51 protein-coding genes and 1 pseudogene (2 of these 52 only partly in view) are annotated in these 56,501 nt (G+C 73.5%); 30 read left to right on the top strand and 22 right to left on the bottom strand.

The features are described from left to right. From ACIP84_RS32435 to zapE, 4 genes are all read right to left on the bottom strand, one after another. Window positions 1-705: the 5' portion of a PPK2 family polyphosphate kinase gene (locus ACIP84_RS32435; RefSeq protein ID WP_401802771.1), read on the bottom strand. The gene continues 204 nt to the left of window position 1, outside the view; 705 of the gene's 909 nt are visible here — the first part of the coding sequence; it begins with the start codon at window positions 703-705; the stop codon falls past the left edge of the window. Window positions 706-803: 98 nt separating this feature from the next. Next, on the bottom strand, window positions 804-2,183 hold the full coding sequence (locus ACIP84_RS32430; protein WP_401802768.1) for an alkaline phosphatase PhoX: 1,380 nt from the start codon (window positions 2,181-2,183) through the stop codon (window positions 804-806). 134 nt (window positions 2,184-2,317) lie between these two features. Next, window positions 2,318-2,743: an OsmC family protein gene (locus ACIP84_RS32425; RefSeq protein WP_073906653.1), complete on the bottom strand. Its 426-nt coding sequence runs from the start codon at window positions 2,741-2,743 to the stop codon at window positions 2,318-2,320. Between the two features lie 34 nt (window positions 2,744-2,777). Next, window positions 2,778-3,863, bottom strand: coding sequence for a cell division protein ZapE (gene zapE, locus ACIP84_RS32420; protein ID WP_355959903.1), 1,086 nt, complete (start codon window positions 3,861-3,863; stop codon window positions 2,778-2,780). Between the two features lie 36 nt (window positions 3,864-3,899). On the opposite strand from zapE, the gene ACIP84_RS32415 reads away from it, so the two are divergent. The 6 genes from ACIP84_RS32415 to ACIP84_RS32390 all read left to right on the top strand — a co-directional run bounded on the left by ACIP84_RS32415 (window position 3,900) and on the right by ACIP84_RS32390 (window position 9,160). Beyond that, entirely contained in the window at window positions 3,900-4,682 is a 783-nt protein-coding gene (locus tag ACIP84_RS32415) for a pyrimidine reductase family protein (protein WP_401802765.1), read from the top strand. A gap of 106 nt (window positions 4,683-4,788) precedes the next feature. Beyond that, window positions 4,789-5,271 carry an indole-3-glycerol phosphate synthase gene (locus tag ACIP84_RS32410; RefSeq protein ID WP_266970234.1) on the top strand — a complete coding sequence of 161 codons (483 nt, stop codon included), beginning with the start codon at window positions 4,789-4,791 and terminating at the stop codon, window positions 5,269-5,271. Between the two features lie 163 nt (window positions 5,272-5,434). Then, the gene (gene murC / locus ACIP84_RS32405) at window positions 5,435-6,826 is read left to right on the top strand and encodes a UDP-N-acetylmuramate--L-alanine ligase (protein ID WP_401802764.1); all 1,392 of its coding nucleotides are present in this window, start codon (window positions 5,435-5,437) and stop codon (window positions 6,824-6,826) included. 16 nt (window positions 6,827-6,842) lie between these two features. Next, complete coding sequence (gene msrB / locus ACIP84_RS32400) at window positions 6,843-7,250, top strand: peptide-methionine (R)-S-oxide reductase MsrB (RefSeq protein ID WP_319322016.1); 408 nt, start codon at window positions 6,843-6,845, stop codon at window positions 7,248-7,250. 72 nt (window positions 7,251-7,322) lie between these two features. Then, window positions 7,323-8,816, top strand: coding sequence for a hypothetical protein (locus tag ACIP84_RS32395; RefSeq protein ID WP_401802762.1), 1,494 nt, complete (start codon window positions 7,323-7,325; stop codon window positions 8,814-8,816). Window positions 8,817-8,830: 14 nt separating this feature from the next. Beyond that, window positions 8,831-9,160 carry a hypothetical protein gene (locus ACIP84_RS32390; RefSeq protein WP_073906667.1) on the top strand — a complete coding sequence of 110 codons (330 nt, stop codon included), beginning with the start codon at window positions 8,831-8,833 and terminating at the stop codon, window positions 9,158-9,160. 30 nt (window positions 9,161-9,190) lie between these two features. Here ACIP84_RS32390 and ACIP84_RS32385 read toward each other — a convergent pair whose 3' ends face one another. The 8 genes from ACIP84_RS32385 to ACIP84_RS32350 all read right to left on the bottom strand — a co-directional run bounded on the left by ACIP84_RS32385 (window position 9,191) and on the right by ACIP84_RS32350 (window position 20,305). Then, window positions 9,191-10,534, bottom strand: coding sequence for a protein kinase domain-containing protein (locus ACIP84_RS32385; protein WP_355959916.1), 1,344 nt, complete (start codon window positions 10,532-10,534; stop codon window positions 9,191-9,193). Next, window positions 10,531-11,532 (bottom strand): PP2C family serine/threonine-protein phosphatase, encoded by a 1,002-nt coding sequence (locus ACIP84_RS32380; RefSeq protein WP_401802760.1) that lies wholly within the window; start codon window positions 11,530-11,532, stop codon window positions 10,531-10,533. Before ACIP84_RS32380 ends, ACIP84_RS32385 begins: the two co-directional genes overlap by 4 nt. Continuing rightward, window positions 11,529-12,194, bottom strand: coding sequence for a tellurium resistance protein (locus ACIP84_RS32375; RefSeq protein WP_401803006.1), 666 nt, complete (start codon window positions 12,192-12,194; stop codon window positions 11,529-11,531). The genes ACIP84_RS32380 and ACIP84_RS32375 overlap by 4 nt, the downstream gene beginning before the upstream one ends. Window positions 12,195-12,364: 170 nt before the next feature. Next, window positions 12,365-12,523 carry a hypothetical protein gene (locus ACIP84_RS32370; RefSeq protein ID WP_355959922.1) on the bottom strand — a complete coding sequence of 53 codons (159 nt, stop codon included), beginning with the start codon at window positions 12,521-12,523 and terminating at the stop codon, window positions 12,365-12,367. After that, the gene (locus ACIP84_RS32365) at window positions 12,520-14,154 is read right to left on the bottom strand and encodes a hypothetical protein (protein ID WP_401802757.1); all 1,635 of its coding nucleotides are present in this window, start codon (window positions 14,152-14,154) and stop codon (window positions 12,520-12,522) included. Before ACIP84_RS32365 ends, ACIP84_RS32370 begins: the two co-directional genes overlap by 4 nt. A gap of 34 nt (window positions 14,155-14,188) precedes the next feature. Further along, a complete protein-coding gene (locus ACIP84_RS32360; protein WP_401802754.1) occupies window positions 14,189-16,744 on the bottom strand; it encodes a GTPase-associated protein 1-related protein in 2,556 nt (851 codons plus the stop codon). Further along, complete coding sequence (locus ACIP84_RS32355) at window positions 16,741-17,994, bottom strand: hypothetical protein (RefSeq protein ID WP_401802751.1); 1,254 nt, start codon at window positions 17,992-17,994, stop codon at window positions 16,741-16,743. The genes ACIP84_RS32360 and ACIP84_RS32355 overlap by 4 nt, the downstream gene beginning before the upstream one ends. A gap of 1 nt (window position 17,995) precedes the next feature. Continuing rightward, window positions 17,996-20,305 carry a hypothetical protein gene (locus ACIP84_RS32350; RefSeq protein WP_401802748.1) on the bottom strand — a complete coding sequence of 770 codons (2,310 nt, stop codon included), beginning with the start codon at window positions 20,303-20,305 and terminating at the stop codon, window positions 17,996-17,998. 278 nt (window positions 20,306-20,583) lie between these two features. Here ACIP84_RS32350 and ACIP84_RS32345 point away from each other — a divergent pair. The 4 genes and pseudogenes from ACIP84_RS32345 to ACIP84_RS32330 all read left to right on the top strand — a co-directional run. Further along, window positions 20,584-22,299 (top strand): annotated as a pseudogene (locus ACIP84_RS32345) (YwqJ-related putative deaminase); the annotation flags it as partial. Between the two features lie 63 nt (window positions 22,300-22,362). Next, a complete protein-coding gene (locus ACIP84_RS32340) occupies window positions 22,363-22,836 on the top strand; it encodes an SUKH-3 domain-containing protein (RefSeq protein WP_401802746.1) in 474 nt (157 codons plus the stop codon). Further along, the gene (locus tag ACIP84_RS32335; protein ID WP_355959936.1) at window positions 22,829-23,224 is read left to right on the top strand and encodes a YwqJ-related putative deaminase; all 396 of its coding nucleotides are present in this window, start codon (window positions 22,829-22,831) and stop codon (window positions 23,222-23,224) included. Before ACIP84_RS32340 ends, ACIP84_RS32335 begins: the two co-directional genes overlap by 8 nt. Further along, a complete protein-coding gene (locus ACIP84_RS32330; RefSeq protein WP_401802743.1) occupies window positions 23,221-24,132 on the top strand; it encodes an SUKH-3 domain-containing protein in 912 nt (303 codons plus the stop codon). The genes ACIP84_RS32335 and ACIP84_RS32330 overlap by 4 nt, the downstream gene beginning before the upstream one ends. 60 nt (window positions 24,133-24,192) lie before the next feature. Here ACIP84_RS32330 and ACIP84_RS32325 read toward each other — a convergent pair whose 3' ends face one another. Further along, entirely contained in the window at window positions 24,193-24,978 is a 786-nt protein-coding gene (locus tag ACIP84_RS32325; protein ID WP_401802741.1) for an SDR family NAD(P)-dependent oxidoreductase, read from the bottom strand. Between the two features lie 193 nt (window positions 24,979-25,171). Here ACIP84_RS32325 and ACIP84_RS32320 point away from each other — a divergent pair, with 193 nt between their 5' ends. Next, on the top strand, window positions 25,172-25,690 hold the full coding sequence (locus tag ACIP84_RS32320) for a DUF3592 domain-containing protein (RefSeq protein WP_401802739.1): 519 nt from the start codon (window positions 25,172-25,174) through the stop codon (window positions 25,688-25,690). A gap of 46 nt (window positions 25,691-25,736) precedes the next feature. On the opposite strand, the gene fusA is transcribed toward ACIP84_RS32320, so the two are convergent. After that, complete coding sequence (gene fusA / locus ACIP84_RS32315) at window positions 25,737-27,761, bottom strand: elongation factor G (protein WP_401802736.1); 2,025 nt, start codon at window positions 27,759-27,761, stop codon at window positions 25,737-25,739. Window positions 27,762-28,220: 459 nt separating this feature from the next. Between fusA and ACIP84_RS32310 the strand changes: the two genes are divergently transcribed. Both ACIP84_RS32310 and ACIP84_RS32305 read left to right on the top strand, forming a co-directional pair. Continuing rightward, a complete protein-coding gene (locus ACIP84_RS32310) occupies window positions 28,221-28,829 on the top strand; it encodes a DUF6232 family protein (RefSeq protein ID WP_401802735.1) in 609 nt (202 codons plus the stop codon). After that, window positions 28,826-29,167: a hypothetical protein gene (locus tag ACIP84_RS32305; RefSeq protein ID WP_401802732.1), complete on the top strand. Its 342-nt coding sequence runs from the start codon at window positions 28,826-28,828 to the stop codon at window positions 29,165-29,167. Before ACIP84_RS32310 ends, ACIP84_RS32305 begins: the two co-directional genes overlap by 4 nt. Window positions 29,168-29,192: 25 nt before the next feature. Here the strand turns inward: ACIP84_RS32305 and ACIP84_RS32300 are convergent, their stop codons facing one another. Further along, complete coding sequence (locus ACIP84_RS32300; protein ID WP_355959952.1) at window positions 29,193-29,615, bottom strand: VOC family protein; 423 nt, start codon at window positions 29,613-29,615, stop codon at window positions 29,193-29,195. Window positions 29,616-29,867: 252 nt separating this feature from the next. Between ACIP84_RS32300 and ACIP84_RS32295 the strand changes: the two genes are divergently transcribed. Next, window positions 29,868-30,518 (top strand): nucleoside/nucleotide kinase family protein, encoded by a 651-nt coding sequence (locus ACIP84_RS32295; RefSeq protein ID WP_401802729.1) that lies wholly within the window; start codon window positions 29,868-29,870, stop codon window positions 30,516-30,518. 26 nt (window positions 30,519-30,544) lie between these two features. Here ACIP84_RS32295 and ACIP84_RS32290 read toward each other — a convergent pair whose 3' ends face one another. Next, window positions 30,545-31,276: a glutamine amidotransferase-related protein gene (locus tag ACIP84_RS32290; RefSeq protein WP_355959958.1), complete on the bottom strand. Its 732-nt coding sequence runs from the start codon at window positions 31,274-31,276 to the stop codon at window positions 30,545-30,547. A gap of 96 nt (window positions 31,277-31,372) precedes the next feature. On the opposite strand from ACIP84_RS32290, the gene ACIP84_RS32285 reads away from it, so the two are divergent. From ACIP84_RS32285 to ACIP84_RS32270, 4 genes are all read left to right on the top strand, one after another. Continuing rightward, on the top strand, window positions 31,373-31,906 hold the full coding sequence (locus tag ACIP84_RS32285) for a tetratricopeptide repeat protein (RefSeq protein ID WP_401802727.1): 534 nt from the start codon (window positions 31,373-31,375) through the stop codon (window positions 31,904-31,906). A 17-nt stretch (window positions 31,907-31,923) separates the two neighbouring features. Continuing rightward, window positions 31,924-32,805, top strand: coding sequence for a LysR family transcriptional regulator (locus tag ACIP84_RS32280; RefSeq protein ID WP_401802724.1), 882 nt, complete (start codon window positions 31,924-31,926; stop codon window positions 32,803-32,805). Window positions 32,806-32,854: 49 nt separating this feature from the next. Then, complete coding sequence (locus ACIP84_RS32275) at window positions 32,855-33,814, top strand: hypothetical protein (RefSeq protein ID WP_401802721.1); 960 nt, start codon at window positions 32,855-32,857, stop codon at window positions 33,812-33,814. 74 nt (window positions 33,815-33,888) lie between these two features. Next, on the top strand, window positions 33,889-35,052 hold the full coding sequence (locus ACIP84_RS32270; RefSeq protein WP_401802718.1) for an aminopeptidase P family protein: 1,164 nt from the start codon (window positions 33,889-33,891) through the stop codon (window positions 35,050-35,052). A gap of 14 nt (window positions 35,053-35,066) precedes the next feature. Here ACIP84_RS32270 and treZ read toward each other — a convergent pair whose 3' ends face one another. Together treZ and ACIP84_RS32260 are read right to left on the bottom strand one after the other, a co-directional pair. Beyond that, the gene (treZ, locus tag ACIP84_RS32265; protein ID WP_401802716.1) at window positions 35,067-36,818 is read right to left on the bottom strand and encodes a malto-oligosyltrehalose trehalohydrolase; all 1,752 of its coding nucleotides are present in this window, start codon (window positions 36,816-36,818) and stop codon (window positions 35,067-35,069) included. 61 nt (window positions 36,819-36,879) lie between these two features. Beyond that, entirely contained in the window at window positions 36,880-37,797 is a 918-nt protein-coding gene (locus ACIP84_RS32260; protein WP_401803003.1) for a GNAT family N-acetyltransferase, read from the bottom strand. 285 nt (window positions 37,798-38,082) lie between these two features. Here ACIP84_RS32260 and ACIP84_RS32255 point away from each other — a divergent pair, with 285 nt between their 5' ends. The 3 genes from ACIP84_RS32255 to ACIP84_RS32245 all read left to right on the top strand — a co-directional run bounded on the left by ACIP84_RS32255 (window position 38,083) and on the right by ACIP84_RS32245 (window position 40,477). Further along, a complete protein-coding gene (locus ACIP84_RS32255; protein WP_073906713.1) occupies window positions 38,083-38,631 on the top strand; it encodes a DUF1707 and FHA domain-containing protein in 549 nt (182 codons plus the stop codon). A 136-nt stretch (window positions 38,632-38,767) separates the two neighbouring features. Continuing rightward, entirely contained in the window at window positions 38,768-39,901 is a 1,134-nt protein-coding gene (locus tag ACIP84_RS32250) for a cytochrome P450 (RefSeq protein ID WP_401802713.1), read from the top strand. A gap of 102 nt (window positions 39,902-40,003) precedes the next feature. Beyond that, window positions 40,004-40,477, top strand: coding sequence for a hypothetical protein (locus ACIP84_RS32245; protein ID WP_401802711.1), 474 nt, complete (start codon window positions 40,004-40,006; stop codon window positions 40,475-40,477). Window positions 40,478-40,545: 68 nt separating this feature from the next. Here the strand turns inward: ACIP84_RS32245 and treY are convergent, their stop codons facing one another. Further along, on the bottom strand, window positions 40,546-42,927 hold the full coding sequence (gene treY, locus ACIP84_RS32240) for a malto-oligosyltrehalose synthase (RefSeq protein ID WP_401802708.1): 2,382 nt from the start codon (window positions 42,925-42,927) through the stop codon (window positions 40,546-40,548). A gap of 90 nt (window positions 42,928-43,017) precedes the next feature. Here treY and ACIP84_RS32235 point away from each other — a divergent pair, with 90 nt between their 5' ends. Then, window positions 43,018-44,250: an MFS transporter gene (locus tag ACIP84_RS32235; protein ID WP_401803000.1), complete on the top strand. Its 1,233-nt coding sequence runs from the start codon at window positions 43,018-43,020 to the stop codon at window positions 44,248-44,250. Here the strand turns inward: ACIP84_RS32235 and glgX are convergent. Next, entirely contained in the window at window positions 44,219-46,339 is a 2,121-nt protein-coding gene (gene glgX / locus ACIP84_RS32230; protein WP_401802705.1) for a glycogen debranching protein GlgX, read from the bottom strand. The genes ACIP84_RS32235 and glgX overlap by 32 nt on opposite strands. 137 nt (window positions 46,340-46,476) lie before the next feature. Here glgX and ACIP84_RS32225 point away from each other — a divergent pair, with 137 nt between their 5' ends. From ACIP84_RS32225 to ACIP84_RS32210, 4 genes are all read left to right on the top strand, one after another. Then, on the top strand, window positions 46,477-47,334 hold the full coding sequence (locus ACIP84_RS32225; protein ID WP_401802703.1) for a Tat pathway signal sequence domain protein: 858 nt from the start codon (window positions 46,477-46,479) through the stop codon (window positions 47,332-47,334). 73 nt (window positions 47,335-47,407) lie between these two features. After that, window positions 47,408-48,778 carry a copper amine oxidase gene (locus tag ACIP84_RS32220; RefSeq protein ID WP_401802700.1) on the top strand — a complete coding sequence of 457 codons (1,371 nt, stop codon included), beginning with the start codon at window positions 47,408-47,410 and terminating at the stop codon, window positions 48,776-48,778. A 110-nt stretch (window positions 48,779-48,888) separates the two neighbouring features. Continuing rightward, window positions 48,889-50,172 (top strand): SAV2148 family HEPN domain-containing protein, encoded by a 1,284-nt coding sequence (locus ACIP84_RS32215; RefSeq protein ID WP_355959993.1) that lies wholly within the window; start codon window positions 48,889-48,891, stop codon window positions 50,170-50,172. Window positions 50,173-50,259: 87 nt separating this feature from the next. Continuing rightward, on the top strand, window positions 50,260-50,985 hold the full coding sequence (locus ACIP84_RS32210) for a 3'-5' exonuclease (protein ID WP_355959996.1): 726 nt from the start codon (window positions 50,260-50,262) through the stop codon (window positions 50,983-50,985). 16 nt (window positions 50,986-51,001) lie between these two features. Here ACIP84_RS32210 and ACIP84_RS32205 read toward each other — a convergent pair whose 3' ends face one another. Continuing rightward, on the bottom strand, window positions 51,002-51,826 hold the full coding sequence (locus ACIP84_RS32205) for an alpha/beta fold hydrolase (protein WP_401802697.1): 825 nt from the start codon (window positions 51,824-51,826) through the stop codon (window positions 51,002-51,004). 47 nt (window positions 51,827-51,873) lie between these two features. Continuing rightward, the gene (locus ACIP84_RS32200) at window positions 51,874-52,731 is read right to left on the bottom strand and encodes a phosphotransferase (RefSeq protein ID WP_401802695.1); all 858 of its coding nucleotides are present in this window, start codon (window positions 52,729-52,731) and stop codon (window positions 51,874-51,876) included. 164 nt (window positions 52,732-52,895) lie between these two features. On the opposite strand from ACIP84_RS32200, the gene ACIP84_RS32195 reads away from it, so the two are divergent. The 4 genes from ACIP84_RS32195 to ACIP84_RS32180 all read left to right on the top strand — a co-directional run. Further along, window positions 52,896-53,840 carry a carbohydrate ABC transporter permease gene (locus ACIP84_RS32195; RefSeq protein WP_401802694.1) on the top strand — a complete coding sequence of 315 codons (945 nt, stop codon included), beginning with the start codon at window positions 52,896-52,898 and terminating at the stop codon, window positions 53,838-53,840. After that, on the top strand, window positions 53,837-54,679 hold the full coding sequence (locus tag ACIP84_RS32190; RefSeq protein WP_401802692.1) for a carbohydrate ABC transporter permease: 843 nt from the start codon (window positions 53,837-53,839) through the stop codon (window positions 54,677-54,679). Before ACIP84_RS32195 ends, ACIP84_RS32190 begins: the two co-directional genes overlap by 4 nt. Further along, on the top strand, window positions 54,676-55,971 hold the full coding sequence (locus ACIP84_RS32185) for an ABC transporter substrate-binding protein (RefSeq protein ID WP_401802689.1): 1,296 nt from the start codon (window positions 54,676-54,678) through the stop codon (window positions 55,969-55,971). Before ACIP84_RS32190 ends, ACIP84_RS32185 begins: the two co-directional genes overlap by 4 nt. Window positions 55,972-56,123: 152 nt before the next feature. Continuing rightward, window positions 56,124-56,501 carry the 5' portion of a DUF1697 domain-containing protein gene (locus ACIP84_RS32180; protein WP_401802687.1) on the top strand. The gene runs 180 nt beyond the window's last position, so 378 of the gene's 558 nt are visible here — the first part of the coding sequence; the start codon lies at window positions 56,124-56,126; its stop codon lies beyond the right edge, outside the window.

Here is a 56,501-nt window from a genome sequence, read left to right as displayed (position 1 = left end):
CGGCCACATGCCGCGTTCCTCGATGTCGCCCACGTTGAACTTCCAGTGCTTCTCCGGGTTGTCCAGACGCTCCAGCAGGCGGCTGCGCTGTTCCTCGTACGAGATGTGCAGGAAGACCTTGACGACCGTCACTCCGTCGTCGGCGAGGGACTTCTCGAAGTGGTTGATCTGGCCGTACCGGCGGTCGAGCTGCGCGCGCGGGACCAGTTCCCGTACGCGGGCGATGAGTACGTCCTCGTAGTGCGAGCGGTCGAAGATGCCGATCTCGCCCGGACGGGGGAGCGCCCTCGTGATCCGCCAGAGGAACGGGTGGTTCCGCTCCTCCGGCGTCGGCGCCTTGAAGGCGTGGATGCGGCAGCCGGACGGGTTGAAGAGGCCGATGACGTGCTTGACCGTTCCGCCCTTGCCGCTGGTGTCCATCCCCTGCAGGACCAGGAGCACCCGCCGGCGGTCCCCGGCGGTGCTCGCCGCGTACAGGCGTTCCTGCAGGTCCGCGAGGCGGGGTGCGAGGGCGGCGGTGGCGGCGAGACCGGTCGCCTTGCCGGCGGGACCGCCCGGGGTCGCGGAGGCGTCGTAGGTCGTGAGGTCGACGCGCTCGCCCTCGGGGACGCGGAGCAGCTCCCGCAGGGGAGTGGGCCGGGACGTGCCCTCGTTCTTCTTCCTGCCGTCTTTCCCGCCGTCCTTCTTCCCGTCCTTCTTCGCCACCTCGTGCCCCTTCCGCCGCGCCGCGCGTGCGTCCTCCCCCGATCCTGCGACGGAACCCGGCCGCCCGCGAGTGCGCGCGACCGGGCGCCGCCCTCAGCTCAGCACCACGGGCCGGTCACGGCGAACGTCGTCCCCGGCGTGTAGCAGTTGACGTACATGGTTCCCCGGTCGGGCGAGAAGGTGACGCCCGCGAACTCGCCCCACTCCGGCGTGCCGTCCGCTGCCGATGTCAGAGCCTGCGCCCCCCGGGCGAGCGCGTACACCTCGCCCCGCTCGCTCACCCCGAAGACGTGCTGCGCCCCCTCGCCGTCCTCGCAGACCATCAGGCCCCCGCTCGGGGCCAGGCAGATGTTGTCCGGGGACTCGCCGGGGAGCTGGATGTCGGTGTCCGGGCCGAAGACGACGACGAGGGTGAGCCGGCGCCGGTGCGGCTCGTACTTCCAGACCTGGCCGAAGTGCGTCGCGCCGGAACCGTCCGTCACGCGCGCGAAGGAGGACACGAAGTACACCGCCCGGCCGCCCCAGTAGCAGCCCTCCAGCTTCTGGGCGTGGGTGATGCCCCGGGGGCCGAAGTCCTGCAGTCTGATGGGGGTCTGCGCCGCCTGCGGGTCCGGTACGGGGACCCATTCGATTCCCTCGAAGCGGGTGCCTGCCTCCTGGAACACCGAGAGGTCGGCGACGCCCGGCACCCGCATCGCCTCCAGGGCGCCGCCCGCCCGCAGCGAGCCCGTGCCGCCGAGCGGCCGGTGGGGGAGGAAGCGGTAGAAGAGACCGAAGGGGTGCTCGAAGGCGTCCTCCGTCTCGTAGACGATGCCGCTCGCCGGGTCGATCGCGATCGCCTCGTGCTGGAAGCGGCCCATGGCGGTGAGCGGGACGGCTCCGGTGCGGTGCGGGTCGGCTCCGTCGACCTCGAAGATGAAGCCGTGGTCCTTGGTGTAGCCGTTCGTCCCGGCCCTGTCCTCGGTCTCCTCGCAGGTCAGCCAGGTACGCCAGGGGGTGGGCCCGCCCGCGCAGTTGACGGCCGTACCGGCGATGGCGACCCGCTCGCCGAGGACGTTGTTCCGGCCGTCGAGTTCAAGGGCCGTACAGCCGCCCTTGCCGGCCGGGTCGTACGTCAGGCCGGGGACGGTCGGGACGCCGATCTTTCCGGTGACCCGGTTCTCGTGGTTGCGGACGAGGTGCACCCGGCCGCGACGGCCGGCGAAGGCGCCCATGCCGTCGGGGTTGCTGGGGACGAGGCCCTCGCCGGAGCGAAGCGGATCGCCCTGCCGGGAGAGGACCTTGTAGCGGAAGCCGGCCGGGAGGTCGAGCAGGCCCTCGGGGTCGGGGACCAGGGGGCCGTAGCCGGCTCGTCCCGAGTGGCCGCCGGGTGCGGCGCTCGCGCTGCCGGCGAAGAGTTCGGAGAGGGCGCCGGTGAAGGCGATGCCGGCGGCGGTGGCGCCGGTGCGGGAGAGGATCTGACGTCGTGTTGCGGACATGAGGCAACCCACTTTCCTGTTGGCGGACAGGCGTGTGATGTGACGTGTGGCCCGCATGTGTGTATCACGCCGTGTGGTGACACGTGAACATGCGGGCCACAAGTTCCTCATGTGGCGCTCGGGGTGAGGTGGCGTCAGGCCAGCTCGGCCGTGAGGGTGATCGTCGTGCCCGTGAGCGCCTGGCTGACCGGGCAGTTCTTCTTCGCGTCCTCGGCCAGCGCCTGGAACTGGTCGGCGTCCAGGCCGGGGACCTCGCCGCGCACGGTCAGGTGGATGCCGGTGATGCCCTCGCCCGGCTGGAAGGTGACGTCGGCCTTGGTCTCCAGGCGGGTCGGCGGGTTGCCCGCCTTGGCCAGGCCGTTGGAGAAGGCCATGGAGAAGCAGGAGGAGTGCGCGGCCGCGATGAGCTCCTCGGGGCTCGTCTTCCCGTTGGGCTCCTCGGAGCGGGCCGGCCAGGAGACGTCGTACGAGCCGAGACCGGAGGAGTCGAGGGTGACGACGCCGGAACCCTTGAGGAGGTCGCCCTGCCAGACGGTGTGGGCGTGACGCACGGTGGCCATGGTGGATCCCTTTCGATCGGGTACGGCCCCCAACCTACTGCGCGACCAGCCCCTTGGCGTCGCGGGCGAGCGCGGTGAGCCGGGAGATCGCCCGGAAGTACTTCTTGCGGTACCCGCCGTTCAGCATCTCGTCGCTGAAAAGCCGGTCGAACGGCAGTCCGGAGGCGAGCACGGGTATCTCGCGGTCGTACAGCCGGTCGGCCAGGACGACGAGCCGGAGGGCCGTCGACTGGTCGGGAACGGGCTGGACGTCGGTGAGGCAGACCGCGGTGAGGTCGTCGGTGAGCGCGCCGTACCGGCTCGGGTGGACCCTGGCCAGGTGCTCGAGCAGGTGCGGGAAGTCGTCGAGGGAGGCGCCCGGCGTCGCGTACGCGGTCTCCGTGACGACCTGGTCGGAGTACGGGGACGGGGCCTCGGGCAGCCCGCGGTGGCGGTAGTCCTCGCCGTCGATCCGCAGCGGCCGGAAGTGGGCCGAGAGACCCTGGATCTCGCGCAGGAAGTCGGCGGCGGCGAAGCGGCCCTCGCCGAGCTTGCCGGGGAGCGTGTTGGAGGTGGCGGCGAGCGCCACGCCCGATTCGACCAGCTTGCCGAGCAGGCTGGAGACGAGGACGGTGTCGCCCGGGTCGTCGAGCTCGAACTCGTCGATGCAGAGGAGACGGTGCCCGCTGAGGGTCTTCACGGTCTGCTGGAAGCCCAGCGCGCCGACCAGGTTGGTCAGCTCGACGAAGGTGCCGAACGCCTTCAGCGCGGGCTCGGCGGGGGTCGCGTGCCACAGGGAGGCGAGCAGGTGGGTCTTGCCGACTCCGTACCCGCCGTCCAGGTAGACGCCGCGCGGTCCGGTGGGGGCGGCCGGCTTCCGGGCGAACCAGCGGCGCTTCCCGGCGCCGGAGGCGTGCGCTCCGCCCAGGCCCTCGGCGAAGGTGCTCAGCGCCTTGACGGCGTCCGTCTGGCTGGGCTGGTTCGGGTCGGGGAGGTACGTGTCGAACCGCACGGAGTCGAAGCGCGGCGGCGGCACCATCTCCGCGACGAGTCGGTCGGCGGGGACGTGGGGCTCTCGGGAGCAGAGCGAGAGCGGGGCCGCTGAGGTGGATGCGGCTTCGGAGAGGGCACGGGTCGACACAGTTCCCCACTGTAAGCGCCATGTCAGACTCGAAGGATGCGACGCCTGTTCCCTGTGACGGACATGACAGCCCACGAGCCCGAGGCCGGAGACCGGGAGTGGTCGCTCGACGAGCTCGCCGACGCCTACGCGTACCCGGAGCTCCCCGAGGGGGAGGGGGCCTGGCTGCGGGCCAACATGGTCTCGTCGCTCGACGGGGCGGGGCAGCACGACGGGCGCTCCCAGCCGCTCTCCTCGGAGACCGACATGCGGATCTTCGGCACCCTGCGGGCCCTCGCGGACGTGGTCGTCGTCGGTGCGGAAACGGTACGCCTGGAGGGTTACCGCCCGGCACGCGCGCGTGAGGCCTTCGCGGCCCGCCGCGCCGCCGCGGGACAGGGCCCGGCCCCGGTGATCGCCGTGGTCAGTGCCTCGCTGAACCTGGACTTCTCGCTTCCGCTCTTCACCGAGCCGCTGGTGCCGACCCTGGTCCTCACGGGCGCCGCCGCGCCCGCCGAGCGGGTGCGGGCCGCGCGGGAGGCGGGTGCCGAGGTGCTGGTGGCGGGCGACGGCGCCGGGGTGGAACCGGTCCGCGCGAAGACGGTGCTCGCGGAGCGCGGGCTCCGGCGGCAGCTGACCGAGGGCGGGCCCCGGCTGCTCGGCCAGTTCGTGGCCGCGGAGGTCCTCGACGAGCTGTGTCTGGCGGTCTCGCCGACGATGACCGCGGGTGACGCCCAGCGGATCGCCGGGGGGCCTCCGGTGGCCGTCCCGACACGCTTCGCCGTGGCTTCGCTGCTGGAGCAGGACGGCTTCCTCTTCACCCGCTACCGTCGGATCTGACAATCGGCGGAATTTGTCGTTCCGCTTACCGTCCGCTGGGCACACTTACTGTCGCAGACCCCGTGCGGGCACGGGGAAGGATGGTTTCCGCAGAAGGGCTCCTGAGGTGTTCACAAGCGTTCTGATGATCGAGAAGCCCCTGACGTCCGTCGACGTGGAATTCGTCACCACGCTGCACGGCGACGAGGGCGTGTCCTTCATCGTTCTGATGCAGCCGCGTGGTGACCAGGCCGATGTACTGCTGCGTGCCATCGACGACGTGGCCATGGGCGAACTGAAGGAAGCCGCCCGCGAGGGCGACGAACCGGAGGGCAAGGAGGCCAGGCGCCCCGCCGAGGTGGCCCTGGAGCACTCGCTCCGGGCACTGAGAGACGCCGGCTGCGAAGCGGTCGGCCAGGTCGTGGAGGACCACCCGCTCACCAAGATGAAGGCGGTGGTCGACGAGTCGGAGGCGGACGAGGTGATCGTGCTGACCGCCCCGCACTACGTGGAGGAGTTCTTCCACCGTGACTGGGCCTCCCGGGCCCGCCACAAGGTGGGGGTCCCCGTCCTCAAGCTCTTCGCCCACAGCGAGGAAGCAGCCGAGTAGCCGTACGGCCGGTCCCGGTCCGCGCCCCGTGCAGGGGGCGCGGACCGGGCCGGGCACGACCGGCACGCCACGGACCGGGCCCCGCCGCTCCCGCCGGGCCCACCCGGCCGGAGCCACTAGGCTGGGGTCTTCCACGCACGACGCACCCCGGGGAGAGATCCGCATGGCACCCGCCATCCCTGCCGCCATGGAACGGCCGCACTTCATCGGCATCGGCGGTGCCGGAATGTCGGGCATCGCGAAGATCCTCGCCCAGCGCGGCGCCAAGGTCGCCGGCAGTGACGCCAAGGACTCCGCGACCGCCCAGTCGCTGCGCGCCCTCGGCGCCACCGTGCACATCGGGCACGCCGCCGAGCACCTCGCCGACGACGCCTCCGCCGTCGTCGTCTCCAGCGCCATCCGCGCCGACAACCCCGAGCTGGCCCGCGCCGCCGAGCTCGGCATCCCCGTCGTCCACCGCTCCGACGCGCTCGCCTCCCTGATGGACGGCCTGCGCGCGATCGCCGTCGCCGGTACGCACGGCAAGACGACGACCACCTCGATGCTGGCCGTCGCGCTCACCGAGCTCGGCCTCGACCCCTCGTACGCCATCGGCGGCGACCTCGCGGGTCCCGGCACCAACGCGCTGCACGGCGACGGCGAGGTCTTCGTCGCCGAGGCCGACGAGAGCGACCGCAGCTTCCAGAAGTACGACCCCGAGGTCGCGATCGTCCTCAACGTCGAGCTGGACCACCACGCGAACTACGCCTCCATGGACGAGATCTACGAGTCCTTCGAGGCCTTCACGGCCAAGATCCGCCCCGGCGGCACCCTGGTCGTCGGCGAGCACCCGGGCGCCCGCGAACTGGCCCGCCGCGTCGCGGACCGCGACGGTCTGAACATCGTCACGGTCGGTGAGACCGAGGACTCCGACGCCCGCATCCTGAAGATCGTCCCGAACGGGATGACGAGCGAGGTGACGGCCGCCCTCGACGGCGTCGAGCACACCTTCACCGTCTCCGTCCCCGGCCGCCACTACGCGCACAACGCCGCCGCGGCCCTCGCCGCCGGCGCCCGCGTCGGCATCGACCCGGCCGAGCTCGCCCAGGCCCTCACCGCGTACACCGGCGTCGGCCGCCGCCTCCAGCTCAAGGGCGAGGCGAACGGCGTCCAGGTCATCGACTCCTACGCGCACCACCCCACCGAGATGACCGCCGACCTGGAGGCCATGCGCGGCGCCGCCGGCGCCTCCCGGCTCCTGGTCGTCTTCCAGCCGCACCTCTTCTCCCGCACCCAGGAGCTGGGCAGGGAGATGGGCGACGCGCTGGCCCTCGCCGACGCGTCCGTCGTCCTCGACATCTACCCCGCCCGCGAGGACCCGATCCCCGGCATCACCAGCGAGCTGATCATCGCCGCCGCGCGGCGGGCCGGCGCCGACGTGACGCCCGTCCACGACAAGACGGCGGTGCCGCAGGTCGTGGCGGGAATGGCCGGACCCGGTGATCTCGTTCTCACCATGGGCGCGGGCGACGTCACGGACCTCGGCCCGCTGATCCTGGACCACCTGTCGAAGTAGCAGAGGGAGCGAGCTCATGGCGTACGACGTCGAGAAGCCGGACGAGCAGTGGCGTGCGGAGCTGACCCCGGCGGAGTACCAGGTGCTGCGCCAGGCGGGCACCGAGCCCGCGTTCCGCGGCGAGTACACGGACACCACCACCAAGGGCGTGTACTCCTGCCGGGCCTGTGGCGCGGAGCTGTTCACGTCGAACGAGAAGTTCGAGTCGCACTGCGGCTGGCCGTCCTTCTTCGACCCGAAGGACAGCTCCGCCGTCGAGCTGATCGAGGACCGCTCCCACGGCATGGTCCGCACCGAGGTCCGCTGCTCCCGCTGCGGCTCGCACCTGGGCCATGTCTTCGAGGGCGAGGGCTACCCCACCCCGACCGACCAGCGGTACTGCATCAACTCGATCTCGCTGCGCCTGGAGCCCGGCGAGAGCTGAGCCGTCCTTCCCATCCGGGGGACACGGTGGGCGGACTTCCCTAGGGTGTGCGGTGACACAGGGGGAGACCGCATGGCACGCAGACCGTTACCGACGCTTCCGACCTACCGCAAGGACGCGGTGACCCGGCAGCTGTGCGCGCACGTCCACCTCGACGAGCACTTCGCCCGCGAGGTGGACACCGAGCTCACCGCGGACCGGATGACGGCACTGGGACTTCCCCTCGGGATCCACCTGATCGCCCTCGCCCGCCACGCGCGGGCGGCGGTGCGCCGCCACGAGCGGCGTGACCGCGTCCTCTCCCGCCTCTTCCTCGCCCTCTGGGCGGGCCTCGCCGTCCTGGTGTGGGGCCTGGTGAGCGGCAACGCAGCCGGCCTGTGGGCGGGCGGCGGGATCGTGCTCGGGTCCCTCGTCGGCGCCTGGTGGGCCGTCCACGCCGCCCTGTCCGGGGACTGGAGCGCGGCTCAGGACGTGTACTGGGGCACCGAACGCCCCGAGACCCTCGCCGAGCCCGTCGAGCGGACGGCCGAGGACCGGCTCCGGGCACTCGCCAAGGCCAACGTGGTGCCGTACACCGCCACCGCCGCCCGCACCCACCCCTTCGTCGGCAGCGGCACGAAGATCAAGGACGTCGTGTGGCAGCCCATCGACGTCGCGCGGCCCGCCGAGGACCCGGCGAACCCCGGACGCAAGCTGACCATCGTCCCCTTCGACGCCGTCGACCTGCACACCTACGTCGCCAAGGAGATGGCGAAGATCGCGGGCCTCGAAGGGCTCCGCGCCCGGAACCGGCTCTACGTGAGCGGCGACCACGTGCCGCTCCTCGCCCACGAGCTCCTCGAGGAACCGCAGGGCCGGCCACGCGCCCAGATCGACACCGACCTCGTACGGACCGGACTGCTCCACCCCGGGGCCGGGATGCGGACCTTCCTCAGCCTGGAGCGGGTCAGCGACGGCGGACGGGTGATCGTGACCATGCAGCTGCGGGCCCGGCTCCACCATCCCAGCCTCTCCTGGGAGGTGCTGGTCTTCGTCATCCCGCCCGTGGACGACGCCTACAACCGCGTCGCGGCCCTGCCGTTCCGCGGTTTCGAACGGACCTGGAAACTGCTCACCGCCACCCGCCGCGCCTGCTGGTCCGCGCTGCGGGGAGCGTGGGGGCGCAACTCCGGGCGGCGCGCCCGGGCCCGGGCCAGGGCCCGCGAACTCCGCAACTGGCGCAGGGAGATCTCCGAGCGGCAGCTCGTCTTCGACCACGGGGCGACCGGGAGCATCCGGGAGAGGGTCTCCTCCTGGGACCAGATGCTGCACAACGACCGCGCCGACTCCCGGGACTACCTGCACCGCCTCCAGAGCGGCGTCCTCACCGCGACCGAACGGTTCCTCAAGGACCACCGGGTGGACACCAGTTCGTACGATCAGGCGGTGCAGGTGATCAGCACCCAGACGTACAACATCTCGGGCGACATCCACGGCAGCAACGTCGGCAACCACGGCGTCGTCAACCAGCACGGACCGGGCGGACAGCAGGGCGCGCCGGCCCCGCACGGCCAGGCCGGTCCCTGAGCGAGAGGAAACCCATGAACACGTACAACTTCCACGGCCAGGTGTCCGGGAGCAACATCGGGGACAACGGCCGGGTGGAGATCCACCAGTACGGCACGGACCCGGCGAGTGCCGTGGCGATGGCGGCCCGCCTCGTCCAGTGGCTCCGCGAACAGGAGACGGCCGCGAGCGCCGTCGCGCAGGCCGAGGCGGTGCACGGCGAACTCGTGACCGCCGAGCGCGAGGGGCGCCCCGCCGACCAGGGCCGCATCCGGTCGGCGCTCACCGCCATCGAGCCGTACGTGACCGTCGGGAGCGGCGGTCTCGCCCTGGTCCAGGGGATCGCCGGCATCGTCGGCATGTGATCCCCTGGCAGGACCCCCGAAGGGCGGGTACTAGCGGGCGCGTACCTCCGCCTTGGCGCCGCCGTCCAGTTCGAGGGCGAGCCCGGACCGCAGCGGCACCGTCTGGCCGGGGACGACCTGCTGGGTGGTGCCGTCGGACCGGGTGCCCGTCCAGGCCGTGGAGGACCGGTTGGCGAGGCCGTAGCGCCCCGGCTTCTGCGGATGCTCCACGAGCTCGGCCACCAGACTCTCCTCCGAGTAGTCGTGCCGCGAGGGCTCCGGGCTCAGGTGGTGCCGGTGGATCCGCGCGGACCTGCCGAGCATGATGTGCCGCTCCGCCCGCGGCGGCGGGGTGGTCACCACGAGCCGGGGCGGCAGGACGAGGGTGCTGCGGCAGCCGTCCTTCCAGCAGGTGCCGGGCGTCGCCGAGCCCGGCTCCGTCATGTTCTCCCGGCCGCAGCTCGCGCACTCCACCACGGCGTCACGGACGGCCCGCAGCGCGTCCCGCCACTGCGACTCGCGCACCCGGGCCGACGGCTCCCGCAGACCGACCGTGAAGTTCTGCACGAACAGCGCCTGCACGGACGGCGGGACCAGCGGCCACAGGGCGAGCACGGTGGAGTGCTCGACGGGGTCCGGCCGGTTGTCCGTGTACTGCGGGTCGAAGACGAACAGCGGCTCGCGGCCGTACAGCTTGCGCTCCGCGTTCTCGTCGAGGCAGTGGATGGCCAGCTCGCGGGCGCCCTTGAGCGGGTGGTGGTTCATCAGGAACATGAACAGCAGGACCGAAAGCGAGTGCAGGTCGCTCTGGGTCCCCGGCTGGGCGCCGGGGTCCCCGCGGACCAGCTCGGGGGCCATGAACCCCATGGTCCCGGAGATCCCGCTCTGGTCCCCTTCCACCACCGCGTTGTCGTTGTCGCAGACCAGGATCTCGCCGGTGGCCGGGTCGAAGAAGATGTTGCCCCAGGAGATGTCCCGGTACGCGATGCCCTTGGAGTGCAGCGCCTGGTACGCCTCGACCGTGTACAGGCAGGCGGTGAGCAGGGCCCGGAAGGACGTGCTCACCGTTCGCCGGAACAGCTCGGGCAGACCGCGGAAGCGGTCCGGCCGCACGTCCATCAGATAGCCGAACCGGTCGGCCCCCGCGCTCACGAAGGCCGTGGGCCAGAGGAACCTGTCGTCGTCGAAGTCACGGGTCACCAGGTCCTCCACGACCCGGCGCTGCTGCGGGGTCGCGCTGTCCGGGTAGTACCACTTGAGGGCCTTGACGCTGCCGTCGGGCAGGCCGACCCGGTACACCTCGCCCTGGCCGCCTGAGCCGAGCAGGCGGTCGACGACGATGGTCTGCCCGCCGTCCGTGGTCAGCGAGTCTCCGCTGTCGAGCATGCCGCTCATGGTCGTTCTCTCTCCTCGCAGTAGGGGATCCGCGGATCCACAGGGCCGCTTCCCGGGCCCTCCGCGGCGTCGTCCCGGCTCTCGTCGGCGCCCTCGTCCCGTGCCACCGCGGGCTCGCCGGCGCCCCCGTCCTCCGCGTCCGCGGGCTCGCCGGCGCCCTCGTCGGTGGCGGGGCGGCCGCCGGCACGGCGGGCCAGCACCAGGGTGGTGTCGTCGCCCGAGTGCCGGGACGCCTCGGCCAGCCACCGGGGGATGTCCTCGGCGACGCCGGGCACGCCCCGCTCGGACAGCCGCCGGTGCAGTCCGGCGGCGAACTCGGTGAAGCCCTCGTCCGACACGAAGCTCTTCGACAGGCCGTCCGTGGACAGCGCCACCAGCCGCGGAGCCCGTGCCGGATCGGGCAGCGGCTCCCAGTGCACGCGCACCGACCGCCACGCGTTGCGCATGCACAGCGAAGCGGTCTCGTCGCCGAGTTCGGCCCGGACGGGGGCGAGCGGCAGCCGGACCTCGCCGTCGCCGTCCACCACGGTCAGCTCGCCGTCGCCCAACTGCCAGGCGACGAAGAGGTCCGGGGTGAGGACGGCGCCGATCAGCGTCGACCCGTACAGCCGCAGGATCGGCCCCGGGGACTTCGGGTCCTCGTCCGGGGTGGGATCACGCTCCCAGTGGCGGAGGACCTCGCCCTGCCAGTCCCTGACCAGCCGCTCCGGCAGGCCGATGCGGGCGTAGTCGCGCAGCCGTCCGCGCCAGCCCGCCCGGTCGCGGTCGGCCACGGACGTCACGAACTCGCGTGCGCGGTTGGCGAACAGATCCGTCGCGTAGTGCGCTCCGACGTGGCTCCGGGGGTACGAGGCCGAGCCGTGCCCGTCCGCGACGGTGAGGATCAGCGGATCCCGGGCCGAGCCGGTGCCCTGGACCAGGCACCGGTCCTGGTTCCGTGCCTTGTTGACGCCCTGGATGCTCGTGTGGAAGGTCTCCCAGGCCGGTGGGGCGCTCACCACACGTCGTCTTCGTCGTCGTCGGAGAGGACGGGGGGCGCGTACGGCGCGGCCTTGACGGTGGGGTCGTGCGAGCCGGCCACCGGCTGCGAGGCCGCCTTGACGGCCGCCGTCGAGGCCCAGCGGATGGCGGCGGCCAGCTGCTTGGGGCTGTTCGCGTCGAGCGGGCGCAGCTCCGGATTGGCCAGGAACTCCTGGAGCACGCTGCGGTCGGCGTCGGAGCCGATCGCGATGGCGACCCGGACGGCCTTGCGGCCCCACGGGGTGGCGTCGATCGCCTTGAGCCCGGCACGCCAGTCGTCCGTCGGCACGCCGTCCGAGACCAGGGCGATCACCGGCTTGAGGGCCCGCTCGGGCATCGGCGGGGTACGCAGCTCCCCGGCCACCAGGTGAAGGGCCTCGCCCAGGTTGGTGGTGCCGTCGGGCTGCACGTCCTGCCAGGTGAAGTCGTCCACCGGGACGGGGTCCTTGTGGTGCCAGCGGGCGGTGGTGGAGAAGGTGATCGTGCGCAGCAGCAGCTGGGCGGCCGGGTTGTCGTGCGCCACCGAGCGCATCTCCGGGATCGCCTCCCGGATCGCGTAGTTCAGCTGCCCGATCTTCTCGCCGAGCATCGAGTACGAGCAGTCGAGCAGCCAGATGAAGTGCACCGGGCGGTTCGCCATGGGGCCGCCGGGGATCTCGGTCACGAGAATCCTCCTGAGGGTGGGTGGGTGGGAATCGGATGAAGGAAAGGGGGAGGAGAGGAAGCCGGCCATCGCGCCCGCCTCCGCCTCCCGGAAGTTCTAGGAGAGCGGGGGAGCGGCCGGAGGCCGGGTCGCGCGCCGACGGGCGGTCACCACTCCTCCCACAGCGACCGCACCTCCTCGACGAGGCCGGGCAGCGCGTACACGAAGCCGTACGCGGCCGCTCCGAACACCACGACGCAGGCCGTCACGAACAGCGCCATGACCGCCTTGCGGGACCGCGCCACGCGCGGGGTCACCACCGTCATCCCTGTCGAACCCCCTGCTTCCTGGTGTCGGTGCGGCGCCCCTGCCGGGGGACCGGCCCCCGTGACTCGACCAGTGCGCCGACCCGCAGTCCCGAGCGGGCGAGCAGCCAGAGGACCGGCTCCGCCGCCCGCCGCCGCTCGCTGTCCAGGGCGCCGGCGCCGGTGGCCGCCGAGGCGCTGACCGCCCAGAACCCCGTCGCCTTGAAATCGTGGGTGAAGCCGCGGACGAGCCCGCCGAGACCGATGGCGCCGAGCCATTCGTCGACCCGGGCCCCCGGAGCGGGCAGCGCCTCGATGCGGTCGAGCACGTCCCGTTTGGTGACCACCACGGCCACGGGGAGGTCGCCGCGGCCGCCGGTGAGCGCGGCGAGTTCGCCGGTGAGCCCCTGGTAGGTGTCGACGGGTCCCTGGGCGGCGGGCCGGGCCCCGTCGGCGAGGGTGTCGTCGGCGCCGTGCAGGGTGCGCCGTACCGTGCGGTCGGCCAGCACGTCGACGACGAAGAGGACGCCGTCGGCGTGCGCGAGGTACTGCTGTTCGCGCACCCGGTCGGCCTGCTGCAGGGACTCGCCCATGGGGTCGTAGAGGTAGAGCAGGCGCCGTCGCCGTCCCCTGCCCACCAGGATCATCCAGGCCCGCTGGTCGCCCTGCGTCTTGTTGGCCCAGTCGTTCAGGTCGAGCTGCCGGTCCAGCGCCTCGCCGTCCTGCTGGTCGGCGTCCGAGGCGAACTCCATGGTGAGGTTCCCGCGCTCCGACCAGGAACGCAGCCCCGCCACGACGGCCGCGACGAGCATCGTCTTGCCCGAGGAGGAACCGCCGATCAGGGGCACGTGGACCACTCGCGTGGTGCCTACCGACGGCGGCAACGGCCGTGCGCAGGACGGACATTCGGCGGCTGCCCGGCCGCGGCCGGAGAAGAGCGAGGAGGGGAGCCGGGCGCCGCACCGGCAGGCGTGCCGGAACACCCCGTACCGCCCGGGCCGCAGCGAGGTGTGGACCGCGCGGCACTGCGGGCAGGGGTGGGCCGCCAGGGGGAAGGGACGGTGGCAGCCGGGGTGCGGGCAGACGCTTCGCACGCCGCGAAGCAGCAGGCGGCCGCGCTCGCCGCCCCGTACGACGGCGACGGTCAGCGTCCAGGACGCCCAGACGAGGGCGACGAGGGCGCAGAACACGGCGAGCACGAGCGTGTGCAGCGCGGCGGCCAGCAGCGCGGCGGCGGTCGCGCCGACCGCTGTGCCCGGCGCCACGAGCCGCATGGTCAGGCGGGTGAAGGCGTTCGCGCCCCGCCGGTTCGTGGCCGGCCGCCGCCCCAGGAGGAGCCGTCCGGCGACGGTGGCCATCCAGTGGGCCCGCCACAGCGTCCACAGCGCCCGGTAGGAGCGGCCGACGGCGCTGCCCGTGTCGATCCAGGACTGCGCCGGCCAGTACGACGGGTGGGCGGGTTCCGTGCCGATCGTGAGGACCCGGCTGTCCGCCCGTCCCGGCCGGAAGGGACCGAGTGCCCGCCCCGCGCTCCGGCAGGCGGTGGCCAGGAACACCCAGAACGCGTAGGCGACGCAGACCAGCAGGGCGGTAGCGGCCCAGAACGCCACGAGCACGTCGACGGCGGTCGCGGTGAGATCGTCACCCGTCATGGCGCCTGCTCCCTCGTCAGCGGTTCTCCCGTCGTCATCGGTCCCGCTTCCCCTCGGGCGGTGCGACGTCGCCCCGCCAGGGGGACGTAGGCGTCGCCGGCTTGCGCCCGCGCCGCCGGAAGAGGCGGCCGAGACCGCCCGACGGCCGGTTCCACTCCTGGAAGTCGGCCGCGCGGTTCGCCGGCAGACGCCCGAGCGCCTGCTCGACCGAGAAGACCTCCCCGTCGGTGAAGTCCTGGACGACGGGGCGCAGCACCTCGTCGAGGAGCGCCCGGCGCGTCAGGTCCCACCGGGGGCTCGCCCCGGCGTGGGAGGTCCAGTCGACGAAGCAGTGCGCCACCCGGCCGGGGGCCGCGCGCAGCACGTTGCGGAAGACCGGCGTACGGGCCGCCGAGGCGTAGGCGTCGATGAGGTCGCCGTCGTCGCTGCGGGCCAGCTCCCCGAGTTCACCGCCCGGCCGGTCCGGGCCCACGAGGCACCGGGCCAGCGCGGCCGTGGCACGGTTCCGGACGTTCGGCCGCGTGGAGCCGGCGAGCGCCCGGACCCGGGCCGTCCAGCCCTGCCGGGCGGGGTCGGCCTCGCTCTTCCGTTCCTCCATGTCGTGGACGAGCGACAGCAACCTCAGGTCGTCCAGGACCGAACGCCCGACGGCGTCGGGCGCGGCGGCGAGGAGCTGCCGGGCGAGGAGCGGGGCCTCCTTGTCGTCGGCGGGCGCGTCGACCGCGGCGCTCACCAGGTGGTCCCAGGTGCCGGCGTCGATGTGCGGCCGGGCTCCCGTCTCGTTCAGGAGCTGGGACGCCTCGGCCGCCGTCGGTTCGCGGTCGTCCCAGACCAGCGCGAAGGCCGTGCGCAGCACGAGGGGGTTCCCGAGGTGGGGCACCCCGGCGACCCGGAGCAGCTGGTGCAGCTCGCCGTTGCGGTCACGGACCCATGCCTGCTCCCGCTCCCGGTCTCGCACCGCGGTCCCGCCGCCGGCCCGTGCGCCGGCCTGTTCGGCGCTCGCCGCGCTTCCCGGCCGCAGCGCCGCGGCCGCCGCACACATCCGGAGGTGGGGCAGTGTCCCGGGCGGCCCTTCGACCGGAAGCCGGGCGTCCCGCAGGGCGCGGGCGACGCCCGGCGGGTCGTCGGAGGCACGGTCCTCCAGGAGGACGGAGACCTCGTCGCGCAGGACGTCGGACTCGGCGAGCGCGTCCCGCAGCGCCTCCGCGGTGGCCGCGCCGGGCCGGCTCAGCAGGCCGTCGCGGAACCGTCCGGCGAGACCGCCCGTCAGGTCGTCGTACGCCACCCCGAGAAGCCGGGCCACCCGCAGCAGTTCGACGACCCGGATCAGCGGGGTGAGCGGGTCCCGGAGCGTCCGGCGAAGGTCCTCGCCGGACTCGGCGGCCAGGTCGCTCCGGTACGGCTCGGGCAGCGCCTCGGGCGGCAGCGGCGGAAGAGGCGCCCCGCCCCGTACGGCCCGGCTGACGAGCCGCGCGGTGAGCGGAGCGGTCAGCGCGGCGGGGACGCTGCCGTGCAGTGCCGCCAGGAGGTCGGCCAGGGTTTCCGAGGGGAGTTCGGACGCGCCGGGGCCGTTGTCGCAGACGGCCTTGAGGAAGCCGGTGAGCGTCGGCTCGTCGAAGGCGCCGAGGTGGGCGCGGACCCAGGCGACCGCGTCGGCCCGGGTGTCCTCGGGGACCGGGATGCCCCGCGCCAGCGCGAGCGCGGCCAGCGGACCCGACGCGAACGGCTCCGCACCGGCCGTCTGGGCCGCCTGCCGGATGAGCTCGTACGCGTCGGCGGCCCAGACGGCCGCCGCGAGGCGTGCCCAGGCGTCGGCCACCGGCGGCGGGGCCACCGAGGGATCGGAGCAGTCGTGCACGCTGTACCGGTGCGGCTGCCCGGTCACCGACCTGACGTCCTCCGGGCGGACGCCGATGACCTGCTGGCGGGCCTGCTGCGGACGCCGGGTGTACGTGGTGAACGTCAGGCCGCGGGCGAATTCGTGGGGCAGCGCGGCGTTCGCCAGCATCACCCAGTGCGCGACCCGCCGGGTGTCCTCCTCGGCCAGGACGATCTGCGGGGCGTGCGGGGACTCGGCGAGGCGCCGCAGATCGGCCAGGACGGCCGCGAGCCGGGGCTGCCGTTCGGCGGCGAAGGCGGCGAGTTCCGCCTGGAGTCCGGCCGAGTGCACCGGGGTGAAGGCGTCGAGCGGCGGTGGTGCGCCGTCCTCGGGGGAGCGGTCCGCCCACTGCGGGGCGCCCCACGCGGCGATCGGCGGCAGGTCGCCGGGCAGCCGGTCGCCGGCCGTCAGGTGGACGGCGTGGGCGTGGAAGTTGCCCCACCGTCCGCTGTAGTCGGCGCCCGTGTACACGGTGCGGCTGAGCAGGCCGCTGCCGTCGGAGAGCCGCGTGTAGCTGAACATCTCGGGGAACAGGGCCAGGTCCGAGGGTGTGGGGCGCGACGGGGCGTCCCGGGGCGGCTCGTACCCGACGAGCTGCTCGGCCTCGCGGAGCACGGACGACGGGACGCCGGGCGTGACCGCGGTGAACCGGAAGCCGGAGCCGTCCGGTCCGGGCGGCGCCGACGTGTAGTGCATCTGGGGCAGGCTCATGCCGTGGACTCCCCCTTGGAGCCGCTGTCGCGCGGCGGCTTGGCGACCGGGATCAGGCCGCGCCGTCCGAGGAGCCACAGGATCGGGTCCTCGACACGTATGGGCTGGGGACCGGACTTGGGCGCGTCGGCGGGGGCGTCGGCGGGCGGTGGGGAGCCGAGCGCGGACAGACCGAAGAGCGACACCGTGGAGAAGTCCCGCTCCAGCTGGCGCCAGAGCGCCCCCGAGTCCCAGCCCTCCATCAGCGACCTGGTCTCCTCGTGGACGGCGAGCCGGTCGGCCTCGTCGAACCGGCCGCCGGAGTGCGGGGCGTTGCGCAGCAGCGGGGAGTGCGGGTCGACCAGCGGGCGCAGCGTGTCCGTCTTGGTGACGGCGACGGCGAGCGGTGTGTCCACCCGGCCGCGCGAGCCGCTCCGGCGGTGCGAGCGCAGCTGGGTGGCGACGTCGGCGGCGATCTGCAGGGCCGGGGTCTCGCGGGAGGGCAGCGGCGGCCCGCCGCCCTCGGGCAGGGCGTCCCGCACCGCCCCCAGCTGCAGCGGGTCGACGAGCAGGACGATGCCGTCGGCCGCGCTCAGGTACTGGGTGTAACGGGTCATGGACTCGGCCGACTTGAGGTCCTCGCCGGCGGCGTCGAAGAAGACGAGCGCCGTGTGCCGGCTGCCCTGGCGGCCCTGCCTCGGCAGGCTCAGCCGGTAGAGCAGCGGGTCGTTGAACCCGGTCGCGGCGGGCCGGGTCGCGCCGGGCAGCCGCAGCCTTTCGTACAGGTCCTCCGCCATCTCGCGGTCCCGGTTCTGGCTCTCGTCGCCCATCGCGGCGAGCGCCGCCCCGTACGCCTGCCCGACCCGGTGCCTCAACTCGTTGACGAGGACCGACACATAGGTGCTCTTGCCGGACGCCTTCGCCCCGATCAGCGCGATGATCCGGCTGTCCTGGGCGCAGTAGTCGCTCGGCAGGTCGCTGTGGCAGGCCGCGCACACCCGCACGGGCGTGGCCACCCCGCAGCGCGGGCACTCGGCGCGCCCGCCGCCTCCGCCGCGCAGCCTGCCGAAGCCGCCGGGCGCGGCGAACACCGGCCCCCTCATGTACGCGGCGGGGGGCGCCGCGGCGCCCGTGAAGCTCGCCCACAGGTCGTCCCGTTCGGGGTCGCAGGGGGTGCCCCCGCGCAGTCCGGTACGGGACATGAGACAGCGGTACGGGAGGCGCGAGGCCTGGGAACGGTCGAAGCAGTACGGGCAGATCACCGTCGTCATGTCAGCGCACCACCAGGGTCGAGAGGGCGGGTTCTTCGAGGCGTACGGAGCCGGCGTGCCGGCCGGCCAGGAACGCCCGCAGGGCGTAGGGCGGCCGGAGGAGCCCGGCGGGCAGCTCGCGGACCGTGCGCGGCGAGGCGGCCAGCTCCGCCCCGGTCAGCCGGACGAGGACGTCACCGTCCTCGGGGTGCCGGGGGCGCGCGGTGGCGGCGTCGCCCGCGCGGCCGACGAGCACGAGGTCGGGGAGGTCGGGGCGGGAAGCCGTGTCGGGCGTCCCCGCTCCGGCGGGGGAGGAGCCGGGAGTGCCGGCCCCCGTCACCGTCACCTCGACCGCCTCGGGCGTCGCCCTGCGCGCGAGCCCCCGGCGCCGGGTCACCAGCCGGAAGGAGACGACGACGTCGCCGGGGAGGTCGAGCACGGCGGGGGCACGCCGGACGACGACGGTCGGGTCCGCGGCCTCTGCGGCGTGCGCGGTATGTGCGGCGGCTGCGGCGTCCGGGCGGGGTGGCCCGGCGGGCCGCTCGTGGCGGGAGGCGGCGCGCACACCGATCCGGACGGCGGCCGGACCGATCGGCAGCCGCAGCCCCTCCCTGAGGTAGCGGGAGCGGCTGACCCGGGAGCGGTCCCGGGCCCCCTCCTGCTCCCACTCGACCTCGACGGAACCGGCGTCGGCGGGCCAGTCGAAGACGAGCCGCACGTGTCCGTCGTGCTCGCGCAGTCCCCGGAGGCCGGTCACCGGCGCCGGGATGTCGACACGGACGGACGGGCCGACGAGGGCCCGTTCCCCGCGTACGGCCACCGCGACGATCGGCCCGGTGAAGGCGGCGGGCGGCGCCACCGGGTGCGCGGTGCCGTACCCGGCCCAGGGGAGCGGGTCCGGCAGGGCGTCGGTGGGCAGACCGGTGCCCTCGGGCGGCGCCCCCGCCGGGTCGGTCCAGGCGACGAGGCGCACCTCGGCGTCGGCCGCACCGCTGCCGGCGAACCGGACGCCTCCCTCGGGGTCCGGTTCGGCGGTGAGCGCGGTGAGCGCCTCCGGCCACGCGTGGACGACGCCGGCGGCCCCCGCCCCCTCGGACTCGACCTCCCGGCCCTCGGGAGAGGAGTGGTGGCAGACCACACGGACGAGGTAGGAGCCGGGCCGGAGCCCGGTGAAGGTGTGCGTGTCCCCGTGTGCGCCCGCGTCGTGGCGCGCGAGCACCCTCCCGCCGGGCTCCGGGCCGTCGGCGGCGTGCAGGACGACCGTCACACGGGCGGTGCCGGGCGGTCGGGTCCAGCGGGCGGTGAGCCGGGCGGGCGCGTCGGTGACGGTGAGGTCCTCGGCGTCCGGGGCGACCAGAAGCGGCGCCGAGACCAGCGGAGGCCCGTCGGGGACGCCGTCGAGCAGCGGGAACACCGCGTACCGCACCAGGGTTCCGCGCCGGGCGCCGTGGTCGACGGCGGCTCCCCTGCCCCCGGGCGCGGCGGCGATCACGGGGACCACGGCCGGCCGGTCCGTTCCCCGGGTGAGGCGGACCGCGCGCCAGCTCCGTCCGTCCGGCGCCGGCCACGCGAGGAGGACCCGGTCGCCGGAGAGCCGGGCCCTGAGCGGGGCGTCCTCGGTGCGCCGGGGGCGCCCCAGCATGATCAGGCCACGCGTCGCCGTGTCGTCGTCGGCGGCCACCCCGAGGGCGTCCAGGTAGTGGGTGCGGGCAGCCTCCGTGTCCCGGGTGGCGCGAGCGGCGGCGAGCGAGCGGTCGCAGCGGGCGAGGCGGTGGGCGAGCCGGGAGGCGAGCCGCGAGAGCGTCGGGTCGGTGCGGACGACGGCGGCGCCCAGAGTGTCGAGGGCCCGCGCGGTGGCCCGTAACCGGCGCCGGTGCAGGAGCCCGCCGAGGGATTCGGCCGCCTTGCGCTGCCGTGCGTCGAGGACGGGCAGGGCGGGGACGGCCTGTTCGAGGAGGGCCGCCTCGGCGGGTTCGAGTCCGGAGGCCTTCCGCCGTGCTCCCGACTCCTGGAGGAGTCCGATCAGTTGGTGGAGCAGTACGCGCCGAAGGGCGGACGCGTCGCGGGTCTGGATGTCGGCGAGGAGCCTCAGGAGGGGGCCCCGGGACGGGTTCGCGTCGGCGAGGCCACGCAGCCGGGCCGCGCCGAGGTGGTGGCGCCGGTTCCCGGCGCAGAGGAAGAGGCCGTCCAGGAAGGACAGCGTCTCGCCGTCACCGACCAGAGCTTCTCCGAAGTGAAGCATCCCGGCCGCGCGCTGATGGCCCATCAGCTCGGCGTACTCCGGCGCGATCGGGGCGAGGGGTAAGGAACCCAGTGCGCTGGGCAGCCCCAAGCGTTCTCCGAACCCCCGTCGCATCCCCGTCCCTCAAGATCGTCCGGCTACCCGCCGGGGGTACATCTCAGCAGAAGTCGTGGCGCTGTGCAGGGAGTTTCCGGCTATTACCGCGCGTACCGGAGCGGCTGCGCAGCGTGGCGGCCGGGGCTCGTCGCGTGCTTGTCGAGGCGCGGGCCGTCGTGCCTGCCGGGGGCGGGGAACCTCGGACTCATCGTCAGACTTCTGCTGTGGTAGGAATGTTCCGTATTGCAAACAGTCGCTGACGGGGGGGAATCGTGGCTGTCACGGTGCCGGGCTGGGCGGACACGCTGCTCGATCTGATCGGAGTGGCCTGGCCGAACGTGGACGAGGACGCGTATCGCGAGATGGCGGACGCGTTGCGGGAGTTCGCGGAGGACCTGGAGGACGACGGCCAGCTCGCGAACAACCACTTCGAGCGGCTGCTGTCCTCGGGGCAGGGCGAGTCGATGGACGCGCTCAACGAGCACTGGTCGAAGGTCAAGACCAAGCACATCAAGGACATCGCCGGTGCGGCGCGCACGATCGCGGGCGGTCTCGACACGGCGGCCGGAGCGATCGAGGGCATGAAGCTCGCGGCCCTCGTCCAGCTCGGATACCTCGCCGCCGAGGCGGGCATCGCGATCTCCCTCATCCCGGTGACCGGTGGTCTGTCCGCCCTGATCGGCGCGGGCGCGATGCGCGCCACGCAGGAGGCCGTCAAGCGGCTGATCAAGGAGTGCGTGGAGGAGGCCGTCGGGTACGTCGTCGCCGCGATGACCGAGCCGGCCGTTGCGGCCCTGGAGGGCATGGCGGCCGACCTCGTCGTCCAGCTCGGCGCGGTGGCGATCGGACTCCAGGACGGCGTGGACCTCGACCAGGCGAAGGACGCGGGCAAGGACGGCTTCAGGGAGGGCGTGCAGTCCGGCAAGGAGGCCATGAACCTGGCCTCCGCGGGCGGCGGGGGCGGGAAGGGGCCGGGCAGCGGGTTGAAGAACCTGCACATCGAACACTCCGAGCACACCCACGCCTCCACCCAGCTGAACGGGGTGAGCGCCGGCATCCACGGGAAGACGGCCGGCAAGCTCACCAAGGCGAAGACCGCGCACGGCCGGGCCCGGGGCCGTGACTCGATCGCCGACGCGATCGATCCGGTCGCCGACAAGGCCCTGGACGCCCTCACCAAGGCCGCCAAGAACATGGGCGACCACGTCGGACAGACCCTGCCCAAGGTCGTCAAGCAGATCTCCGCCGACCACAAGAACACCGACGACGACCTCCGTGACCGTTTCGCCCGCCAGCGCAAGGGCGACGACGACGCCGGCAAGGGCGGCGGCGGTGGCGGCGGCGGAGGCGGCGGTGGAGGCGGCGGGAACGGCGGCTCCGGCGAGAACCCCGGCGGCAGGCGCATCACCCCTGCCCCGCCCTGGCACGGCAGCTCCGCCGGGAACATGAGGCACCACCGGACGGATCCGCTCGACGTCAGCCACCTGACACCGGAGCAGCAGCGGGCGGCGCTCGTCCAGGAGGCCCGTGACCTCGCGAACCAGGCCCGCAAGGCCGACCCCGCGAACAAGGAGGACCCGAAGCACAAGATCGACCTGGCCAAGACCCACTTCCCGCCCGGCACGAACCTCCTGGACGGATCGTGCGCCGGCAGCCTCCTGCACGACGGAGTCGTCACGAGCCACTCCAGCGCGACCAAGGGAGCCGGGCAGAAGACCCCGGACCTGCACCCCGCCATGCAGTCGATCTACGATCAGGTCGAGCAGCAGATCAAATCCGAGGGCGGTTTCCCCGGCGCGGGCCACGGAAAGTGCGCCGAGGCGAATCTCGTGTCGGACCGGCTCCGTCAGCTGGACCCCGACGGCACCGGGATCACCTCGGCCGACAACGTCCGCGACGCCATGCGGGGGTCGCAGGTCTACAGCGTGCAGATCGGCGAGCAGATCAAACCGCACCCCCTCGGCCACGGCGCGTACAAACCGCCGTGCCGGTCCTGCGCGATAGCCATGGACATGGCCGGAGTCACGGCACACGCCGGATAAGGAGCACGCATGCCACAGATGAACACCCCGGACGACGTCGACGCCTGGTTCCGGGAGCACGGATGGTTCCCGGGACGTGACGTGTCGGAGACCGTACCGGCGATGGTCGCCCAGGTCACCGGGCAGTACCGGGACGCCGGGTATCCGGTGGAGCCCTTCGAGGCCGCGACGGCCTTTCTCGCCGAGCACGGAGGACTGCGCCTCACCATCGACGCCCGACGGGAGGACTACCTCTACTTCACGCCGCACCTCGGCTACGGCTCGACGCCGTCGGACGTCGCCGAGCTGAGCCGCGACCTCGGCGTACGGCTCTTCCCGGTCGGGCTCGACGGCTCGGAGGGATCGCCCGTCCTCATGGACGAAGGGGGCCGGTTCTTCTTCATGCACCACACCGGCAACTACTACATGGGCGCCGACAAGTACGAGGCGATGATCGCCCTCGCCCACGCCCCCATGCAGGACGCGGAGGACTTCCATGTCTGACCTGGTCCCCGGCACGGCCGCCTCCCTGCTGATCCGCGGCACGATCGTCAGCCACACCAACCTCACCGGTGACGGCGAGCCGCACCTCCACCCCGCCGTCCAGGAATTCCTCGACGGCCTCCCGCCCGCCCTGCGCGAGCCCTTCATCGGCTACTGCGCCGAGTCCGCGCTCGTCTCCGACGAGCTCTTCGGCCTCGACCGGCAGCGGGACGACGGCCGGACGGTCACGCTGGACGAGGCCGCACCGCACTTCGCGGGCGCCGCGCTCGTCGCCCGCAAGATCCGCCCCCACGGCGACCCCGAGCACGGCACCGAGGCCGACGTCTGCCGTTCGTGCTCGGCGCTCCTCGACCGGCTGGGCGTCACGATCCTCCGCGACCAGGCGTGACGGGCGTCCTGACGGAGGCGGGGTGGCGGCCCGGCCGTGACGGCGGGGACGCCGCCATGCTGGCGGTGCTCGTCACGGTGACGGTCGGCGCGGAGCTGTTCCCGGCCGCCGAACGGGCCGTGCGTGAGTTCCACGGCCTGCACGTCCACCCCGCCGCCGGCGGCGGGGTCGAGGTCGCCGCGATCGGCAGCGTCGTCGACCCCCGCGAGGCCCGCCTCGACGTGCCGTCGCTGAACCGGCTCGCCGACTCCCTCGGCGTGCGCCTCTTCCCCCTCGGCCGCACGGACACGGACGCGCCGCTCGCCGTCGACGCACACGGCCGGCTCCTCATGCTCGGCCCCGGCGGACCCTGGCTCCTCGGCGAGACCGTCCACGACGGCCTCGCGGCCCTCGCCACCGGGATCGCCCCGGTGCGGCTCCGCGCTCCCCGGTGGCGCTTCCCGCTGCCCGGCCGTCCGGCCGATCTCGACGCGGCCGTCCGCGCCGCGCTCGTCGCCGTGTTCGCCCTGCACAGCACGGGCGTGTTCAGCGCCCGAGGGGTGCGCCTGCGGGCGACGACCCTGCGGGGGATCGGAGTCGTGGCGGTGGACGAGGGATTCCCGCTGGGCCGGGGGTCGTTGGAGAGCAACGCGGAACCGCTCACGGAGGCGATGAACGGCCGTCTCGACGCGGCCGGAGTGCGCGCGGGCGGCTGCGAGCTGGTCCTGACGGTCCCCGCCCCCGCCGGTACGGAGGGGGCGTCGGCCACCGTGGAGTGCGCCGTGACGGTGGGAGGGCCGGGCGAAGGGCCCGCCCTGGTCCTGGCGGCCGGCCTGTCCGCTTCCTTCGGTCCCACGGCGAAGAGCCTGGACGCCTGCGCCCGGGCCCTCGCCGACTGGGCCGCGACCCTGACCGACGCCGCTCGCTGACGCGCACCGGCAGGGCGCCCCCCCCCGCACACCGCTCAAGGGCGCGCCCCCGCACACCGCTCAGTGGACGGAGAAGCCGCCGTCCACGAAGAGGGACTGGCCCGTGACGTACGCGGAGGACGCGCTCGCCAGGAAGACGGCCGCGCCCGCGAAGTCCTCGGCGAGACCGTTGCGGCCGACCATCGTGCGGGCCGCAAGCGCGGCCACCTTCTCCGGGTCGGTGGAGAGCCGCTCGTTGAGCGGGGTCAGCACGAAGCCGGGGACCAGGGTGTTGGCCGTGACGCCGTACGGGGACCAGACCTCCGCCTGCGAACGGGCGAGGGACTCCAGGGCACCCTTGGACACCCCGTACGCGCCGCTCTGCACGAAGGCGCGGTGCGCCTGCTGGGACGTGATGTGGATGATCCGCCCGAAGCCGCGCTCGGCCATGCCGGGACCGAAGCGCCGGCCGAGCAGGAAGGGCGCCTCCAGGTTCACCGTCATGGTGGTGTCCCAGACCTCGTCGGAGAGGTCGTTCAGCGGGGGACGGAGATTGATGCCGGCGGAGTTGACCAGGATGTCCGGCTCGCCGAACACGGCGGCCGCCTCCTCCGCCCCCGTCTTGATGCCCTCACGGGTGCTCAGATCGGCGCTCACCCAGGCGGCCCGGCAGCCGGCGGCCGTCAACTCGTCGACGGTCGCGACGAGCTCCGCCTCCTTGCGGGCCGTCACCACGACGCTCGCCCCGGCACGGGCGAGGGCCCCGGCGATGGCACGTCCGATGCCGGAGCTGCCACCCGTGACGAGAGCGGTGCGGCCTTCGAGGGAGAAGAGGCGGGAGAGGTAGCCGCCAGGGCTCGGGCTCATGCGTGTCGCTCCTCGCGTCGTACGTGTACCGGCCCGTCCACGTGCGGGTGGCGGGCAGGTACACGCATCTTGTCAGACGCGGTTCAGCCCAGTGCGGCGAGGATCTCCGCCCAGGTGGCGGGGGAGGGGGCGAGCTGGGGGCCGGCCGACCGGTCCCTGACGTACCTTGATCGGGAAGGAACAACCAAAGGGGGTGGGCGACTTGGACGCCGAGACGAACGCGGGCAAGGCGGCCCTGGGACCACGCGCGGCGGTCGTGTTCACGCTGGCGCTCACACTGCTGCTGGCGGCTCTGTCGGGCCTCGTGATGTATCCGGCGGCCCAGCACCTGCGCTCCCTCCAGGACGGGCGCCAGGCCGACGCGACGCTGGTGGCCGCCGGCTCGGGATGCTTCCTGGGGGGATGCAAGGTCAGGTTCGAGGCCGAGGGGCGGACCGTGGTGGCGAACCTCCCGGTAGGGAGCAGCGACGGGGAGAACGTGGCCGGTGGACGTCTGACCGTCCGGTACCGGGAGGACGATCCGCGGGTGGTCGCTTCCCAGGACGATGTCGGGGGTGGCGGCCCGGCCGTGGCCACCGTCGTGTTCGGTGCCGGGGCCGTGCTCTTCCTGCTGGTGCTGGTGTGGTCGACGGTCCACCTGAGGCGGCAGCGGCGCGCGGAGGCCGTCCAGGCTCCCGTTCCCGAGGCCGGGGCGACGCGGAGCGGCGTCTGAGCGGGTGTCCGGGCCGTGGGACCACCACGGCCCGGACACCCTTCCCTCAGCCGGCCTGGACCCGGGGCGCGGGGGCGTAACCCGCCGGGCGGGTCGTGAAGGTGCCCCGGCCCTGGGTGCGGCCGCGCAGGCGGGACGCGTAGCCGAAGAGCTCGGTCAGCGGCACCGTCGCCTCCACCACCGCCGTACCGGAGCGGGTCGTCTGGTCGGTCACCCGGCCGCGGCGGGCCGCGAGGTCGCCGAGGACCGATCCGACGGACTCCGCGGGGACGGTGACCGTCACGTCGGTCACCGGCTCCAGGAGCGTCATCACGCTGGCGCGGAGCGCCTCGCGCAGCGCGAACCGCCCCGCCGTGCGGAACGCCATCTCCGAGGAGTCCTTCGGATGCGTGGCGCCGTCCGTGAGCGTGACCCGGACACCCGTCACCGGGTGGCCGCCGAGGGGGCCCTCGACGAGAGCGTCCCGGCAGCCGGCCTCGACCGCGCGGACGTACTCCTGCGGGACCCGGCCGCCCGTGACGGTCGACGCGAACGCGAACTCCGCCTCCTCGGTGTCCGCGAGCGGTTCGACGTCGATGACGACATGGGCGAACTGGCCGGCGCCGCCGTCCTGTTTGACATGACGGTGGAGCAGCCCGGTGACGCCCTTCGCCACGGTCTCCCGGTACGCCACCTGCGGACGGCCGACCGTGACCTCCAGGCCCCGGTCGCGGCGCAGCTTCTCCACCGCGACCTCCAGGTGCAGCTCGCCCAGACCCGACAGGACGGTCTGGCCCGTCTCCGGGTCGGACCGCACGACGAGCGACGGGTCCTCCTCGGAGAGCCGGGCGAGGGCCGTCGCCAGCCGGCCGGTGTCCGTGCTCCGGCGGGCCTCGACCGCGACGGAGACCACCGGGTCGGCGGTCGTCGGCGGTTCGAGGACGATCGGCGCGTCCAGGGCGCACAGGGTCGCCCCGGCGCGGGCGCCCTTCGGGCCCACGACGGCGACGATGTCCCCGGCGCGCGCCACGTCGACCTCGGTCGCCCGGTCGGCCTGGACCCGCAGGATGCGGGCGATCCGCTCGGTGCGGCCGCTGACGGCGTCGAGCACGGTGTCCCCCTTCCCGATCGTGCCCGCGTAGACGCGGACATAGGTCATCCGGCCGGTGGCCGTCGCGCTCACCTTGAACGCGAGCGCGGTGAACGGCGCCTCCGGGTCCGCCGGCACCTCGCCGCGGACCGGAGGCATGTCCGACGGCGCCGGGAGGTACGCGACGACGGCGTCGAGCAGCGGCTCGACACCCCGGTTGCGGTACGCCGAGCCGCAGAGCACGACCACGGCCTCGCCGGAGAGGGTGAGGTCGCGGAGCGCGCCCCTGAGGGTCTCCGCCGAGAGCGTGCCCTCGCCGCAGAACTCCTCCAGGGCGCCCGGATGCAGCTCCGCCACGGTCTCTTCGAGAAGTCGCCTGCGGTGCCGCGCCTCGTCCCCGAGCTCGTCGGGGACCGGTTCGTCGGTGTACGTGTCGGCGCCCTCGGCCCACACGTACGCCCGCATCCCGACCAGGTCCACGACGCCGGTGAAGCCGTCCTCGCGCCCGATGGGCAGCTGGACGGGCAGCGGGACGGTGCCGAGACGGGTTCGGATCGACTCCACGGCGCTGTCGAGCTCCGCGCCCGCGCGGTCCAGCTTGTTGACGAACGCGATGCGCGGGACGCCGTGCCGGTCCGCCTGCCGCCACACGGTCTCGCTCTGCGGCTCGACGCCCGCGACGGCGTCGAAGACGGCGACGGCGCCGTCGAGGACGCGCAGCGAGCGCTCGACCTCGTCGGAGAAGTCGACGTGCCCCGGGGTGTCGATGAGGTTGATCCGGTGTCCGGCCCAGTCGCAGCTGACGGCCGCGGCGAAGATCGTGATGCCGCGGTCGCGCTCCTGCGGGTCGAAGTCGGTGACGGTGGTGCCGTCGTGGACCTCGCCGCGCTTGTGGGTGGCGCCGGTGAGGTACAGGAACCGCTCGGTGACGGTGGTCTTGCCGGCGTCGACGTGGGCGAGGATGCCGAGGTTGCGGACGCGGTCGACGAGGTGGGTACGCACGGTGTCGTGCCTTTCGCTGCTGCTGGATGAAGCCGGGCAGCGCGATTCCCGTACGCGGGCCGTCAGCGGGACGGCGGAGGCGTCACGGGTCGGCGATGGCGGGCGCGCAGCCGCCACCGGCCGGAGGGAGAGGCGAGGATCACGTCGTACCGGGCGCGGGCGGACGACACGGCGGCGGCATGGCGGCAACGCACGGTCGTCTCCCCTCGGTCGGACGTCTGACGGCCCATCGGTCGATGCGCCGCGAGACGTGAGTGTAGGGAGGGGGAGGGGAGGTGCGACAGCGGTTTTTCCCGGACCCGGGGGCTGCGGCCGATGGACCTCACGCCTCGCTCGGATGGCCAACTACCGGCCAGAGAAGGTGAATTGGCCGTATCTCGTCTGCCTCGCGCTCCGCGCCGGGCGCTTAATGGTGCTCCCGCACGGTGCGGGTGGGAGTGACGAGGGCACGGGGGACGTATGGCTGTCACAGGAAGCACAGGGGGTCCGCCGCCCGCCACGCCGCCGGGTCCGCCGCCCGGCCCGCCGGACCCGCCGGACTCGCCGCCGCTGGATCTCCGCGGTGGACGCGTCCTGCGCCTCCGGGTCAGCCGCCGGATGCTGTGGGTGGGTGCGGCGGCCTTCCCGCTGCACAACATCACCCGCGTCGAGGCGTACAAGAGACAACCCGACCGGGGTGCGGCCGTCCTGCGCTTCCTCAAGTGGTTCGCCGTGGCCCTGGTGGTCTTCGCCGTGGTCGACGCGGGGAGCGGCGGCAGGGCCGGTGCCGAGGCGAACAACCCGGGCATGGTCATCGTCCTGATCGTGCTGGCCGTCTACCTGCTCAGGGAGCTGTTCGAGAAGCCGAAGCCGGTGCTGGACGTCGAGATGTCCAGCGGTTCCACCGTGGCCGTGACCCTGCCGAGCGTGGACGAACTGCGGGACATCGCCGGACTGATCGCCCGCGCGATCGACAACCCGGCAGCCGAGTTCAGCACGGTCGTGCAGCAGATCAACAGCAACACGAACAACTACGGGACGGTCGTCAACATGAACGGCGGCCGGAACAACAGGGGGATCAACCTGTGAGCGGCGACACGACGAACAACTACGGCAACATGGTCAACGTGAACGGTGGCCAGGGCAACGTGGGCATCAACTACGGCACCGTCGGCGGCGCCCCGGACGACCGGCTCCGCGCCGCCGTCGAGGAGCTCACCCGCCTCCTCCAGGGCCTGCGTCCCCACCTCACCCCGGAACAGGCGCAGACCGTCGACGAGGCACTGCCCGAGCTCACCCCCGACCGCGCCGCCCTGCGGCAGCGAGGCCTCGTCCTGGCGTCGGTCGCGCAGATCGCCGCCGCCGTCGGCACCGTGGGGCAGCCCGTCGTGGACGCGGTCGGACAGGTGATCGCGTTGCTGAGCTGACGCCCCCGGGGCCTGTCCGGCAGACCTAGGCCTGCTCGGCCTGCTCCGCCGGCTGGAGGAGGTCCCAGCGGTTGCCGTACAGGTCCTCGAAGACGGCGACCGAGCCGTAGGGCTCGTGCCGCGGCTCCTCCAGGAACTTGACGCCCGCCTCCGTCATCCGCGCGTGGTCGCGGGCGAAGTCCTCGGTGTGGAGGAAGAAGCCGACCCGGCCGCCCGTCTGGTTGCCGACGGAGGCCTCCTCGGCGTCGTTCTTGGCGCGGGCCAGGAGCAGGCCCGCGTTCCCGAGGCCGCCGACCCCGGCCGCACCGCGCGGGCGGACGACGACCCAGCGACTGCCGCCGCCCCGGTCGGTGTCCTCGACCAGGTCGAAGCCGAGGGCGTCGGTGTAGAAGGCGATGGCCTCGTCGTAGTCACGGACGACAAGGGTCACAAGTGCGATGGACGGCATTACCCCAACGTAATACGTGGAAGCGGCAGGAATCTACCCGCGTCAACCCGTGTCGACCCCGGCACGACCCTTGCCGATGGGAGGGTCCGAACGAGGGTCCGGAGAGGGCCGGGCGAGGGTCGGGGCGGGGGCGGCGGCGGGATTCCGCGGCCGTGGGCGAACCCTGGGCCGCGCCCGTGCCCGTGGACGCACCCCGGGACCGCGCTCCCGTCCGGGGGCGCACCCTGGGCCGCGCCCGCGCCCGGTGCGAGAATGCCCCGCATGGACGCGCAGCAGTTCGACCGCCTCGCCGCTCGGGCGCGGGCCCTCGCCGAGCGGCCCGGGGACGGCCGCCCGCCCCGCCGCATCCTCGGGCTCGCCGGCGCGCCCGGTGCCGGGAAGTCCACGCTCGCCGCCCGGCTCGTCGCCCGCCTCGACGGCCTCGCGGTCCTCGTCCCCATGGACGGCTTCCACCTCGCCCAGGCCGAACTGGAACGCCTCGGCCGGGCGGGCAGAAAGGGCGCGCCAGACACCTTCGACGCCGCCGGATACCTCGCGCTCTTCGCCCGGCTGCGCGCCCCCGCCCCCGGCACCACGGTCTACGCCCCCGCCTTCGACCGCGCCCTGGAGGAGCCGATCGCCGGGGCGATACCCGTCGGCCCCGAGACCCCGCTGGTCGTCACCGAGGGAAACTACCTGCTGCACGACGAGGGCGACTGGGCCGGAGTCCTGCCGCTCCTCGACGAGGCCTGGTACCTCGATCTGGACGCCCGGCGCCGCCTCCCCCGGCTCGTCGAGCGCCATGTCCGCTTCGGCAAGGACCGGGCCCGCGCCGAACGCTGGGTCCGGGACTCGGACGAGGCGAACGCCCGCCTGGTCGCCCGCGGCCGCGACCGCGCCCACCTCGTGGTGCCGATGGCCTGACAACGGCCCGGGGGCCGTCCCGCCGGTCAGCCCGCCGCGTGCCGCGTCGCCGCCGCCGCGAGTGCCCGGATCAGCGGGTGCGGGCGGGTGCCGTCGCCGGCCAGTTCCGGCTGGAAGAGGGTCGCCAGGAAGAAGGGGTGCGAGGGGAGTTCGGCGATGCGGATGCCGCCCTCCTCGTCCGCGCCCGTGAACCGCAGGCCGTGCGCCCGCAGGGTGTCCAGGTGGCGGCTGTCGGGGCCGTAGTCGCAGTGGTAGCGCTCGGTGGTCCGCTCCGCGCCGAGGGCCTGCTCGGCGAGCGACCCGGGGGTCACCCGTACGACTCCCTCGTGGCCCACCAGCGAGCAGGCCAGCGGGGCGATGAGCAGGTCGCCCTCGTCCGCCGACGGGTCGTTCTCGGCGTGCGCCGCGGCGGTCAGGCCGCAGACGTCCCGCGCGTACTCCAGGAGCGCGTGCTGGAAGCCGCCGCAGGTGCCGAGGAACGGGATGCCGTCCTCGCGGGCCGTGCGGATCGCGGCCAGCGCCCCCGCCTCGCTCGCGTACGGGCTCCCCGGCAGCACCCACACCGCGTCGAAGCCCTTCACCGCGCCGGGTGTCTCCGCGTCCCCGGTCGGGATCCAGTAGGCGTCGAGGGCGAGGCCGTCGCGCTCGGCGAGGGCGTCGAGGAGGACGGGGATCCGGACGTGGGAGCGGACGTGCGGGGAGCGGTCGCCGACCAGGGCGATCCGGGGGGTGCGAGGGAGGGGGTGCGTGCTGTTCATGGGGACCATCCTTGGCGCCGCCACGTGTTCACGTCCAACGATGATCACTGCACTGCCCATCAGGAACGCTTATACCAGCCTGGATAGGGTGGCCGTATGACCACCGATCAGGAACTGCCCGACTGGGACCGCCGCGTCGCCGCCCTCTGGGAGCGGCTCGACACGTACGAGCCCGCCGACTTCCGCGCCCGTGTCGCCGCCCTCGCCGCCGAGCGCCCCGAGGACGACCCGGCCGCCCTCTTCGAGCGGGGCGCCGCCCACGACTCCACCGGAGAGCCGGAGGAGGCCGTGCGCCTCTACCGGCGGGCCCTCGACCAGGGCCTCACCGGACTGCGCCGCCGGAGGGCCGTCATCCAGCTCGCCAGCAGCCTGCGCAACCTCGGCCGCCCCGACCGCAGCGTCGAACTCCTCACCGCCGAGCGCGCGATCCCCACCGCCGAGCTCGACGCCGACGAGACCGCGCTCTCCGGCGCCGTCGACGCCTTCCTCGCCCTCGCCCTCGCCGACACCGGCCGCGACCGCGAGGCCGCCGCCCTCGCCCTCGGCGCCCTCGCGCCCCTGCTGCCCCGCTACAACCGCTCCCTCGCCCACTACGCGCAGGCCCTCCTCACCGCCCCCGACGGATCCTGACGGATCCGGCGCGCCCCATGGACCCGCACCTCCTCCGTACGTACGTCACCGTCGCCCGGCTCGCCTCCTTCTCCGAGGCCGCCCGCGAGCTGGGCTACACCCAGTCCGCCGTCTCCCAGCACATCGCCGCCCTGGAGGCCGACCTCGCGCTGCCGCTGCTCACCCGCAGGCCGGTCGCCCCGACCCCGGCCGGGGAGCGGCTCCTCGAACACGCCGGGGCGCTGCTGCTCCGGCTCGACGCGGCCCGCGCCGACCTCGACCGGTTCGCGGCCGCGCCCCGCGCCGGCCTGAGCGTCGCCGCCTCCCCGCTCGCCCTGCACGCCCGCACCCTCGCCGCGCTGCCGGCCACCGGCGTCACCCTGCGGGCCCTGCCCCGCGAGGCGGTGCCCGCCGCCGTCGCCACGGGCGAGGCCGACGCGGGGCTCGTCGACGGCATCGCCGCCCCCAGCGACCCGCTGCGGCTGCCCGACGTCGCCCCGCTCGCCGCGACCGGCGTCGCCGAGGATCCGCTCGCCGTCGTCCTGCCCGCGACCCATCCGCTCGCCGGGCGCTCCGGGCTCCGCCTCGACGACCTCGTCGACGCCCACTGGCTCGACGCGCCCGCCGCCGGGCTCCCCCTCGACGGGCTGCGGGCCGCCCACGGCGGGCCGGCCGGGCGGGGCTTCCGTACCGCCCTGCGCTACGAGGGCACCGACACCCGGACCCTCGCCGCGCTGGCAGCCGCCGGCCACGGCCTCGCCCTGCTGCCCGCGCCGGCCGCGGCGGACGTCTCCGGCGCCGTCGCCGTCCCCCTGATCGCGCCCCGGCTCGTCCACCGCACCGAACTCCTCCTCCCGGCCGCCTCCCGGACCGAGCCCGCCGGCCCGGTGGCCGAGTTCACCCGACGGCTCCAGAGCTGACACCGGCAGTCGCTACCCTGTGCCCAACGGCGACGGAAGGCGGGCGGGCGTGGGGTGGCTGCGGCGAGGACCCAGGCGGGACGGCGACGACGCACCGAGGGACCCCGAGTTCGCGTACTTCTCGCAGCGTGAGGCCGCGCTCTTCCGCGGTCGCGTCCGGGAGACCTTCGCCGAGCTGGGCCTGGAGGTCAGCGTCTACGCCGACCACGTCGTCGACGACAAGGGCCGCCGCTTCGGCCTCGGCAACCTCGCCGCCGTCTGCCACCAGGACGGGCGCGGCCCCCGCGTCTGGCCCGGCATGATCAACCGCCACATCGGGCTGGTCGTCCGGGCCATGGACGGCCCGTCCGCGCTCGACACCCTGCCGCCCGAGCAGATCCGCTCGCAGCTCTACCCCCGGGTCGTCAGCGGTGACGGCATCGACGCGGCGGCCTTCGGGTACGCGCGGACGGTCGCCCCCGGCCTGTACGAGATCCTCGCCCTCGACCTGCCCGAGAGCGTCATGATGCTCACCGACGACGCGCTCGAACGGCTCGGCGACCACGCCCAGCTGCGCGACCGGGCCCTGCGCAACCTGCGCGGGCTGCCCGTCGAGGAGCACGAGACCGTCCGCGACGCCGACGGCATGTGCTTCGAGATCATCCTCGGCGACTCCTTCTACACCGCGAGCCGCGTCCTCGACCTGGACGGGGTCGTCCGGCGGGTCACCGGTCTGCCGATAGGCGAGCACGGCGCCCTGGTCGCGATGCCGTTCCGGCACCAGCTCGCCTTCCACCCCGTCCGCGACACCTCGATCATCCCGGCCCTCGGCGCGATGGCCTCCTTCGCCGCCTCCGGGTACGAGGACACGCCGGGTGCCATCAGCCCGTACGTCTTCTGGTGGCGCGGCGGCACCCTCACCCAGCTCAGCGAGCACGACGAGGAGCGGGGGGATCTGCGGATCGTCGTCGGCGACGACTTCCAGGAACTCCTGGAACGGCTCATCGCCCAGGGTCCTGACCTCCGCTGAGCGGTCGCGGCCCCCGTCGCCGCCCGGCAGGATGCTGTACGTCCAGGATGCAGCGGAGCCGAGAAGGAGACCCCATGTCGAGCACCCCCGCCCCCGAAGCGTCCGAGGAGCGCGGCGAGACCCCCGTCCCGTTCACCGCGGACGACTACCGGGCCCGGATGACCCGCGCCGCCGAGTCCGCCGCCGACGCCGGACTCGCGGGCGTGATCGTCGCCCCGGGCCCGGACCTCGTCTACCTGACCGGCTACCAGCCCACCGCGATCACCGAACGGCTCACCGCCCTCGTCATCGCCCCCGGACAGGAACCCGTCCTCGTCGTCCCGACCCTGGAGGCCCCCGACGCCGAGAAGGCCGCCGGGGCCGCCGCGCTCACCCTGCGGGACTGGACCGACGGCAAGGACCCCTACGCCGTCACCGCGCCGCTCCTCGACGCCGACGGCAGGTTCGGCGTCAGCGACAACGCCTGGGCCATGCACCTCATCGGCCTCCAGAAGGCCCTCCCGGGTACCTCGTACGTCTCCCTCACCGAGGCCCTGCCGATGCTCCGCGGGGTCAAGGACGCCCACGAGCTGGCCCGGATCGCGGCCGCCGGGGCCGCCGCCGACCGGGCGTACGGCGAGATCCTGGAGGTCCGGTTCGCCGGCCGCAGGGAGACGGACGTGGCCGCCGACCTGGCCGCGCTGCTGCTGCGCTTCGGGCACTCGCAGGTCGACTTCACCGTCGTCGGCTCGGGCCCCAACGGCGCCAACCCGCACCACGAGGCGGGCGACCGGGTCATCGAGCGCGGCGACATGGTCGTCCTCGACTTCGGCGGCCTCAAGCACGGGTACGGCTCCGACACCACCCGTACCGTCCACGTCGGCGAGCCCACCGACGAGGAGCGGCGCGTCCACGACCTCGTGCGGGAGGCCCAGCAGGCCGGCTTCGAGGCGGTACGGCCCGGGGTCGCCTGCCAGGAGGTCGACCGGGCGGCCCGCAAGGTCATCACGGACGCCGGGTACGGCGAGTACTTCATCCACCGCACCGGCCACGGCATCGGCGTCACCACCCACGAGCCGCCGTACATGATCGAGGGCGAGGAGCTCCCGATCGTGCCGGGCATGTGCTTCTCCATCGAGCCCGGCGTCTACCTGCCCGGCCGCTTCGGCGTCCGGATCGAGGACATCGTGACGGCGACGGAGGACGGTGCGGGACGCCGCTTCAACAACACCCCGCACGAGATGGCCCTCGTGGACTGACCGCCGGTCGTCCGTCAGCCGTCCGTCAGGACGACGGCCGACTCGCCGGGGAGCCGCAGGAGCCCGTCCACCGCCGGGGTCTCGACCGGCTCCCACGCCGCCAGGACCTGGTCGCGGCCGTTGGAGCCGAGCGGGATCACCGCCGGCTCCTTGCCCAGGTTGACCGCCACCCGCAGGACCCCGCGCCGGAAGACCAGCCAGCGGGCCTCCTCGTCGAAGGCCACCTTCACGCCCGCCAGGTCCGGGTCCGTCAGGTCGGGCAGGGTGCGGCGCAGCGCGATCAGCTGGCGGTACCAGGCGAGCAGCCGCTTGTGCGGGTCACGCTCGCGCTCGGCCCGGTCGAGGACCGAACGGTCACGGGTGGCCGGCTCCTGCGGGTCGGGGACCTCGTTCTCGTCCCAGCCGTGCTCCGCGAACTCCCGCCGCCTGCCCCGCCGTACGGCCTCGGCGAGCTCCGGGTCGGTGTGGTCGGTGAAGTACTGCCAAGGTGTGGTCGCCCCCCACTCCTCGCCCATGAAGAGCATCGGCACCGAGGGGCCGGTGAGCACGAGGGTCGCCGCGCAGGCCAGCAGACCGGGGGAGAGGGAGGCCGAAAGACGGTCGCCCAGGGCCCGGTTGCCGATCTGGTCGTGGGTCTGCGCGTACCCGAGGAAGCGGTGGGCGGGGGTGCGTTCCCGGTCCACCGGACGTCCGTGACGGCGGCCCCGGAACGCCGAGTACGTGCCGTCGTGGAAGAAGACATGGGTGAGCGTCTTCGCGAGCGCGGCCATCGGAGCGCGCGCGAAGTCCGCGTAGTAGCCCTGGGATTCGCCGGTGAGCGCGGTGTGCAGGGAGTGGTGGAAGTCGTCGTTCCACTGGGCGTGGATCCCGAGGCCGCCGAGTGCGCGCGGGGTGGTCGTGCGCGGGTCGGCGAGATCGGCCTCGGCGATCAGGAAGTGCGGGCGGCCCTGCTCCTTCGCCAGCTCGTCGACGGCCGCCGACAGCTCCTCCAGGAAGGTCAGGGCCCGGGTGTCGGCGAGCGCGTGCACGGCGTCGAGCCGCAGCCCGTCGATCCGGTAGTCCCGCAGCCAGGCGAGCGCGCTGCCCCGGAAGTACGCCCGGACCTCGTCCGAGCCGGGCGCGTCCAGGTTCACCGCGGCGCCCCAGGGCGTGTGGTGGGTCTCCGTGAAGTACGGGCCGAAGAACGGGAGATGGTTGCCGTCGGGACCCAGGTGGTTGTGCACCACGTCCAGGACCACGCCCATGCCGAGCCCGTGCGCCGTGTCCACGAACCGCTTCAGCGCCTCGGGGCCGCCGTACGGCTCGTGCACCGCCCACGGCGCCACCCCGTCGTACCCCCAGCCCCGCACCCCGGGGAACGGACACAGCGGCATCAGCTCCACATGGGTGACACCGAGGCCCGCGAGCTCCCCGAGGCGCGCGGCCGCCGCGTCCAGGGTCCCCTCCGGGGTGAAGGTGCCGAGGTGCAGCTCGTACAGGACGGAGCTGCGGAGCCGCAGCTTCGGGGACTCGTTCCGCCAGACGTACGCGGAGTGGTCGACGACCGCGCTCAGCCCGGCGGGCCCGTCGGGCTGGCGCCGGGAGCGGGGGTCGGGCAGCACCTGCCCTCCGTCGAGCGTGAAGCCGTACCGGTCGCCGTCCTCGGCGGGTACGACACCCGTCCACCAGCCGTCCCGCTCCGCGTCCCGCTCCAGGGGATGCGCGGAGCCGTTCAGCTCCAGCGTCACCCGGTCACGGGCGTTCGGCGCCCACACCTCGAAGAGCACGGAGATCCCCTCGTCGACGGACCAGCCACTGCACGACTGACTACCGCGACCATCCTGGCAGTCAGGACCCCGCCACGCCCGGTGTGTCCCACACGTAGTTGACCGCCCGCTCGAAGGTGACGTAGCCCGCGCGGGCGAACGACGCCGCCATCGGTACGTTGCCCAGGTCCGTCGCCGCCCGGATCCGGGGGACGTCGGCGGCGGCCAGGACGCGCGTGCCCTCCGCCAGGATGTCGTCGATGTAGCCGTGGCCGCGGTGGGCGGGCAGGACGCCGATGTACGCGATCGTGTGGTGGTAGTTGTTCCGCGCGGGGACGACGAAGCCGACCGGCTCGCCGGTCTCCGGCAGCTGGGCCACCTGCCACCACTCCCGTGGCGAGGAGTAGTGCGCGAACTCCTCGTCGTAGTGCAGCTCCGCGGCCTCGCGGGCCGACAGGCCGGAGGCGAGATCGGCCTGGCCGTGCGCGTCGAGCGTGCCCTCCATGACGGGCGTCATCAGCGCGACGAGGTCCTCGCGGTCCCGCACCGGGCGGAACTCCAGACGGCCCTTCGGCTCCGGTACGGGGGTGCCGGGCCGCCACTCCAGGCGCAGCCGCTCGACGAGCGGGCGGGCGCCCGTGGCCACCAGGGCGCCGAAGACGGACTCCAGGAGTGCCCGGGTCTCCGGCACCTCGCGCCAGTCCGCCGGCATGAAGCGGCCGAACTCCGGGCGCCGCGCGCCCTCCGGGATCACGGCGGCCGTGGCGGTCTCCAGGAGCCGCAGACCGATCTCGGCGCGCTCCTCCTCCGGCAGTTCGGGGGCGAGGTCGAAGAAGTCGAGCGCCTGCGGGGCGGCGCCGGCCGAGCCCGCCCACCAGGAGAGCCGGCCGAGGAGCCGGTCGCCGTCGAGGGCGACCCACATCCACGCGGGGACGCGGCGGCCGGTGGCGAGGTCGTCGGCGAGCTCGTGGTCGAGCGAGTAGGCGAGGCGGAGGAACAGGTCGAGTTCCTCGGGTCCGGCGAGCGGACGTATGACGAGGTCGCGCGCGCCGGTGGTGCCGGTCGCGCCGGTGGTGCCGGTGGTGCTCTCGGCGCTGGTGGTGCCGGCGGTGCTGGTCGTGCTGGTGGTGCTCGAAGAAGACGTGGTCACGTCGTGTTTCCCCCTGGGGATCCGTGCTGTGGAGACGGCAGACCGTAACAGCGATCACCGACGAGGGGGTACGGGGTTTCCCCGCCGGGAGGCCCTTCTGGACACTGCGGGCCCGACGGACCGACAATCACAGATGTGACGACCCCTTTCGAGCTTCCGGCGAACACCCCTCGGCTGACCGACGCCGAGCGGGACCGCGCGCTGGTGCTGCTCCGTGAGGGTGCCGCCCAGGGCCGCCTCTCGCACGACACGTTCGTCTACCGGATGGAGCGCGTGCTCCAGGCCCGGCGCCCGGACGAACTCGCCCTGCTCACCGCCGACCTGAGGACCGAGGGCACCTGGACCCGCCGGGTGGTGGGCGCGGTCGAGCGGATGTCCGCGTTCACGGCCAGGCTGGGACGCGCCTGGTCCGCGGAGCGCCTGCCGAAGCTGCTGCTGCCCGTGCCGGGCCCGCACCCCCTGCGCATCGGCCGCGACCCGGTCAACGGCCTCCGCCTCAGCCACGAGACGGCCTCCCGGCTGCACGCGGAACTGTCGATGCAGAGCGGCATGTGGATCCTCCGCGATCTCGGCTCGACGAACGGCACGACGGTCAACGGCCGCCGGGTCATGGGAGCGGTGGTCGTCAGGTCGGGCGACGTGGTCGGCTTCGGCCAGATGTCGTTCCGGCTGTCGCACGGCTGAGGCGCCGGCACACGCTCCGTCCCGTCACCCGTTCGGCGGTATGCGGCGGGCGGCGCGGCGCGGGCGGTGATGGGCTGTGGGGACGCGCGCCACGATCTCCGGCCGCGGCACCCACCGCCGATCGACAGGGGGCGCGATGAGCCACGAGCAGAACCGCGAGCCGGGCCGAGGCATAGGGGACGAGCGGCCGGAGGTGCCGACCGGGGACCCCTGGACCCGGCTGCCGTCCATGGCGCCCGCGACGCCCCCGGTCGGCGGCCGGGCGGGTGAGGGCGTGAGCGCCGTGGTGCCGGGCGGCCTCGCGCCGCTGGCGGCGCCCGTCCGGACCGTGCCCGGCGGCGGGGGCGCGCCCGGGGGCCGGGTCGTCGCGCCGAGTCCCCTCGACCCCGGTGCCTCGCGCGACCCGCACGGCATCCACCGCACCCTGCGCGAGAAGTTCCCGCTCACGTACGACCCGCTGCTGCGGGCCTGGGTGCTCAGCCGGTACGCGGACGTCGCCACCGCCCTCACCGACAGCCGCTTCACGCACGGGCACCGGCCCGGCGACCCGCCGTGCGCGCGGGCCCATGTCGATGTCGACGTGGCGGCCCTCCGGTCGGTCACCGAGAGGACGGCGTACGTCCTGGCCCGCCGGATCGCCGAGCGGCCCCAGGCCGACCTGGTCGCCGACTTCTGCCACTGGCTCCCCGCCGGAACCGTCGCCGCCGCCGTGGGCGTGCCCTACCGCGACATGATGCGGCTCGTACGCGGCCGGGCCGCCGGCGCCCTCGCCGGTGAGTGCGGCGGGCAGATCGCCGTACGGGAGAAGGCCCTCGCCTCCTTCCTCGGCAACGTCCTCGCCGATCCGGACCAGGTCGCCGCCCTGCGCGACGCCCCCGCGGGCCTCGTGGGACGGGCCTGGGCGGAGTCGCTGCGCCGTGACCCGCCCGTGCAGATCGCCGTGCGCCGTACCGCGGCCGAGGTCCCCGTCAGCGCCGGCGTCCTGCCCGCGGGCGCTTCCGTCGCGCTGCTCGTCGGCTCGGCCGGCCGCGACCAGGAGCGGTTCCGCGAGCCCGACCGCTTCGACCCGTTCCGCGACGACCCGGGGCAGCTCACCTACGGCACCGGCTTCTGCCCGGCCGTGATCCTGGCCGGCCTGGAGGCCGAGTACGCCCTGCGGGCCCTGTTCACAGCCATGCCCCGGCTCCGCCTCGCAGACGGCTTCCGGCCGGTGTGGACCGGCCTCATCACCCGGGCGCCGCGGAGTCTGATCGTCCGTCCCGGGGGCTGATCCCGGGGTGGGGGAGGGGCTCCCCCGCCGCTGCTAGGGTGACGTGCGCTCGTCAAGAGCGCCTTTTTCTATACCACTTTCAACGGGGATTCAAACGTGAAGATGCGTCATGTCCGAGCGATCGCCGTCTTCGGCATCGCGGTCGTCGCCCTGACCGGTGCCCGCGGCTCGCACGGCGGCGGCTGCGGCAGCAGCAGCTCCGGCAGTTCGAGCAGCGGCAACCACAACAGCGACAACGACAGCACCTCCGGCGGTTCCCTTCCCGGCGGCTCCAGCAGCGCCGACAAGGCGATCCGCGACGTGACCGTCAACGAGTGCGCCTACGACGCGGCGACCAGGAACCTCGTCGCCCGCGTCACCGTAAAGAACGACGGCGCGCTCGACTACGACTACAGCGTCACCATGAAGTTCAAGGGCGACGCGGCCGGCACCGTGATCCCCGCGAGTGCCACCAAGACCGCCATCCCGGTCGCGGCGGGCGCCTCCGTGAACGCCGAACTCACCACCTCCTACCCCGGAACCGGCGACGGCTCCGAGTACACCAGGTGCGAGGTCTCGCGAGCCTCCCGCTCCTGACCCTCCGAGGGCCCCGGGGGTGGACCCCGGGGCCCTCAGCCCCACAGCGCCCGTCAGCCCGCCGGCCCTCAGTCGTGCAGACGCGCAAGGAGCGCCACCGGCCGCTCCGCGAACAGCTCCGCCAGTTTCAGCTCCGTCGCCGGGCCGCCGATGAACTCCCGGACACCGTCCAGGACGTCGGCCCAGCGCCCCTCCGGGAGGACCAACTCCGTGTCCTGCCAGCCGCCCGCCTCCCAGAGACGCAGCGGCAGCCGGGTGACGGCGGTGATCACCTCGTCGGAGCGGCTGAAGGCCAGGCAGTGGGCGGCCGTCGGGCCCTCGGCCGTCAGCGGCGTGTACGTGTCCCGGGCGCCGAAGGCCGCGGGGCGCTCACGCCGCAGCCGCAGCGCCGCCCGCACCAGGGCCGTGTGGTCGTCGTCCGCGCCGACCGTGAACGGGGCCCGGTTGTCCGGGTCGACCAGGGCCCGGTACTCCCGCTCCGTGTTCTGGTACAGCTCCGGCACCCCCGGCATCGTCAGCTGCGTGAGCAGCGCGCCCAGCGCGTGCGCCCGGATGTGCGGCTCCAGTGCGAAGGCCGCCTCCGAGGCCGCCCGCAGCGGGATCCGGCCGGGCCCGGCCGCCGCGAACTCCTCCACCGCCCGCTCGTACTCCGTGTCGGGCTCCGTCCAGCTGGTCCGAAGCCCCGCCTCCCGTACGGACTTGAGGATCGCCGGGCCGAGCCGGTCGGGGTCGGGGGTGCCGAAGCCGAAAGCGGTCTGCCAGGCCGTCCAGGCCACGTGCGGGTCCGGCGCGGGCACCCCCGCGACCTCCCCGAGGAGGTCCGCCCACACCTGCGGGCACTGCGAGAGGACCGCGATCGCGGCCCGGACGTCGGCACTGCGCTTGGTGTCGTGGGTGGACAGGACGGTGCCGGTGTTCGGCCAGTCCCGCGAGATCCGCAGGCAGTACGCGTGGAACTCGTCCACCGGCACCGCCGGGCGGCCCGCGTCACCGCCCACCTCGTTCGCCGAGAGCAGCGGGGTGTACCGGTAGAAGGCCGTGTCCTCCACGGACTTGGCCCGCAGCGCCGACGAGGTCTGCGCGAACCGGGCTCGGAACGCCCGGTGTTCGGGCCCGTCACCGAGCGCGCCGAGCGCCAGGTCGCGTACGACGTCGACCGCCGCGGCCTCCTCCGGCACCGCGAAGGCCGCCTTCGCGCCGCGCGCCGCCTCCGGGGTCAGCACCGCCTCGCCGCCCGTCCGGTAGGGGCGGTAGACCGGGACCCGGACGAGGAGCTCGCGGACCGCGGTGCGCAGCGCCCAGGGCGCGTGGTCCCGCAGGGCGGGGTCGGCGGCGCAGATCCGCTCCGCGATCCGGGTCAGGACGGCCGTCTCGGCGGCCAGGTCATGGCCGACCACCTCGTACGCGGCGCGCCGCTCCGTCGCCTCCCAACGGCCGCCCCTGTCGCCGGCCCGGCAGACGAACTCGCGGTACAGGTCCGTCAGTTCATGGGCGCCGACCGGATCGGTGAACACCCCGTCGACGTGCCGCAGGGCGTCGTACCCGGTGGTGCCGGCGACCGGCCAGGCGGCGGGCAGGGTCTCCGCACCGGTGAGGATCTTCTCGACCACCGTCCAGCAGCGCCCGCCGGTGGCCCCGGCGAGCTGCTCCAGATAGTCCTGGGGGTCGGCGAGTCCGTCCGGGTGGTCGATCCGCAGCCCCTCGACCACCCCGTCCCGGACCAGCTGCACGATCTTCTCGTGGGTCGCCCCGAACACCTCGGGGTCCTCCACCCGCACCCCGATCAGGTCCGAGATCGTGAAGAAGCGCCGGTAGTTGAGCTCGGTGCGGGCGAGCCGCCACCAGGCGAGCCGGTACCACTGGGCGTCCAGCAGCTCGTCGAGCGGCAGCCCCTCCGTGCCGGGCCGCAGCGGGAAGTCCTGGCCGTCCAGGTGCAGCGATCCGTCCGCGACCCGCAGCCGGTCCCGTACCTCCGGGAGCCGCGCGGGCAGCACCGGGAGCAGCAGCCGGCCGTCCCCGGCGGACCGGTCGATGTCGAACCAGCGGGCGTACGGCGAGGCGGGGCCGTCGCGGAGCACGGCGCGCAGCGCGTGGTTGTGCCGGGCGGAGGCCGCCATGTGGTTGGGCACCAGGTCGACGACGAGGCCGAGCCCGTACGCCCGTGCGGTCGCGGCGAGGGACCGGAGCCCCTCCTCGCCGCCGAGCTCGGCGCGTACGGACCGGTGGTCGGTGACGTCGTACCCGTGGGTCGAGCCGGGGACCGCCTCCAGGACGGGGGAGAGGTGGAGGTGCGAGACCCCGAGGCCCGCGAGGTGCGGCACGGCCCGCTCGGCCGCCCCGAACGGGAACTCCGGCTGGAGCTGCAGCCGGTAGGTGGCGGTGGGGAGCGCGGGCAGCGAGGAGGCGGAACCGGACGGGAGGGAGGTCGGGCCGGACGGGAGGGAGGTCATGCGAACGTACGTACCCCGCGAGAGGGCTTCTGTGTCATCGCCCCATGCACCCGTTCGTGTGCATCGCGTTACGTTCGCCCGATGCTCCGGATGTATCGCGACACCCTCTCCCTGCTCGGCCCCGCGCTGCCGGTCGTCTCCTTCCTCGGCCGGCTGCCCACCGCCATGTGCCAGCTGGGCAGCCTGCTCCTGGTCGCCGAGACGAGCGGCTCCCTCGCCACGGCCGGCCTGGCGGGCGGAGCGCTCGCGGCGGGGCAGACCGTCGGCGGGCCGGTGGTCGGACGGCTCACCGACCGGCACGGCCAGCGCGGGGTCGTCCTCGCTGCCTCCCTCGCCAACGCCGTCGCCGTCACCGCCCTGGTCCTCGCCGCGCTCGCCCACGCCCCCACGGCCTGGCTGATGGTGCTCGGCGGGCTCGCCGGGGCGACCGTCCCCCAGGTCGGACCGCTCGCCCGGACCCGCTCGGTCGCCCTCGTGCGCCGCTCCGGCGCCGACGACAGGACCGTCGGCACGGTGCTCTCCTTCGAGGGCACCCTCGACGAGGTGTCCTTCGTCCTCGGCCCGGCGTTCGTCGGCCTCGCCGCCGCCCTCGCCCACCCGGCGGCCGCACTCCTCCTGGCGGCCCTCCTGCTCGCCGTCTTCGGCACGGCCTTCGCCCTCCACCCGACGGCGCGGGCCACCCTTCCGGAGCCGTCGGCGTCCACCCGTACGGGCGCCGCCGAACGGACGCGGCTGCCGGGATCCGCGTACGCGCTGCGCGGCACGATGGTCCTCCAGGGCGCCATGTTCGGCGCCTCCCAGGCCGGGATCACCGCGCTCACCGAGGAGCTCGGCGCGCCCGCCCAGGCCGGTCTCGTCTACGCGGCCATGGGAGTGATGAGCGCCGCCGTCGGTCTCTTCATGGCGGCCCTACCCGCCCGGATCGGACTGACGACCCGCTGGCGCGCGGCGACCGCGGCGCTGGTCGTCCTCTCCGTGCCGCTGCTGTTCGTCGGCTCCCTCGGCGCCCTGTACGCGGTCGTCGTCGTCCTCGGGGCCGCCTTCGCCCCGCACCTGATCACCGTCTTCGGGCTCACCGAGCGGACCGTGCCGACCGCCCGGCTCGCCGAGTCCATGGCCTTCCTCACCAGCGGGATCGTGGCCGGCCAGGCCCTCGCCCTGGCCGGCTCGGGCCGGCTCGCCGAAGGCCACGGCGCCCCCGCCGCCTTCGCGGTGGCGGTGGGGGCGGCCGTGGCCTGCGCGCTGCTGTCCTGGACGGTACGGGCGGCGGTGCCCGGTCCCGTACGGGAACTCAGGCCGGCCGGCGCAGAACGGTCAGGCTGAGCGGCGCGAGGGTCACCCGCTCGCCGCCCACGAGCTCCGGGCCCTCTTGCGGCGGCATCCCCTCCGGATCGGAGGTGTCCACCACCGTGCGCCAGCGGGTCCCGTGGCTGTCGGGAACCGCGAACTCCAGCTCCTTCGACGAGGCGTTGAACATCAGCAGGAACGAGTCGTCGGCGATCCGCTCGCCCTGGGTGCCCGGCTCCGAGATGGCGTTGCCGTTGAGGAAGACGGTCAGCGCCTGGGCGTGCGCCGCCTGCCAGTCGCGGGAGGTCATCTCCTCGCCCTCGGGCGTGAACCAGGCGATGTCGGTGAGCTCGTCGTGGGTGCCCTCCACCGGCCGCCCGTGGAAGAAGCGGCGACGCCGGAAGACCGGATGGTCCCGGCGCAGCCGCACCATCGCCCGGGTGAAGCGGAGCAGCGTGGCCTCCGCATCGCTGTTCTCCTTCGGCCAGCGCACCCAGGACACCTCGTTGTCCTGGCAGTACGCGTTGTTGTTGCCGCCCTGGGTGCGTCCGAACTCGTCGCCGTGACTGAGCATCGGCACGCCCTGCGACAGCATGAGGGTGGCGAGGAAGTTGCGGCTCTGGCGGGCGCGCAGCTCGGCGATCCCGACGTCCTCGCTCTCGCCCTCGGCGCCGCAGTTCCAGGAGCGGTTGTAGCTCTCGCCGTCCCGGTTGCCCTCGCCGTTCGCCTCGTTGTGCTTGTCGTTGTACGAGACGAGGTCCCGCAGGGTGAAACCGTCGTGACAGGTCACGAAGTTCACGGAGGCGAGCGGCCGCCGCCCGTCGTCCTGGTAGAGGTCGGAGGAGCCGGTCAGCCGGGAGGCGAACTCGGCGAGGGTGCGCGGCTCGCCCCTCCACAGGTCCCGTACGCAGTCCCGGTACTTGCCGTTCCACTCGGTCCACAGCGGCGGGAAGTTGCCCACCTGGTAGCCGCCCTCGCCGACGTCCCAGGGCTCGGCGATCAGCTTCACCTGGCTGACCACCGGGTCCTGCTGCACCAGGTCGAAGAACGAGGACAGCCGGTCCACCTCGTGGAACTGGCGGGCCAGGGTGGCCGCCAGGTCGAAGCGGAATCCGTCCACGTGCATCTCGGTCACCCAGTACCGCAGGCTGTCCATGATGAGCTGGAGCACGTGTGGGGAGCGCATGAGCAGCGAGTTCCCCGTGCCGGTGGTGTCCATGTAGTAGCGGGGGTCGTCGGCGAGCCGGTAGTACGAGGGGTTGTCCAGGCCCCGCATGGAGAGCGTCGGGCCGAGGTGGTTGCCCTCGGCGGTGTGGTTGTAGACCACGTCGAGGATGACCTCGATGCCCGCCTGGTGCAGCGCCCGTACCGCCGACTTGAACTCCAGGACCTGCTGGCCCCGGTCGCCCCAGGACGCGTAGGCGTTGTGCGGGGCGAAGAAGCCGATCGTGTTGTAGCCCCAGTAGTTGGAGAGCCCCGCGTCGACCAGCCGGTGGTCGTTCACGAACTGGTGGACGGGCATCAGTTCGAGGGCGGTGACGCCCAGCTCCTTCAGGTGCCCGATCACCGAAGGGTGCGCGAGACCCGCGTACGTCCCGCGCAGCTCCTCCGGCAGGTCCGGATGGAGCATCGTCAGGCCCTTCACATGGGCCTCGTAGATCACCGTGTGGTGGTACTCGGTGCGCGGCCGCCGGTCGTCGCCCCAGTCGAAGTACGGGTTGACCACGACCGAGGTCATCGTGTGCGGACCCGAGTCCAGGTCGTTGCGCGCGTCCGGCTTCCCGAAGGGATAGCCGTACACCGCCTCGCCCCAGTTCACCTGCCCCGACACCGCGCGCGCGTAGGGGTCGAGGAGCAGCTTCGCCGCGTTGCAGCGGAGCCCGCGCTCCGGGGCGTACGGGCCGTGCACCCGGAACCCGTACCGCTGACCGGGCATCACACCCGGCAGATAGGCATGCCGCACGAACGCGTCGGTCTCGCGCAGTTCCACCGCCGTCTCCGAGCCGTCGTCGTGGAGCAGACACAGCTCGATCCTGTGGGCGGCCTCCGAGAAGACCGCGAAGTTGGTTCCCGCTCCGTCATAGGTGGCGCCCAGTGGGTACGCCTGTCCCGGCCAGACCTGCATGGATACGACTCTTCCTCTTCTGTCCGGGTTTTATAGCTGTTCTTCGGCCGAATCCTGCCCGAAAGAGGCGCAACCTCCTAGGACTTCGCCCCGTCCTACCGGGTGACCGCAGTCCGGAGGGGGAATGAGGGGGAAGTGTGTACGAAATAGCGCGCCGCCACCTGGGGAAGGTGGTGGCCGGAGCGGCCATGGCGGTGACGGGAACCGCCGTCGCGGTCGCGATCAGCCTGCCGGGGGTTTCCGGGGCGGAGTCTCCGCCCCGGGCGGCGGGCGACAGCACGCTCGCCGGTACGGCCGGTGGGGCCGGAGCGAGCGCGGAGGCGGACGGCGCCGGCGCGGCGGAGTCGGGAGCCGGCGCGCAGGCGCAGGGCACCGCGCCCCCGCCGGCGACGGTGGCCCCCGCGGCGGCCGAGGGGGAGAAGGGCGTGGGCAGCGACCCGCTCACCGACGACGAGCTCGCCCGGGCCGAGACGCTCGCGCTGACCCCGTCCGGGGCCGCCGCCCAGCAGAACGTCGAGGGCGGCCGGGGACCCCAGCACCTGGGCACCGGCCTCGCCGACCCGCTGCCGGGGGACGGCACGCGCCGCGCCGAGGTCCGCTTCTACGACTACGGGCGGGACGAGCTCATCACCCGGACCGTCAACCTCACCACCGGGAAGGTCGAGAGGTCCGCCGCACAGCGCGGGGTCCAGCCCTCCGCCCACCCCGAGGAGCTGCGCGAGGCCCTGGAGCTGATCCTCGCGAGCCCCCTCGGCAAGGGCGTCAAGGAGGACTACAAGGACGCCACAGGCAAGGAGCTCACCTCCACCGGCCAGTTGTGGTTCAACGGCGACCTCTACCGCACCTACCGCGAGGCGAACGTGCCCGCACCGCTGACCCGTTGCGGCGAGCACCGCTGCGTACGGCTCGTCACCAAGGTCCTCAACGGGGCCTGGATCGACACCCGCGACCTGATCGTCGACCTCTCCGCGAGGACCGTCACCCGCGTCGGCTGACCACCGCCGCCGGTCCTCTCCCGTCGCCCCTCGCGGGCGGCGGGCCGATCTCCGTACGAGGGAGTACGTTCCCATGTCCACCCCGCACAGCCCGTCCACCCGGCGCAAGCGGCGCACGCGCGGCGCCGTCCTGACCGCGGCCGTCCTGCTCGGCACCGCGACCGCCGCCACCGGTCCGGCGACCGGGGCCACCGCGGCCCCCGCGCCGGCCCCGACGCGCACCCCCGCGGTGCCGCCGCCGTCCCCGACGCGTCCGCCCGTCACGCCCGAGGCCGACTGCTCCAACGCCTACCGCATCACCCAGAAGCTCGACGGCGGCACCACCTGGCGCATGTGCTGGCGCTACGACACCGACGCCGGGCTCACGCTCGACAAGGTGACCTACCAGCCGCCCGGCGCGGCCGCCCCCATCAAGGTCCTCACCAGCGCCCGGCTCGCCCAGATCCACGTGCCCTACGACGACGGGGTCGCCGAGTACGACGACCTCACCGGCGCCGGCTTCGGCTGGGGCCTGCAGAACCTCAAGCCGGCCGAGTGCCCCGGCGGCACCCTCACCACGGTCAAGGTGCCCGAGGTCGGCCAGATCAAGGGCCTGTGCACCACCACGCGGGCGCGCGGCCACGCCTACCGCATGGCCAGCGACAACGGCGGCAAGGTGTACCAGGCGCAGGCCAAGGACCTGCTCGTCTACACGGTGAACAAGGTCGGCTGGTACGAGTACATTTCCGAATGGCGTTTCTCCGCCGACGGCACCATCGGCGCCAACGTCGGTGCCACCGGCAGCCTCTCGCCCGTCGACTACAACGCCACCGACGGCCGCGGCTGGCCCATCGGCAAGGGCTCCCGCGCCTACGCCACCAGCCACGCCCACAACGTCTTCTGGAAGCTGGACTTCGGCCTCGACGGCTCCACCAAGGACCGGATCGAGCAGTTCGACTCCACCGTCACCGCCCCCGCGCCGGGCGGCGGCGGACCGACCGTGAAGACCAGGCGCACCGCCGTCACCAAGGAGCTCGCCGGCGACGCCGCGAACATGCGCTGGTGGCGGGTGGTCAGCGGCACCGGCAAGAACGCCGACGGCCACGCCCGCTCGTACGAGATCGTCCCCGGCCACACCGACACCCACGCCGGGCGCGGCTTCACCAAGCACGACGTGTACTTCACGCAGGCACGCGCCTGCGAGAAGTTCGCGAGCAACAACATCGGCGGCTGCGCGCCCAACGCCGGTGACAGCGTGGACAAATGGGTCAACGGCGAGACGCTGACCAAGCCGTCGGTCTGGGTCAACATCGGGTTCCACCACATCGCCCGGGACGAGGACCAGCAGCCCATGCCGGTGCACTGGCAGGGCTTCCAGCTCGCCCCCAGGGACGTAACCGCTATGAATCCGCTCACTCCGCCCGATCTCGCCTCCGAGAACGGGCAGCCCGATCTGGGGAGTTGAGGAAGGAGCCTGACGATCCTGCTGCACCGCCTCCCGCTCGCGGAGTACCCTTCCTTGATCGTTGTCGGACCAGTCGACACGGGCGTCCAGGAGCAGAAGGCGGTGCGCGGGTGAGCTCGGGAGGTCTGGAGCTGCCCCCAGGGGATCCGGGTCAGGAGAAGGGTCCCGCCGGCCCCGCCGAGGCCCCGCCGGGCGCGGTCGCGCCGCCGGGCGCCGTGCCGCCCGGCACGGTCACCGTGGCCCGGCCCGTGGAGATAGGGGCCGAGCTCGACTGGGACGCCGAGGCCTGGAGCGAGGTCCGCACCCGCGCCCAGCGCGCCGGACGGGCCTACATCTGGCTGAACCTCGTGGAGCAGCGGCTCCGGGCCGTGGTCGCCGCCGTCCTGCGGCCCGTGTACGAGCCCGTGCACGGCGAGGAGTGGGTGGTGGCCGCGGCGGGCCCGGCGGGCCAGGAGTGGGTGCAGCGGGCTGTCGCCGTGCGCGAGGTGTCGCGCCGCAAGGGCTATCTGCTCGACCCGGCCGACGACAACGTCCTCAGCTTCCTCACGCTGCCGCAGCTGCGCGAGCTGATGGTGCAGCACTGGCCGTGCTTCGAGCCCTACTTCGACGACCGGCGGGAGGTCGAGCTCGCCCTCGACGAGCTGGAGGTCACGCGCAACGTGGTCTCCCGGAACCGGGCGCTCTCGCTGACCGTCCTCGCCCAGTCGGAACGGGCCTCGGCCCGCATCCTGGAGATCCTCGGCAGCGGCGCCGGGGTGCCCTCCGCCGACCGGCTGCCCGTGGACGCGGTCGAGGACCTCGTCGGGGACCGGTACGCGGACGTGGTCTCCGTCCACCCCGACCGGGTCCGGCTCCAGCGGCAGCTGCCGGCCGAGGACCTCTTCGGCGGGGCCCGTCGCCTCGACGCCACCGGCATAGGTCTCAATCTGCTCGTGCAGAACTTCTCGGGGCGCCGCATGGTCCGGCTCGCCGAGTCCGGCTGCCGGACCCGGCTCCTCTTCCTCAACCCCGCGAGCAGCGCGGTGAAGCGCCGCGAGCGCGAACTGGGCCTCAAGAAGGGTGAGCTGAGCCGCTCGGTGGAGATGAACATCCTCCACATGCGCCGGGTCCGCTCCAAGCTCCGCGACCCGGGCGCCTTCCAGATCCACGTCTTCGACGAGACGCCCCGCTTCACCGCCTATCTGGTGGACGGCGACGGACCGGACGGGGTCGGCGTCGTGCAGTCCTATCTCCGCCGGGCCCGGGGCATGGAGGCGCCGGTGCTCGTCCTGCGCGGCGGCGGGCGGAACGTGGTGCGGCACGGACAGGGCCTCCGTGACGGCGATCACGGACTTTTCGAGACGTACCGGGAGGAATTCGAGTCCGTCTGGCTCGACTCCCGGCCCGTCTCCTGACCCTTCGACGGGGGAGGCGGGGGGCGTTGTCAGTGGTGCGTGCGAGGGTGGTCAGCACCACGGGGGAGATCACGTAAGGAGGACCCGATGGCTTGGCACGGCGAGACGCTGGTCGGCTTCGACCTGGAGACGACCGGCACCGAACCGCTGGAGGCCCGCATCGTGACGGCCTCGATCATCGAGGTCGACGGCGGGGGACACGTCGCACACCGGCGGGACTGGCTCGCCGACCCGGGCATCCGCATCCCCGAACAGGCCTCCGCGATCCACGGCATCAGCACCGAGCGGGCGGCGGCCGAGGGCCGGCCGGTGCGCGAGGTCGCCGACGAGATCGCGAAGACCCTCGCCGAGTACTGGGAGGACGGCGTCCCGGTCGTGGCGTACAACGCCTCCTTCGACCTGACGCTGCTCTCCGCCGAGCTGCGCCGGCACGGACTGCCCTCGCTCAGCGAGCGCCTCGGCGGCGCCCCCATCGGACCCGTCGTCGACCCGTACACCATCGACCGGGCCGTCGACCGCTACCGGCGCGGCAAGCGGAACCTGGAAGCGGTCTGCGGGGAGTACGGGGTGGTGCTCGAAGCCGCCCACCAGGCCGCCGCCGACGCGCTCGCCGCCGTCCGGGTCGCCGTCGCGATAGCCGAGCGGCACCGCCAGGTCGCCGAGCTGGACCCGGCCGAACTCCATGAGCGTCAGATCGGCTGGTACCGCGCCTGGGCCGAGAACTTCCAGGAGTTCCTGCGCCGCAAGGGCGACGCGGAGGCGGTCGTCGACTCCACGTGGCCCCTGCGCGAGGCGGTCGCGGCGGCAGTGTAGGGGCCGCGCCCGTCGGCTAGGAGTTCTCCTTCAGGAAGGAGAGCAGCAGTTCGTTCACCTTCTCCGGCCGGTCCAGCGGGAACCAGTGGCCCGCGTCCTCCACGCGCTCGTAGCGCCAGGGACCGGAGACGTGCTCGCCGGTGTCCACCATCTGCCGCTCGTCGAGGAAGCGGTCGCCGGTGGACCAGACGCCCATGGCCGGGACGGACAGCGGGGGAAGCACCGGAGGCTCGCCCAGCTGGGTCTCGATGGACAACCCCGACCGGTAGATCTGGAGGGCGGCGGTCAGCCCGCCCGGAGCGCGCAGGGGTTCCAGGACGGCCTCCGCCTCCGCGTGGTCGTCCAGCATCTCGCGCAGCCGCGCGAAGTCGTCGCGGGAGAGCCACTCCTCGGCGAGTCCCTCGTGCTGGAACACCGACAGGTGCCACAGACGCTGCCGCTGCTCCCAGCCCGCGGCGAGGATCACCGAGAGGTCGCCCACCGACATGAGCGTCGCGCTCGCCACCCGGTCGGGCACGACCTGCGCGAGACCCTGCGCGAGTCCCGAGCCCCAGTCGTGGCCGACCACGTGGAACCGGTCCACCTCCAGCCGGGCCAGCAGCTCCAGGAGATCGCCGACGTGCTTGGCCGGGTGGTACGCCTCAGGACCGCCCTCCGGACGGTCCGAGGCGCCGAAGCCCCGCAGCGTCGGGGCGACCGTCCTGAACCCGGCCGCGTTGAGCGCCGGGATCTGATGACGCCACAGACGGTGGCTGTCGGGGAAGCCGTGCACGAGCAGCACGGCCGGCCCCTCGCCGCTCACCTCGACGTCGAGCGCCACCTCGGTCAGCTTCACGCGCATCCCAACACCCCGTCCTCGTCACCCGGTTCGGTCAGGACCACATGATGTCAGAACGGGTACCAGCGGACTTCGGGGTCGCCGTCCCGCAGCGACGCCACCCGCCGTTCGAATTCGGCCAGGGCCTTCGGGTTCGTCGGCGCGTGCTGCGCCACCCACGCGCAGCTCGCGGTCTCCCGCGCCCCGCGCAGCACCGCACACCCCTCCCACTGCCGCACGTCCCAGCCGTACGCCTCGGTGAAGGCCTCGTACGCGGCCGGGTCCAGGCCGTACCGGTCCCGGGAGAGCGCGAGCACCACGAGGTCGTGCTCGCGCAGATCCGACGAGAAGGTCTCCAGGTCCACCAGAACCGGGCCGTCGGGGCCGACATGGACGTTACGGGGGAGCGCGTCGCCGTGGATCGGGCCCGGCGTGAGGTGCGGGGTCAGCGCGGCCGCCGCCGGGGCGAAGGCATCGCGCCGCTCCCGCAGGAAGGCCGCGTCCGCCGGGTCGATCGCGTCGCCCGCGAGCCGCAGCCACCGCTCGACCCCGCCGAGCAGCTCACGGCGCGGCAGCGTGAACGCCGCCGGTTCCGGTAGCGCGTGGATGCGCCGGAGCAGCGGCGCCAGATCACGGGGCTCCGCGGGCCGTACGGCCTCGGGCAGCCGGTGCCAGAAGGTGAGCGGGTGCCCCTCGACCAACCGCGGCTTCTCCTCGGCGGCCCGCACCGCCGGGATCTCCGCGTCGGCCAGCCAGGCGGCCAGCGCCAGTTCCCGCTCCGCCCGCTCGAACACCTCGGCGTCCCGGCCCACCTTCACGGCGAGATCGCCCACGGCGAAGACCGCGTTCTCCCCGAGGGCCAGCAACCGCGCCTCCGCGACCGGCACCCCCGCCGCGGCCAGGATCTCCCGCGCCCGCGCCTCGTCCATCGACCTCTCCCTACCTGTGTGATTGAGCCAAAGTCTCCCATCCACGCAGCTCACCGCGCAGATCGACTTGACCGCCCCCCGGGCCGTCAGCACCATGGCGGGGTTCCCACGGCGGTGCGGGTCCCCGGTCGGAGCCCGGGAGAAGGCGGACGGGGGTCGAATCGGTGAGCTCGCTGACCGCGACGAAGCGGCCGGGCCGGACGCGCACACCGCGCGCCGCCCACGGGACACGCCCGCGCGGCCCCGACTTCGGCGCCTGGTTCCTGGTCCTCCCGGCGCTGCTGCCGATCCTGGTCCTCAGCGTCGGCCCGCTGCTCTACGGCATCGCGCTCGCCTTCACGGACGCCCAGTCCGGCCGCACCCGGGCCACCGGCTGGGTGGGCACGCTCAACTTCCAGGACCTGCTGCACGACACCCTCTTCTGGGACTCGTTCCGCATCGGCGTGGTCTGGGCCGTCGGGGTCACCGTCCCGCAGTTCCTGCTCGCCCTCGGCCTCGCCCTCCTGCTCGACCAGAAGCTCCGCTTCCGCTGGCTGGCGCGGGCCCTCGCGATCATTCCCTGGGCGATGCCCGAGGTCGTCGTCGGCATCATGTGGAGGCTCGTCTACAACCCCGACGCCGGCATCCTCAACGAGACGATCCGGAACCTGGGCCTCGGCGAAGGCCGCGACTGGCTCTCCGGCCTCGCCACCGCGCTCCCCGCCGTCGTCCTCGTCGGCGTCTGGGCCGGGATGCCGCAGACCACCGTCGCCCTGCTCGCCGGACTCCAGAACACCCCGCACGAACTCCACGAGGCCGCCGCCCTCGACGGCGCCGGAGCCTGGCGCCGCTTCCGCGTCGTCACCTGGCCCGCGCTCAGACCGGTCGCCCTCGCCATCACCGCCCTCAACCTGATCTGGAACTTCAACTCCTTCGCCCTGGTCTATGTGCTGACCAGCGGCGGACCGGGCGGACGAACCCGGCTCCCCATGCTCTTCGCCTACGAAGAGGCCTTCCGCTACGGCCAGTTCGGCTACGCCGCCGCGATGGGCTGCGTGATGATCGCCGCCGTCTCGGTGCTCATCGCCCTCTCCCTCGTACGACGGCTGAAAGGGGACCAGGACCGGTGAGCGCCCTCCGGACGAGCAGACCCGCGCGATTCGGCCAGTACGCGGCCCTCCTCGCGTATCTGGTCTTCCTCGCCTTCCCCTTCCTCTGGCTGGTCTCCACCGCCTTCAAGCCCGCCCCCGAGCTCGCCTCGCTGCACCCCACCTGGATCCCGAAGGACCCCACGCTCGCCAACTTCCGGCAGGCCTTCGACGAGCAGCCGCTGCTCAGGGCCGCCGGGAACAGCCTGGTCGCCGCGGTCGCCGCCGCCGTGATCGCGGTGGCCCTCGCGACCCCGCTCGCCTATGTGACGGCCCGCCACCGGGGCAGGCTCGCCTCGGCCGCGACCGGCTGGGTGGTGATCAGCCAGGCGTTCCCGTTCGTCCTCGTGATCATCCCGCTCTTCCTGATCCTCAAGAACCTGCACCTCGTGAACAGCGTGCTCGGCCTCGTCCTGGTCTACGTGGTCTGGTCGCTGCCCTTCGCCCTCTGGATGCTGATGGGGTACGTGCGGGCCGTCCCCGCCGAACTGGAGGAGGCCGCCGCCGTCGACGGCGCGGGCCGGCTCCGTACCCTCGTCTCCGTCACCGCCCCGCTGCTCGCCCCCGGCATCGTCGCCACCGCTCTCTTCGCCTTCGTCACCGCGTGGAACGAGTTCTTCTTCGCGCTCGTCCTGCTCAAGACCCCGGAGAAGCAGACCCTGCCGGTGGTCCTCACCCACTTCCTCGGCGCCGAGGGCGTCGCCGACCTCGGCCCGCTGGCCGCCGCGGCCTTCCTCGCCACCCTGCCCTCCCTCGTCGTCTTCGGCCTCCTCCAGCGACGGATCACCGGCGGGACGCTCGCCGGGGCGGTGAAGTCATGAGACGACGGCTCCTCACCCTCACCGCCGCGCTCGCCCTGCTCGTCACCGGCTGCACGGCGGGGAACGACGCTCCCGAGGACGGGGTCGTACGGCTCCGCTTCCAGTCCCTCGCCTGGCAGAAGGAGTCCGTCGACGCCAACCGGCAGCTGGTGGAGGAGTGGAACGCCACCCACCCCGACGTCCAGATCGACTACGTCCAGGGCAGCTGGGACTCCGTCCACGACCAGCTCCTCACCTCCTTCGAGGGCGGCGAGGCGCCCGACATCATCCACGACGCCTCCGACGACCTCGCCGACTTCGCCTACGGCGGCGACCTCGCCGACCTCCGCCCGCTGCTGCCCGAACGGCTGCGCGCCGACATCCCCGCCCGCAGCTGGGAGACCACCACCTTCGGCGAGGGGATCTACGGCGTGCCGTTCCTCCAGGAACCGCGCGTGATCATCGCCAACCGGAAGATCCTCGAATCCTCCGGCGTCCGCCTCCCCACCCCGGAACATCCCTGGACCTGGACCGAGTTCCGACAGATCACCCGGGACCTCACCCGCACCATGGGCTCCGGCCGGTACGCCGTCGCCTGGCCGCTCAAGGAGCCCGTCTCCGTCAGCCTCAACCTGGGCCTCTCGGCCGGCGGACAGCTCTTCCACCGGGAGGCCGACGGCCGGGTGACCATCCGCTTCACCGAGGCCGACGCCGTCGTCCCCGGCACGATCCACGACCAGGTCGTCACCGACCGCACCTCCCCGCGCACCACGCTCGGCAGCGGAGGCTCCGACACCCTCCCCGGTTTCTTCGCCGGCAAGTACGCCATGGTGCCGCTGGGCTTCGCCTACCGGCAGCAGATCGCCCAACAGGCCCCGAAGGGCTTCGAGTGGACGGTCCTGCCCGCCCCCGCCGGAGACGCCGGTCCCACCCAGGGCGTCTCCCCGCAGACCCTGTCGATCGCCGAGGACAGTCCGTACAAGAAGGAGGCGGCCGCGTTCCTCGACTTCTTCCTGCGCCCGGAGAACATGGTGCGGCTCGCGCGCGGCGACTGGATGCTGCCCACCGGCACGACCGCGCTCGCCGACCCCTCGCTGCACACCGCCCGGGACGGCTGGGCGACGGGCGCCGCGGTGGCCGAACGGCTGCGGCCCGCGCCCGCGCAGTCGGTGCGCGGCTACCCGGAGTGGAAGGACAAGGTGGCGACGCCCGCCTTCCAGGAGTACTACAGCGGCGCCATCGACGGCGCAGAGCTCCGCAGGCGTCTGGTCACGGACGGCAATCGGGTGCTCGCCCGCTATCAGCGCAAATGACGCGTTCACCAGGGGTTCGCCATTACGAAACTTTGTTGAATAAGTCACAGATGGGTGAAGGGTCTTCTCGCGGATCCCCTTGATCGGACAGTGTTCGAACCGGCCACCGCGCCGCCCCCCACGGGGCGCGGTGGTCCGCCTAGATTTGGCCCATGACGAAGAAGACGTACGCGGCCCTGCTTCGCGGCATCAACGTGAGCGGACACCGCAAGGTCCCCATGGCGGAGCTCCGGCCCCTCCTCGAAGGACTCGGACACACGACCGTCCGCACCTACCTCCAGAGCGGGAACGCCGTCTTCACCACCGACTCCGGCGCCGGGGAGGACGAGCTCGCCACGGTGCTCGAAGACGCGATCGAGGAGCGGTTCGGATTCCGTGTCGACTGCCTCGTCCGCGGCGGCGACTACCTGGCGGCGGTGGCCGACGCCTGCCCCTTCCCGGCCGCCGAGCTGGAGGGCAGGCAGCTCCACGCCGTCTACTACTCCAGGCCCGTGGACCCGGGGCGCTTCGCCTCGATCGACCGCGAGGCC

It is taken from the genome of Streptomyces sp. NPDC088707, from assembly GCF_044752725.1.
Lineage (GTDB): Bacteria > Actinomycetota > Actinomycetes > Streptomycetales > Streptomycetaceae > Streptomyces.
This window is presented reverse-complemented; position numbering and strand designations above follow the sequence as displayed.

Bases quoted from the DNA above. Each gene is read 5' to 3' on its own strand.
- ACIP84_RS32210 (WP_355959996.1), top strand. From the start codon at position 50,260: ATGGCTTGGCACGGCGAGACGCTGGTCGGCTTCGACCTGGAGACGACC.
- murC (WP_401802764.1), top strand. From the start codon at position 5,435: ATGGCACCCGCCATCCCTGCCGCCATGGAACGGCCGCACTTCATCGGC.
- ACIP84_RS32390 (WP_073906667.1), top strand. From the start codon at position 8,831: ATGAACACGTACAACTTCCACGGCCAGGTGTCCGGGAGCAACATCGGG.
- msrB (WP_319322016.1), top strand. From the start codon at position 6,843: ATGGCGTACGACGTCGAGAAGCCGGACGAGCAGTGGCGTGCGGAGCTG.
- ACIP84_RS32300 (WP_355959952.1), bottom strand. From the start codon at position 29,615: ATGCCGTCCATCGCACTTGTGACCCTTGTCGTCCGTGACTACGACGAG.
- ACIP84_RS32205 (WP_401802697.1), bottom strand. From the start codon at position 51,826: ATGCGCGTGAAGCTGACCGAGGTGGCGCTCGACGTCGAGGTGAGCGGC.
- ACIP84_RS32200 (WP_401802695.1), bottom strand. From the start codon at position 52,731: ATGGACGAGGCGCGGGCGCGGGAGATCCTGGCCGCGGCGGGGGTGCCG.
- treY (WP_401802708.1), bottom strand. From the start codon at position 42,927: ATGACCTCCCTCCCGTCCGGCCCGACCTCCCTCCCGTCCGGTTCCGCC.
- ACIP84_RS32290 (WP_355959958.1), bottom strand. From the start codon at position 31,276: ATGAACAGCACGCACCCCCTCCCTCGCACCCCCCGGATCGCCCTGGTC.
- ACIP84_RS32335 (WP_355959936.1), top strand. From the start codon at position 22,829: ATGTCTGACCTGGTCCCCGGCACGGCCGCCTCCCTGCTGATCCGCGGC.
- ACIP84_RS32415 (WP_401802765.1), top strand. From the start codon at position 3,900: ATGCGACGCCTGTTCCCTGTGACGGACATGACAGCCCACGAGCCCGAG.
- ACIP84_RS32370 (WP_355959922.1), bottom strand. From the start codon at position 12,523: ATGACGGTGGTGACCCCGCGCGTGGCGCGGTCCCGCAAGGCGGTCATG.
- ACIP84_RS32185 (WP_401802689.1), top strand. From the start codon at position 54,676: ATGAGACGACGGCTCCTCACCCTCACCGCCGCGCTCGCCCTGCTCGTC.
- ACIP84_RS32325 (WP_401802741.1), bottom strand. From the start codon at position 24,978: ATGAGCCCGAGCCCTGGCGGCTACCTCTCCCGCCTCTTCTCCCTCGAA.
- ACIP84_RS32285 (WP_401802727.1), top strand. From the start codon at position 31,373: ATGACCACCGATCAGGAACTGCCCGACTGGGACCGCCGCGTCGCCGCC.
- ACIP84_RS32375 (WP_401803006.1), bottom strand. From the start codon at position 12,194: ATGGCGAACCGCCCGGTGCACTTCATCTGGCTGCTCGACTGCTCGTAC.
- ACIP84_RS32360 (WP_401802754.1), bottom strand. From the start codon at position 16,744: ATGAGCCTGCCCCAGATGCACTACACGTCGGCGCCGCCCGGACCGGAC.
- ACIP84_RS32385 (WP_355959916.1), bottom strand. From the start codon at position 10,534: ATGAGCGGCATGCTCGACAGCGGAGACTCGCTGACCACGGACGGCGGG.
- ACIP84_RS32245 (WP_401802711.1), top strand. From the start codon at position 40,004: ATGCGTCATGTCCGAGCGATCGCCGTCTTCGGCATCGCGGTCGTCGCC.
- ACIP84_RS32355 (WP_401802751.1), bottom strand. From the start codon at position 17,994: ATGACGACGGTGATCTGCCCGTACTGCTTCGACCGTTCCCAGGCCTCG.
- ACIP84_RS32295 (WP_401802729.1), top strand. From the start codon at position 29,868: ATGCCCCGCATGGACGCGCAGCAGTTCGACCGCCTCGCCGCTCGGGCG.
- ACIP84_RS32430 (WP_401802768.1), bottom strand. From the start codon at position 2,183: ATGTCCGCAACACGACGTCAGATCCTCTCCCGCACCGGCGCCACCGCC.
- ACIP84_RS32235 (WP_401803000.1), top strand. From the start codon at position 43,018: ATGTATCGCGACACCCTCTCCCTGCTCGGCCCCGCGCTGCCGGTCGTC.
- ACIP84_RS32280 (WP_401802724.1), top strand. From the start codon at position 31,924: ATGGACCCGCACCTCCTCCGTACGTACGTCACCGTCGCCCGGCTCGCC.
- ACIP84_RS32395 (WP_401802762.1), top strand. From the start codon at position 7,323: ATGGCACGCAGACCGTTACCGACGCTTCCGACCTACCGCAAGGACGCG.
- ACIP84_RS32310 (WP_401802735.1), top strand. From the start codon at position 28,221: ATGGCTGTCACAGGAAGCACAGGGGGTCCGCCGCCCGCCACGCCGCCG.
- ACIP84_RS32425 (WP_073906653.1), bottom strand. From the start codon at position 2,743: ATGGCCACCGTGCGTCACGCCCACACCGTCTGGCAGGGCGACCTCCTC.
- ACIP84_RS32270 (WP_401802718.1), top strand. From the start codon at position 33,889: ATGTCGAGCACCCCCGCCCCCGAAGCGTCCGAGGAGCGCGGCGAGACC.
- ACIP84_RS32340 (WP_401802746.1), top strand. From the start codon at position 22,363: ATGCCACAGATGAACACCCCGGACGACGTCGACGCCTGGTTCCGGGAG.
- ACIP84_RS32365 (WP_401802757.1), bottom strand. From the start codon at position 14,154: ATGACGGGTGACGATCTCACCGCGACCGCCGTCGACGTGCTCGTGGCG.
- ACIP84_RS32220 (WP_401802700.1), top strand. From the start codon at position 47,408: ATGTCCACCCCGCACAGCCCGTCCACCCGGCGCAAGCGGCGCACGCGC.
- glgX (WP_401802705.1), bottom strand. From the start codon at position 46,339: ATGCAGGTCTGGCCGGGACAGGCGTACCCACTGGGCGCCACCTATGAC.
- ACIP84_RS32250 (WP_401802713.1), top strand. From the start codon at position 38,768: ATGAGCCACGAGCAGAACCGCGAGCCGGGCCGAGGCATAGGGGACGAG.